Source organism: Acinetobacter sp. ANC 4862, from assembly GCF_004336635.1.
Taxonomy (GTDB): Bacteria; Pseudomonadota; Gammaproteobacteria; order Pseudomonadales; family Moraxellaceae; genus Acinetobacter.
Window position 1 is genome coordinate 57,672 of sequence record NZ_SJXH01000001.1, and the last position, 57,671, is coordinate 115,342.

A 57,671-nucleotide genomic window follows, 5' to 3' on the forward strand; every position below is an offset into this window, starting at 1 on the left:
GCGTATTTGCCTTCTGTCACCGAATCGGTCATTTTGACATTAATGCGCCAATCGGTGCTTAACTTGCGGGCAGGTTTACGGACCTGTTCTTCAAGCACATCCAGTCGTTTTGCATATACCAAGCCATCAACTTGATTCATGAATTTCCAGGCTTCATTGGCATACGTGGTCGCATCATTGCTGAGCTTTGGTGCAGCCTTAATTTCAACTTTCTGCTCGGGTTCTTCAGATGAGTTACCACAAGCCTGCAATGCAAACATACTGCACAGTACAGAAATCATCACTATTGCACGTGATTTGGACGCAAACATATCGGCTGCCTATACAAACATTTCGGCACTATGCTAGTGAATTCGGGTAGAATACTCAATCACCATTTTACCCTCATTGTCTAACTCTCCTTAGGTGTGTCGTGTCTGAGCACAAACTCCCTCCAGTACAAGCTGCTGGCTTTTGGCAAGGCGCTAAAGATAGTCAAGCCATTATTTTTACTTATCTTCCCGTTTCTTTTGCTTTCGGTGTTTCTGCGACACAATTTGGCTTTACCCCTTGGGAAGCCCTGTTTTTATCCTGCTCCATGTATGCCGGCGCTAGTCAATTTTTAGTGGTGGCTTTACTCGGTAGTGGGACATCCATCTGGATGACAGCGCTCACCGTGATTGCTTTAGACATTCGTCATCTACTCTATGGTCCCGCGCTGCAAAACCTGATTCAAGATAAATTAAACTTAAAAAAGACTGCAGTTTGGGCTTGGGGTCTGACCGATGAAGTATTTGCTTCCGGGATGATTAAACTGTCGCAACGTCGTCAGGAATGGTCAGAGTCCTGGATGTTGGGTGTCAGCCTATTTAGCTGGATATCCTGGGCTTTAGGTTCGTTCTTGGGTGGCTTATTTGCAGATCAGGTCAGCAATTTACCGCAATTCTTACAAGCCGCACTGGATTTCCTGCTTCCTGCACTGTTCTTAAGTTTCTTACTTGCCGCCTTTGAAAAGAAACACACTTTTATTGTCGCTGTTTGTTTAATAGTTTCAGCGATCGCCTGCTATTTCATTAATTTATCGGCTGCGATTTTCATTGGGATTTTATCCGGTATTTTGGCCGGCTTATTTAAGCACTATGTTTTAAAACAACACGATGATGAATTTGGAGAAGCACATGAATCTTGAAATTATTCTCGTTGGCATCATCGTGGGAATTGCTAATTTTGCATCACGTTTTGGTCCCTTTTATGTGATTCAAAAGCATCAGCAGAACTCGCAAAAGCGTGGCTCGGTCTGGATCAAAATCGCTTTAGGCAGTATCGGCATTGCCGCGATTAGTTCCATGCTGGTCGTTGCCACTCTTCCTCCACTGATGGAAACACCGAATAAAAGCTTTGCCATGCTGGTGGGTTTTTTAACCTTAGCCGGACTATATTTCAAATTTAAGCAAATCGTGCCTGCAACCTTAACAGCAGCCGTGACATATGGGTTGATTTATACCTATCTGCCCTTTCATTTTTAAAAATTATCTTAAGATGAACAAAGGCTTATGTTAGATTAAAAACATAAGCTTGTTTAATAAATACAAAAAATAAGGAAATTTCAGCGTGTTTGAACCCAAACAGGTTATAGAAGGGAAAATCTTTATTCATCAACGGCGAGATGAATTGCTGCATGTAGCAAGTAAGCGTTATCTGCCTGGCTGTTATTTTGAATGTTTTATAGGTGCTAAAAATTTTACAGGGCATTTTGTTGAAGTACACTGCCAACCTGCCGATGAAGTCCATGTCATTTATATGCAGAAAAATAGCAAAAATAAAATCATTGCCTTATTCAATCAAACTCAGCAGGTGATCCATTTACATCCAATGAATCTAATATTTAGTACATAGGAGTTTGCAACATCGCCTGTTGCCCAATATTTTAAAATTATTTAGTCTTTTATTCATTCTGATTTTTGGCCTATTTGCTCTTGCAGCCTTTTCAGTCGATCAGTTTCTTTTGAACAAGGTTATATCGGATACATTGATATTTACATTGATAGGATTCGTACTGTTTACCGTTGGTTTTGTACTCCCAATTGGCTTGCCTTATATGTATATACGGCTTTATCGAACATTGAAGCTTTTAAAGATGTTAGATTTAACTATGGATCAAATACTGCGAATGGAAAAAATGAATCCTCAGAACGGTATTTATCATTTGCTAACCCAATCTGAATAGTTTGTAAATGTTGCCCCATCGACAGATTAAACGCCTAAACACTTTATAAATAAAATTGTTAGACAATATCATTATTTTATGTGAATCAAGTCTTAACACCTCAATCAGTTCTGCTATGCTAAAAGCCCATAAAATCAAGCATGGATGATTTACATGAGCGTGACTATTGGTACTCCCCTTCAAGCGTCTGCCTTTAAAGTTTTGCTATTAGGTTCAGGAGAGCTGGGTAAAGAAGTGGTGATTTCGCTACAACGTCTCGGTGTGGAAGTCCATGCAGCAGACCGTTATGATCACGCACCTGCCATGCAAGTTGCCCATTATTCTTATACTTTAAATATGGCAGATGCCGAAGAACTCAAACAACTGATCCAACACGTTAAACCCAATTTAATTATTCCTGAAATTGAAGCCATTGCGACGCAAGTTTTAGTCGAAATTGAACAACAAAATATTGCGACCGTGATTCCTTCGGCAAAAGCGGTTAACCTGACCATGAACCGTGAAGGTATCCGCCGTTTGGCAGCTGAAGAGTTGGGTTTACCGACATCTGCTTATCGTTTTGCCGACTCGATTGAGTCTTTCCGTGCGGCTTGCGACGATATTGGCTATCCAAACTTTGTTAAACCGGTGATGTCTTCTTCAGGCAAAGGACAATCTCGCATTAAAAGTTTTGATGAAGTGGATGCCGCTTGGGAATATGCGCAAACTGGCGGTCGTGTGAATCAAGGTAAAGTGATTGTCGAATCACAAATTGATTTTGACTTTGAAATTACCTTACTTACGGTTCGCGCTAAAAATGCTGAAACAGGTGAAATCGAAACCCAATACTGCGACCCGATCGGCCACCGCCAAGATGCAGGCGATTATGTCGAAAGCTGGCAGCCTCAAACCATGACTCCTGCTGCTTTGGAAGAATCAAAACGGATTGCGCATAAAGTCACTGCTGCTTTAGGCGGCTGCGGTATTTTCGGGGTCGAACTGTTTGTCAAAGGCGATAAAGTATGGTTTAGTGAAGTATCACCACGTCCGCATGACACGGGGCTTGTGACACTTGCATCGCAATTCCAGAGCGAATTTGAACTACATGCACGTGCCATTTTAGGACTGCCGGTCAATACCACACGCCATAGTGTTGCAGCAAGTGCGGTTATTTATGCAGGCGTTGATGATAGCAATTTATCTTTTTCTGGCTTAAATCTTGCTTTGTCTAATCCAGACACCGATTTACGCCTTTTTGGTAAACCTGAAGGTTTTAAACGTCGTCGCATGGGGGTTGCAACGGCACGTGCTGAAACAACAGATCAAGCACGTGAACTTGCACTAGAGACGGCGTCTCAAGTCAGTGTTCAACAAAACTAAACTTGTCACCATATTAACGGACTACTGTTCATGATCAATACTTCTCCACTGCTGAATTACGTTAAAAGTAACCATGACATTCAAGCGATCAATCAATGGCGCACAGATGTCGAAAAACAGCTACAGGAAGGTTTTGAAAATGGACAGTCGATTCGTGAAGTCATTTCGGCCCGAGCCAATTTAATTGATGAAGCATTACAATTTCTCTGGAAACATGCTGAACTTGAGCAGACTGATTTAGGTTTATTTGCTGTTGGCGGTTATGGTCGTCGGGAAATGTTGCCCTATTCAGATGTCGACATCATGATTTTATCGGAAGATGAAATCAGCCCCGATCAGGAAAAATTGATTTCCACCTTTATCTCATCACTTTGGGATGTGGGTAATTTCAAACCCGGCATTAGTGTGCGTACCATTTCCGACTGTGTTGAACAGGCCACGAGCGATTTAACCGTGGCGACAGCACTGATTGAATCCCGTCTGATTATTGGCAATCAGCATTTAGCCAAATGGCCGCGTCGTATCGTTTCACAAACCTGGACAGATAAAACCTTTTTTGATGCCAAAATGGATGAGCAAGCCAGACGCCATGCTCAACACAACAATACCGAAAGCAATCTGGAACCGGATATTAAAAATGCACCGGGCGGTATTCGTGACATCAATCAAATTGGCTGGATTGCAAAACGTCATTTCCGGGTCAATCGTATTTATGACTTGGTGCATCTAGGCTTTATTTCCGATTTTGAACTGGGCGTTTTAGAAGAAGCGGAAAGTTTCTTGTGGGAAATTCGCCATCATTTACATCGCTTAACCAAGCGTGATGAAAATCGTTTATTGTTCGATTATCAACGTGATATTGCAGCCCTGTTTGGCTACACCCGTCAAGAACATCAATCGCCAAACTATCCAATCGAACAATTCATGAAGCGTTATTATCGTAGCGCGCAACAAGTCTCCACACTGAATGAAATGCTGCTGGCTTACTTTAATGAATCAGTCATTACGCCACGTTTGCCCGACTACGAACGCAAAATTGAAGAAATTAACGAAAACTTCAAACTGGTGGATGGCAAACTTGCGGTACAACACCACAAAATTTTCTCAGAACGCCCCAGCGCAATTTTAGAAATCTTCTATTTATTGGCCAATCGCCCGGAAATTGAAGGTATTCGCGCACGTACCTTGCGTCTTTTGATCCTTGCTGCAAAACGCATTGATCAAAACTATCGAGATAATCCCGAACATCAAGCCTTGTTTATGGCCATTATTCGTTCACCACATCGTCTGTATGACACTTTGGTGGCGATGAAGCGCTATAGCGTTCTAGGCAATTATATTCCTGCATTTGGTCAGATTATGGGACTGATGCAATATGACCTGTTCCATATTTATACTGTAGATGCACATACCCTATTATTGCTGCGTAATTTAAATCGCTTTAAAGAACCCGAGTTTGCCAAAGACTTCCCTGTGGTGAGTTCAGTCTTCCAGCGTCTGGCACGTCGCGATATTGTCTATTTGGCCGCTTTATTCCATGACATTGCCAAAGGTCGTGGCGGTGATCACAGTGAACTGGGTGCAGAAGATGCAATCAAGTTCTGCCGTAAACATGGCTTTACCGAGCGTGAATGTAATCTTGTCGCATGGCTGATTCAAAGTCATTTACTGATGTCCATGACGGCGCAGAAGAAAGATATTTCAGACCCGGATGTGGTGCAGGATTTCGCTGAAAAACTTGGTGATATGGAGCATCTGGATTATCTGTATACCTTGACCGTGGCGGACATTAACGCGACCAATCCGAAACTTTGGAATACCTGGCGTGCATCGCTGATGCGTCAGCTTTATACCCATGCACGTGATGTGATTCGTACTGGTCTGGGGCGTCCTGTTGATTATCAAATGCTGATTGAAGATACTAAATTTGCGGCCAGTGAACTGTTGGTGAATGATTTCTCCCTGTACGATGTAGAAACCATTTGGCAGGAACTGGGGGATGAATATTTCATTAAAGAATCGGCAGATGAAATTGCCTGGCATACCCGTGCCATCTTGCAACATGGCAACAATACTGAACCTTTAGTATTAATGCGTGCCCATCGTCAATACGCCCAAGATGCAGTGCAGATCTTTATTTATACGCAAGATCAGCCCAATTTATTTGCCACCACAGTGGCTGTATTTGACCGTATGAATCTTGACGTTCAGGATGCGCGAATTATTACTGCGTCCACTGCATTTAGTTTAGATACTTATGTGGTTCTCGACCGTTTCGGGACTTTACTGACCGACCCGGAACGTGAAAAAACTGTGATTGAGGCATTGGTGGAAGCACTGAGCCACTCAGATAAATATCCTGGTTTAATGCAACGTCGTATTCCACGCCAGTTACGCCATTTCGATATTGAAAATACCGTCGACATCACCCTGAATGCCGCGTTACAGCAAAACATGGTGGAAATAGCAACACTTGACCATCCAGGTTTACTGGCTAAAGTAGGCGGTTTATTTATGATGCAAGGTTTAGATATTCATTCTGCTAGAATTGCAACGCTTGGTGAGCGCGCAGAAGATATTTTCTTTGTCACTAAAAAAGATGGCATTCCGATGTCCGATTCAGAAGCTGAAACTTTTGCTGCGCAATTAAAATCAGCACTGGATGAAGCCTCGAATCAAGTCTCTGGCCAACATTAACTTAAATTAAGCGGTACCGATTTCATGAACTCAAGTTTGTCATTATTGCATCCCTATCCTTTTGAAAAGTTAAATAAACTTTTTCAGGATATTCAACCTGCAGATTTACCACTCATTCCATTATCGATTGGTGAACCGAAGCATCCTGCGCCAGAGTTTGTAAAACAAGCAATTATTGACAACTTTAAGCATTTATCGACTTACCCGAACAGCAAAGGTTTACCAGAACTCCGCCAAAGCATTGCCAACTGGCTGACACGTCGCTTCAAGCTGAATAGCATTAGTGCTGAAACTAATGTTCTTCCTGTATCAGGAACACGTGAAGCGATCTTCTCTTTTGTCCAAGCTTTAGTGAACCGTGAAGATGCACCGTATGTGGTGATGCCAAATCCTTTCTATCAAATTTACGAAGGTGCGACTTTACTCGCGGGTGCAAAACCGTACTTCATTAACTGTACTGAAGAAAACAATTACCTCGGTGATTTTGATGCGGTTCCTGCCGAAGTATGGGAAAAAACAGCATTGCTCTTTGTTTGCACACCTGGCAATCCAACTGGTGCAGTATTGTCTAAAGAACAGTTCAAGAAATTGATTGAACTTTCAGACAAATACGACTTTGTCATTGCATCGGATGAATGTTATTCAGAACTTTGGTTTGATGAAGCACCCGTGGGCTTACTTGAAGTTTGTGCTGAAATTGGACGTGACGACTACAAAAACTGTGTCGTATTCCACTCACTTTCTAAACGCTCAAACTTGCCGGGCATGCGTTCAGGTTTTGTCGCTGGTGATGCAGCATTACTTAAGCCTTATTTGCAATACCGCACTTACCACGGTGCAGCCATGCCGGTTCAACATCAGCTAGCGTCTATTGCCGCTTGGGACGATGAAGAACATGTTGAAGAAAACCGTAAACTTTATCGTGCCAAATTTGAACTGTTCCAAAAAGAGCTCGGTCACTTATTGCCACTGAAAAAACCGGATGCAGGTTTTTATTACTGGTTAAAAGTAGACAATGATGAAGCTTTTGCCAAAATGCTGATGGAAAAAGCACATATTAAAGTGCTTCCTGGACGTTACCTTTCTCGTGATACCGAACAAGGCAATCCGGGTGAAAACCATGTCCGTTTAGCATTGGTTGCAGATATTGCACAGTGTGAAGAAGCCATTCAGCGTTTAAAAGCGATTTTATAAATATCCTACCCATTTAAAAAATCTAAACCGCATTTTTTAGATAAATTTAGGGCGATCAATTGATCGCCCTACTTTACTTTAGTCAGTAATTACTTTTGACTACTTTGCCAAAGCAGCTTCAACTTCACTTTCCATATCTTCAGGTTTGGTGGTCGGTGCAAAACGATTTAACACTTTGCCATCTTTACCAATCAAGAACTTGGTGAAATTCCATTTGATCCCGTTTCCGAGTATTCCTTTACTGTTATTAGTCAAATAACGGAATAAAATGTGCGCTTCTGGGCCTTTAACATCTACCTTTGAAAACATGGGAAATGTTACGCCATAATTTTTTTGGCAGTAAGCCCCGATTTGTTCATTGGATCCCGGATCTTGTCCGCCAAACTGGTTACAGGGAAATCCCAAAACCTCCAAACCTTGATCTTTGTATTTCTCATACAACTTTTCAAGACCTGCAAACTGGGGGGTAAAACCGCATTTACTGGCAGTATTTACAATCAATAAAACTTTGCCTTCATAATCAGCAAATGATTTATTTTTTCCATCTAACAACTCAGCCTCAAACTGATAAATGTTGGTCATGGATAGGTTTCCTCGTCATTTTTTTCTTGTGTTTTTAATTCTAATGAAGCTGAATTTACGCAATAGCGTAACCCTGTTGGCTGTGGACCATCTTCAAAAACATGGCCTAAATGTGCGTCACAATGATGACAAACAATTTCTGTTCTAACCATACCGTGTGTCGTATCGGTATGTTCTTCAATTGCAGAATTATTTAAGGCTTTATAGAAACTTGGCCAACCACAGCCACTATCGTATTTTGTTTCTGAGCTAAATAACGGCTCACCACAACAACGGCAGACATAAGTACCATCTTGTTTTGTGTTCCAGTATTTACCTGTAAATGCAGGCTCTGTTCCCTTTTGACGTGTAATACGGAACTCTTCAGGTGATAACTCTCTTTGCCATTCTCGGTCTGATTTATTGAGTTTTCCCATGGCTACGTACCTTCTTCCTTGCTATTTAAAATAAAATAATCCTATATTTACGTCATTCATATTTAAATTTCTAGTCTTTCGTTAACATTTTACAAAAGACCTATAATTTCCCTAAAAAAGCAAAAAGTAAGCAATGTTTAAAAATAGAGTGAGCAATTTATTTAAGAAATGCTTTTTTGTGAGCAAATTTAGTGTTACTCTTTGTCATAAGCTTGCTCAGGATTAAAAAATGTCGCAAAAAAAGAGCGTTATTTTTAAAAATTTGCTTCCTGTGATTAAACAGTATCAACAGGCAGGATTTACGCACGAAAAAATTGTTGCTTTACTTCGGGATGAACACAATCTTGATTTAGTAACAACTGAGACATTTAAAAGTTATTTATATCGTTATGCAAAAGTGACCTCCACTCCTTCCGAGAACATCAAAATGCCGAACACTTTCCAAACCCCTCGCGAAATTAAAAAATCGTCTAAGCTCGAGCATGTATGCTACGACATTCGCGGACCTGTGTTACGAGCGGCCAATGAAATGGAAGAAGCCGGTCACAAAATTATTAAACTTAATATCGGTAATCCCGCCTCATTCGGCTTTGAAGCGCCACAAGAAATTATTAATGATGTGGCTTTAAACTTACCCAATGCCGTGGGTTATACAGACTCGAAAGGGATTTTCCCTGCGCGTAAAGCGATTTGTCAGTATTACCAGCAAAAAGGCATTTTGAATATGCAGGTCAATGATGTGTATATCGGTAATGGCGTGTCTGAACTGATTGTCATGGCAATGCAAGGCTTGCTGGATGATGGCGATGAAATGCTGGTTCCAATGCCAGATTATCCATTATGGACAGCTGCGGTAAACTTGTCTGGTGGTACAGCGATTCACTATAAATGTGATGAAGAAAACTACTGGTATCCAGACATTGCGGATATGGAAAGTAAAATCACGCCAAATACCCGTGGTATCGTGATTATCAATCCGAATAACCCAACGGGTGCGGTTTATCCACGTCATGTATTGCAACAAATTGTCGATCTGGCAAAAAAATATGACCTGATTTTATTTGCAGATGAAATTTACGACAAAATTATTTATGACGGCATTGAACATGTCGCTGTAGCTGCACTTGCGGGTGATCAACTTTGTATCTCGTTTAATGGTTTGTCTAAAGCCTATCGAATTGCGGGTTTCCGTTCAGGTTGGATGGCCATTACTGGTGATAAATCACGTGCACTGGACTACATTGAAGGTTTAGACATGTTGGCATCTATGCGTCTTTGTGCCAACCATCAAGCGCAATATGCGATTCAAACCGCTTTAGGCGGTTATCAGTCTATTAATGACTTGATTCGTCCGGGTGGTCGTTTATATGAACAACGCAATATCGCTTGGGAAATGTTGAATGAAATTCCGGGCGTATCTTGTGTCAAACCAGAAGGTGCGATGTATTGCTTCCCTAAACTGGATCCGGAAATTTATCCAATTCAGGATGACGAAAAATTCATGCTCGACTTGTTGCGTGCTGAAAAAGTGTTACTGGTTCAAGGGACTGGTTTCAACTGGCCGACTCCTGATCATTTCCGCGTAGTGTTCTTGCCTGCCGAAAATGAACTTCGTGAAGCGATTACCCGTTTAGGTCGTTTCCTGGCAAAAATGCGTTAATTTCTAAAATATAAAAAAACCGCGTGATCTCACGCGGTTTTTTTATGCCTGCCTTTAATCTTTAAGCGGATTGCCATAATGTTTTAAATATTCAATGCCCAATTGCCGAGAGCCTTGATTATTAATATGGTTGGTGTCCTTATTTCGGTATAAAGGTACATCATCAATACTGATTCTACATACCTGCTGATTACAGATAACCTTGGTCGGGTCAATAATTTTCAAGTCAGGATATTTCAGTTTGGCTTCAGCCACAATTCGATTAAATTTCAGAAGCTGTTGTTCATAATTCTGTCTGGAAACAGTACATTGCGCATGGGTATTTAATATTTCATTACGAAGATTACAATCTGCCGGCACCCCGTCCCGATCTAAGCGAGGTACATCATTGAGCAAAACCACTTGATCACTGGACTGATAGGCAATTTTCAAAGCTTTCATAAAGCCAGTTTTGAATATTTCTTCATTTGAATGATGAATGCCATCTTCAAGTTTCACCTCAGGACCAAAATACGGTACATATGAACCCGCTAAAATAATCACTGGATAATGTGTTTTTGCAAGATGAGCGGTAATCGCATCATTTCTTAATTTAAATTCGCTCAGCTCTTCCCAATCATTGAAATTGGCATCCAGACGCTGTACACCGGGTAAATAGAAGGTGGAACTTTGCGTGACGTCATAGCCGCGCAAATTCGCATCTTTAGCCCATACATCCAGCATTGCGGTATAAGCGTTGGCATGAGAATCACCGATCAATAAAAAATCTATTTCCGGTTTAGCATTACCCAAGACACAATCATTCGGATCAGGTAAAGCTTCCGGGTCCTCAATATCCATACATTTATTGCGAATGATATGGGCAAATGAATTAAGTGCCTTTTGCTTGTTATAGACAGACTCAGGAAACCTATCCGGAAAGCCTTTATTTATATTGATGGTCTTGGCAAGGGTAATAAAAATCATGGCTGGTACGAGAAAACCGATGATAATCACTTTATAATTCGCTGCCATCACAAAACGTTTGGTTGGTTTTTCTACGAATTTATAGGTTAAAAATGCCAGTATGATGGACAACAGTACAATCACCGCCTGATTTTCTGCATTTAATGGCTGCATATAAATGCCAAATAACACAATAATGGGCCAGTGCCATAAATATAAAGGATAAGAAATTCTCCCGATCCAGGTACTCAAGCGATTACTCAGTAACACATTACTGGACCGTGAAGATTGTCCCAGATAAATAATGAATGCTGTCGCCAAGCACGGGATAAGCGCCATTGCTCCTGGAAATGGAGTTTGCTTATCGAAGTAGATGGCTGCTGTAAACAATACGATTAAAGCCATCCAAACCAGACTTTGCAGTAATTTTTTCGGCAGTTTGAGCTGTGGCAAAAAACCAATCAATGCACCAATGAGCAGCTCAAAGGCACGTACAGGCATACTGTAGTAGGCCTGCTCTGCATTTTGAGTCAATTTATGCTGTGCATATACCAGTAAAGTCACGATTAATGTAGTGAGGATCGCCCACATATATTTTCGTGGTACCTTTCGAACAAACAACCATAACAATAAAGGCCAAAAAATATAGAATTGCTCTTCTACCCCAAGCGACCACAAATGCAATAAAGGAATACCTTCAACACTTTGGCTAAAGTAATCCCCCACCTCATTGCGCATATAAATATTTGCCATGAGCAAGGTTGCATACATGACACTATCAAAATATTGTGTCAATTCACCAGGGAGCATCACCTGCCAGGCAATTACACTGACGACACTGAGTACGGTAAAATAAGCCGGTGCTAAACGTACCACACGCTTCTTGTAAAACCGTGCGACAGAAAATCGTTTCGATTGAATCTCATGCGTTAAAATGATGGTAATTAAATAACCTGAAATCACAAAAAAGACATCAACACCAATATATCCTCCAGAAAAGAAAGATAATCCGATATGGTTAAAAATCACCAATAAAACCGCGATCGCCCTTAAGCCATCAATATCAGCGCGATATGAGAAATTCATAATGAAGATAAATACAATAACTTATTCAGATTGTAGGCCTTTATTCAGAAAACTCAATTTGCAAAATAAAGGGAGAATATCATTCAATGTTATAAAAGCAGTCTTAAATCTTACTTAATGACTCGAACATTGATGTTTTTGTAGCGTTTGTAAGTTCTGATCCTATTCATTGTTGGAGAGTCATGCTATTGATTGAGATGAATCAATAATAAATAGCTGCGAGTGCATGGATGTCCTCAAACAATATCAAGCTCAGTCTGTTTTTATGCCTCAGTATGTGCTTAGGAATTGGTATTTTACGTTTTTCTTATACCGCGCTGTTACCCAGCACACGTGAAGCATTTGACTGGAGCGTAGGTTTTGCCAGCCTGTTAGGGAGTGCAAATTTACTCGGCTATCTGATGGGCGCTTTTGCAGCCATGCGACTGCCCCAAAATAAAAGCATGACCCTATACATCCAAATTGCAGCAATCGCCGGCATGTTCAGTTTAATGTGCTGTGCTTTTGCAAATTTTCCTCAGGCCTGGTATATCTTCTGGCGTGTGATCTCAGGAATCAGCGGTGGTCTACTGATGATTCTATCGCCTAGTGTGGTTGCGCAGTGCTGTGATATTCAGGATCGCTTTAAAATCAATTTTATTGGTTTTAGTGGAATTGGTCTTGGGGTTTTATTGGCAACGCTTTTCTTGCCTTATCTGGATCAAATTTCGATACAAACAGCCTGGCTGATTTTATGTGGCTTCGCGCTGATGATTTGTGTGTGCTTAAGTATTTTACTGCAACAATTTAAGCATCATTTGTCGGTGCAAACCATTGTGACCACCAGCAAAGTTAAGCTGAATACGCTTTTTTATAGCTTGCTGGTTGTGTATGCCTGCAGTGCATTCGCCTATATTCCGCATTCATTGTTCTGGATTGACTATCTCAGTCATGAACTGGGGCTGAATTTATTCTGGATCAATTTTAACTGGATTCTTTATGGCTTAGGCAGCGCTTTGGGGGCTTTTACTGCCTACCTTTTAGCCAGAAAATTCGGTAACCTGACTGCTCTTAAAATACTTTATAGCCTGTATATCCTGGCGATTTTTATTGCCACATTAAATACCAGCCCACTTCTGACTTTTACCTCATCCTTTTTTACCGGCCTGCTGAATCCGGCAGTCGTGTTTTTGACCTCTTATACGATTCTACAACTCTATGCTTTGGCGTATAAAAAACTCTGGAGTATTGCGACACTGTGTTTTGCATCTGTTCAGCTGATTGGCGGTTTAAGTTTTAGTACATTGCAGCATTTCGGTGTGACCTATCATCAACAGTTTCTATTGGCTTCTTTTGTATTATTACTCGGAACGCTGCAACTCGCATGGCATACACGCTCAAAGCACTACAAGCAAACCGAACAAACACCTTAAGTTTTAAATATTTTTATGAGGATGGGGCTAAATATAGATAAGGGTTTACTACTCCTTGTCCATTTAAATAGATTCCATAATGCAAGTGTGGCGGGGTATTTTTACCATTACCACTATTGCCCACATAACCAATGACTTCCCCGGCTTCAACCCAGTCGCCTTCTTGAATCTGGTCAGCATAATCATCCAAATGGGCATAATAATGCCGGCTTAAATCTGGACCGATCATCCAAACCACTTTCCCACCCAAATTATTGGTTCCGACTTGCAACACAATGCCTTGAGTTGTGGTCCGTACAGGTGTTCCTCGTTTGGCAAAAATATCGACACCTTCATGTTTGCGCCCTTCACTCCGTGCTGCACCCCAGGTATCTTGAACTTGTCGAGCTTTAATATTTTCAACCGGCATTGAAAGTTGTGCAGGCAAATCCATGTATTGTAATTGCATATATAAAATGGGGTAACGTATATCTGCTGATTCACCTGATGGTGGTGGCTGAAAGCCTGAAAGCCTGAAAGCCTGAAAGCCTGAAAGCCTGAAAGCCTGAAAGCCTGAAAGCCTGAAAGCCTGAAAGCCTGAAAGCCTGAAAGCCTGAAAGCCTGAAAGCAATATGAATACCATCATTAAACTCAGGCAGAAAATCTTTGTGAACATTTTTCGATGCTGATGCATTAATTTCAAGAATTAAAGTGAGGTGATCTATTTCATCTTAAGTTTTTAATTCTATTGAATGAAATATGAGTTCTGTAAGTATAAAAAACCCGCAACAAGTACGGGTTTTTCTAATACAAAGTTCAAGTCTTCAACTTATTCCATATTTTTAATCACTGCTTGACCAAATTCCGAACAACGTAACAAAGTCGCGTCAGGCATTAAACGCTCAAAGTCATAAGTGACCGTTTTTGCAGTAATCGCACCAGAAACACCTTTGATGATCAAATCGGCAGCTTCAGTCCAGCCCATGTCACGCAGCATCATTTCAGCAGAAAGGATGATTGAACCCGGGTTTACTTTGTCTTGACCTGCATATTTAGGCGCAGTACCGTGAGTGGCTTCGTACATCTGAATTGCACCCCCAATGTTTGCACCCGGAGCGATACCAATCCCCCCCACTATAGCTGCAAGCGCATCAGAAATGTAGTCACCGTTCAAGTTAAGCGTCGCAATCACTGAATATTCAGAAGGACGCATCAGGATTTGTTGCAGGAACGCATCAGCAATCACATCTTTAATGATAATGTCTTTGCCGTTTTTAGGGTTCTTGATTTTAACCCATGGACCACCGTCAAGAAGCTCGCCACCAAAACGCTCAAGCGCGACTTCGTAACCCCATTCTTTGAATGCACCTTCGGTGTACTTCATGATGTTGCCTTTATGAACGAGAGTCACGCTAGGCTTGTCATTGTCGATTGCAAACTGAATGGCTTTACGAACCAGACGTTGAGTCCCTTCTTTAGAGACCGGTTTAATACCAATACCACAATTTTCTTCGAAACGGATTTTAGTCACACCCATTTCTTCTTTCAGGAATTTGATGACTTTTTTAGCTTCTGGCGAATCCGCTTTCCATTCAATCCCTGCATAGATATCTTCAGAGTTTTCACGGAAAATCACCATGTCAGTCAGTTCAGGATGTTGAACTGGAGAAGGAACACCTTCGAACCAACGCACTGGACGCACACAAACGTAAAGGTCTAATTCTTGACGTAAAGCGACATTGAGAGAACGAATACCACCACCAACAGGTGTCGTTAATGGACCTTTGATAGAAACGACAAACTCGCGAAGCGCTTCGAACGTTTCTTCCGGCATGTAAGTACCATAGATTTTATCTGCTTTTTCACCGCAGTAAACTTCCATCCATTCGATCGAACGTTTGCCAGCGTAAGCTTTTTGAACTGCAGCATCTACCACTGCTTTCATTGTTGGTGTAATATCCACACCAATACCGTCGCCTTCAATGAAAGGAATGATAGGATTGTTAGGAACATTCAGTGACAAGTCTGCATTTACGGTAATTTTGCTACCATCCACAGGCACAACAATCTTCTGATAACCCATTGTACTCGTTCTCCCTATTGTTATTCTATCTGGCGAATCTAAAAAATAATTGCCAATATGCAATACTTTCAACTTATCTTAACGCATAATATTGTAATCCTATTTAAGTGTTTTTGAGATTTACAGGGGAAATAACGCCATTTCCCCATAAAATAAAACTCAACGTTTCCAGTATTTATCATTATCAAAGTAGTTATTTTCTATGAAAATCGTCATTCTTAATAAACCTTATGACGTTCTCTCCCAGTTCCGTGCCGATGAGAAACATCAAACCATGGCTGATTTCACTCAAGACCCTGATCTTCGTATCGCTGGTCGTCTTGATTTAGACTCAGAAGGCTTAATGTTCTTAACCGATCATGGTGGTTTGAACCAGTTCATTACCAACCCTGCCAACAAAAAGTTTAAAACTTATGTGGTACAGGTTGATGGTGACATCACCGAAGAAGCTTTAGAGCAACTTCGTAAAGGTGTTGAGCTTAAAGATGGCATCACCCTGCCTGCTCAAGCCAAAAAAATTGATGAGCCGGACTGGTTATGGGAACGTACGCCACCTGTACGTTTTCGTGCTAGCGTTCCAACATCATGGGTAGAAATTCAAATTTGTGAAGGTCGTAACCGTCAGGTTCGTCGCATGACCTCTGCGGTAGGTTTTCCAACTTTACGTTTGATTCGTACTCAAATTGGTACTATCAGCATTGTAAAACTTGGCTTACAGCCCGGTGAGCAAGTGGAGATCGAACCTTTACTTTACCCAGACTTTAAAGATGTTCCTGCGGACAAACCGTATGAAGGTCGTTCTTTTACGAAAAAGACCACAACTAAGAAACAGCATTTCTCGGTTGCTAAAGACAAAGCACGCGAAGCAAAAGGCGAAGCGCCATTCAAAGGCAAGAAAAAAGCCAGTGGTGGTACAACGCGTATTTGGCAAATGGATGATGCAGATAAACCTCGTCGTAAAACCAATGGTACGACACGCCCGAATACTAAAGCACCGCGTGGTCGTGGACGTAATAACGGTCGCTAAAATTTAGTTTAAATAAGTTCCTTTTTTGGGGAATGTTCGTAGCGTAGAAATTGCGGACGAAAAAAAGCCGGTACATATGCACCGGCTTTTCTTTGCACCACCGGCTGAGTAGCCGGCTTTGCATTAAATTAAACTTAAACAGAAGCAAGTGCTGCGTTTAATGTTGCACTTGGACGCATCACAGCATTTACTTTCTCTTGATCAAGAGCGTAGTAACCGCCGATGTCAGCCGCTTTACCTTGAACAGCAGCTAGCTCAGCAACGATCTTGTCTTCGTTTTCAGCCAATGCTTTAGCAAGCGGAGCAAACTTCGCTTTCAATTCAGCATTTTCATCTTGAGCAGCTAACGCTTCAGCCCAGAATTTTGCTAGGTAGAAGTGGCTGCCACGGTTATCAAGTTCGCCAGTGCGACGTGATGGTGACTTGTCATTGTCGAGCAATTTGCCAGTCGCTTGGTCTAATGTCTTAGCCAATAACTTCGCAGCAGCATTGTCTTCTTTGATGCCCATTTCTTCTAGAGAAACAGCAAGCGCCATGAACTCACCCAGTGAATCCCAACGCAAGTGGTTTTCTTCAACCAACTGCTGTACGTGTTTAGGAGCAGAACCGCCTGCACCTGTTTCGTACATACCACCACCCGCCATTAACGGCACGATAGAAAGCATTTTCGCAGACGTACCCAATTCCATGATCGGGAACAAGTCTGTCAGATAGTCACGTAGGATGTTACCTGTTACAGAAATGGTATCTAGACCACGAGCAACACGTTCAAGCGTATAACGCATTGCACGAACTTGTGACATGATTTGGATATCTAAACCGTCAGTGTCATGATCTTTCAAGTATTTTTCAACTTTCTTGATCAATTCATTTTCGTGTGGACGGTACGGGTCAAGCCAGAAGATTGCCGGCATGCCAGAGTTACGCGCGCGAGTTACCGCAAGTTTCACCCAGTCACGGATCGGTGCATCTTTCACCTGACACATACGCCAGATATCACCTTCCTCAACGTTTTGCGACATCAACACTTCACCTGTTTCAAGATCAGTGATGTTGGCAATACCCGCTTCAGGAATTTCAAACGTTTTGTCATGTGAGCCGTATTCTTCAGCTTTTTGCGCCATCAAGCCAACGTTAGGTACAGTACCCATTGTTTTTGGATCGAAGTTGCCATTCCACTTACAGAAATTGATCATTTCTTGGTAGATACGTGCGAAAGTCGATTCAGGCATTACGGCTTTACAGTCGTAAGGTTTGCCGTCAGCGCCCCACATTTTACCGCCACCACGGATCATCGCAGGCATAGAAGCATCTACAATGACGTCGTTTGGTGAATGGAAGTTGGTGATGCCTTTTGCTGAATCAACCATCGCAAGTGCTGGACGGTGTTCTTGACACGCGTGCAAGTCACGGATGATTTCTTCACGTTGCGATGCAGGTAAAGTTTCAAGCTTCTCGTAAAGACTCGCCATACCGTTATTGATGTTAACACCTAACTCATCAAATAACTTGCCATGCTTCTCAAACGCATCTTTGTAGTAAATTTTCACACAGTGACCGAATACAATCGGGTGTGAAACTTTCATCATGGTTGCTTTAACGTGTAAAGAGAACAAAATGCCCGCTTCACGACAGTCTTCAAGTTCTTTCTCGTAGAAGTCGCAAAGTGCTTTTTTGCTCATGAACATTGAGTCGATGATTTCGCCATCTTTCAATGCAACTTTTGGTTTAAGCACGATGGTTTCGCCACTTTTCGTGATCAATTCCATTTTCACATCACGCGCGCGGTCAAGTGTCATTGACTTTTCGCCGTGGTAGAAGTCACCTTCATTCATGTGCGAAACGTGAGTTTGTGACCACTGTTTCCACTCGCTCATTGAATGCGGGTGTTTCTTAACGTAGTTTTTCACTGCGGCAGGCGCACGACGGTCAGAGTTACCTTCACGTAGTACAGGGTTTACAGCAGAGCCTAAGCATTTGCCATAACGAACCTTGATTGACTTTTCTTCTTCAGTCGTTGGGTTTTCCGGATAATCCGGGATTGCATAGCCTTTTGACTGAAGTTCTTTAATACACGCTGTTAGCTGGCCAACAGAGGCACTGATATTCGGTAATTTAATAATGTTGGTATCTGGATCTTGTGTAAGATGACCTAGCTCCGCGAGGATATCGGGAACTTTCTGCTCTTCATTTAGGCAGTCTGCAAATTCTGCGAGCACGCGAACGGCTACAGAGATGTCACTTTTGACAATCTCGATACCGGCCGGCTTAGTAAAGGTCTCAATGATCGGCAGCAGCGAATAAGTCGCCAACAATGGCGCCTCGTCAGTCAGAGTGTAAATGATAGTTGACTTTCCACCAGCCATATATAGCCCCTTGCGTTAGATTGAGTTTTGAGAACCGGGCTTTTGGCCCAGCCCTGCGAACCGATTTGCTTAAATAAAACATCGAAAGTATCGGTGCTCATTGCACCTCAGCTAAACAACAATATCTTTTCATATTGCTTCTTGGCTGAAAATTCATATATATATCGGTGTTGTTCACCAATCCTTATATTCTACTTGAAATTTCGTATTTTTTCGAGTACAGGCAGTCTCAGCCGGTCTCTGCGACTCAATTCACACCCCTCATTACATGAGCAGCGATTCAGGACTTTAAGAACATATATTCTATATCTATCAATACTTTATATTATTTAAACCCTAGATAACTGATCAAAATTTAAACCGACCAATTTACTGTTTTACAACCCAATTAATTAAAACATGTTGGGTATCATGGAAATAAATCATACATAAAGGAATACGATGCAAATTTTTTCCTGATCAGCCGAAAAAGTAATCATTGTGAAGTCTGCGCTCCTTACTTAAGTTTTACTAAACTTTAAAGGCTTTCGAGCGGTAATTTTCAACGAAATATTGTGGGAGAATCCAAGATATAAATGTTGTCCTTGAAGCTCAGCAAGGTGATAAATGGGGGATTTTAAAGGTGCGACCCATAAGTAAAATCTAATTTCAGAGCTTTAGCCTAAAGATACCAACCTGAAAAGAGTATAGATAAAATTACTTTTGAACAAATAACGGGTTTAAAGTATAAAATTAAACAAGTAAGAGATATCAAAAGTATCTGTTTGGTTGGTTGAGAAATAAAATCAAATCATTTTTTCATATTAAAAAATAAAAAACCGACGCCTAAGCATCGGTTTTACATAACTTTAAAAAACTAGCAAATTAAGCTTTCAACCACTTCTCTGCTTTGGCTTGATCTTCAACTTTCAGTTCAACCGTGGTCAAATCAATTGCACCACCTTGAACTTCAAACTGAATAAATTCATCACGGCGGAATGCATACACAGTGAAAGCACCTGCTTGTTTTGCATATTTCTCAAGAAGTTTTTCAGAGGCTTTTAAGCCATCAATGGCAACAATCACATCATTGGCTGAAAGACCGGCTTTCGCCCCTGCACTGTCACGACGAACCTGTTGAATCACCACACCTTCAGGTTTATCTGCAACTTTTAGTCCGAATGGCAAAGCTTTTTCATTTTTCAACTCAAAACTTAGACCAAATTCAGGGAACAACTGATCCAGTGGCAATTCGTCTGTGGTGTTAATCAAATGATTAATTTGCTCAAGCCAGCTTTGACCCGTCAACTCCTGACACAAATCAAAGATGGTACGTTCATTCACCTGAATGCCCTTTTGCGCATTTTCATACAGCTTACGCATGAGTGCATCCAGGCTTGAACCTTTAAGACGCAATCCTAAATCCAGGCACAACGCCACCAAACAACCTTTGTTGTAATAGCTTGTGCCTGCATTATTTGAATTCTCATCCTGACGGTAGAATTTCACCCATGCATCAAAACTTGATTCCGCCACAGTTTGAATCGCATGACCTGGGTTTTGCAGGTAACGATCAATCTGTACTTTTAATAAAGCAAGATACGATTCTTGATTGATGACACCACTACGCAGCAAAATCAGATCATCATAATAAGAGGTAAAGCCTTCAAAGATCCAAAGAAGTGAAGTATAGCCTTCTCTATTCAAATCATAATTGACAAAGTTTTCCGGACGAATAAATTTCACCAGCCAAGAGTGGAAATATTCGTGACTGCATAAACCCAGGAAACGTTGATAGTCTTTCGATGGCTCTTCTGGTTCATCTGCTTTTGGCAGGTCATCACGTGGCGTGATTAAGCTGGTGCTATTCGGGTGTTCCAAACCACCATAACTATTGCCTGTTGCCATCGTCATGAAAGTATAATTTTCAAATGGCGCTGAACCAAACATTGAAATTTCTGTGCTACAGATTTTTTCAATGTCTTGCTGCATACGCTGTGCATTCATGGCATGTTTGCCCGAAACCACGAACTCGTGCGAAATACCATTGGCTTCAAAACTAAAACGGGTTTGATCAGCCAGTTCAAATGGCGAATCAATTAGCTGCGCATAGTTTTTAGCTTTTAAGGTATAACGACCTTTGACCAGGCTTTTATTTTCCAAACCGGTAGCCAATTGGAAGTGTTTTAGTTCTGGCGGCAAGAACACTTCAACTTCAATGGATTTATCTTCCTGACCTTCCAGTCCCAAGCACGCACAGGCCGGATTCACGTATAAACGGGTTTGATCCACATATGCACCGCGAACAGACAAATCATAGGCATATACATCATATTCAACTGTAATCAGTTCATGATCGGTATTAAATAAACGCCATTTATTCTTTTCAAATTTTTGAATCTGTAAAATGCGACCATCTTCATCATATGCTTTGACTGACTCAAGATGCTTTGAAAACTCGCGAATCAAATAACTTCCCGGAATCCAGGTCGGTAAAGAAAGTACTTGGGTAGGATTTGCTAAAAAGCGAAGTGTCACGTGAACTAGATGCTGACGATAATCGTCAAATTCGATTTGATAATGCAACATAATGGGCAATACAAAATAAAAAAAGGTAACTTGGCAATTAGCTTAGCATTTTTTTACAAAGCAATGCGAACTGTCGCAATTGTCTACAATTCTGACTAGCCATTGCCAAAAAAAAAGCATAGCATGCCCGTGATTTTTTGCATTTTAAAGTCAATGGATTGGCAAATAAAGGAACATCATTGAAAGCTGTCATCTACCTCCTCGCGTCTCTTTGTTTATTGTGCTCCACGATAGTCAATGCTGCACTACTGAACCTTGTCCCTGAAAGCGTTGAAGCTGCTGCATGGACCATTCTTGATACCCAATCCGGCCAAGTGATTGCGGAGCACAATAGCCATGAGCAACGTGCACCGGCATCGATGACCAAAATGATGGTTGCGTATATAGCGCTGAAAGAAATTGAAGTGGGGCGTTTAAAAAAGGATGAAATCATCACTGCAACACCGGTGGTAAAAATGGTGCAGTGGGATGAATCACAAATGTACCTGAAAGAAGGTGATCAGATCTCCATTGATCAGCTGCTGGCGGGTTTGATCGTAATGTCAGCCAATGATGCTGCAGTGACTTTAGCGGAACGTATTTCAGGGACAGTACCTGCTTTCATCGAACGCATGAATAAAGAAGCCAAAGCTTTGGGAATGAACGATACGCATTTTGCCAATGCGCCCGGTGTGACCATGCCGGACCATTTTTCATCTGCACATGACATGGCACTGCTGGGTCAAGCACTCGCAATACAAACACCTGAATACTTACATTATTCAGTGATGCCAAGTTTCAGTTATAACCAGCGTTTTCACCGTGCAACCAATTTGGCGCTCAAATTTGACCCGACTGTTGATGGTTTAAAAACCGGTTTTACCAAAGCCGCAGGTTATAACCTGGCACTGACTGCACACCGTCCTACCGGTAATCCGGCACTGCCTGAACGTCGCCTGATTGTCGTGGTTATGGGCACAAAAAATGCTTTAAAACGTGCTGAAGTTGCTCACACCCTTCTGAACATGGCTTATACCTATACTCGCAATGAAGTGGCGATTAAAGACAAGCAGCTGATTGCTGAATTGCCGGTGATTAAATCCACTTTAAAAATGTTTAAACTGGAAACCAGTAAACCGCAAATTGTGACCACTTCTTTATATGATCAGCCTTATGCAATTGATCTGCAAACCTATGACACCGTGAATCAACGCATCATGTTGAATACAGGCAATGGAACGATTCAGGTGATCGATCCATTACAAGAAACAAAAACCCACTTAAATGTCGAAATCAAAGAAAAACTACTGACTGCCCCATTAGCAAAAGTGATGGAATTAGCAACTGTGCAGGTTTATCAAAACAACCAGTTGATTCGCACCATTGCCATTGAAAATGATGTGCAAATTGAAGAAGCCAATTTCTTCCAGAAAATTGTGATTTGGTTTAAACAGCTTTTTACTTTTTTCTCCAGTGATGAGGTGGAAGTCAAAACTTATCCACTAGGCTAATCGCCTGACATTTCTTTAAGTTATGTAAGCTGTATAACAATCTAAACAAAAGCAATGAATTTAAGATGGCATATGGATGCCATCTTCTTTTTTGTCTTTAAAATAACAAATAGCTCAAATATGAGTAATCTGCATAAAATTGTGATTGTGAGTGGTGGCGTAGGCAGTTTAGAACTTGCAACGTAGCTGGGGGATGCCATGAAAGCCCGCATTCAAGGCAAACCACAACCGATGTTCAAATTTTCCGACAAAGGTTCATTGGTGTCATTAAGCCATCATAAAGCAGTGGGAGAATTACTCGGGCAAGTGAGTGTGCAAGGTTTTCTGGCGAAATCGAGGTATGTTTCTTTATATCGACTGCATCAAGCCGCCATTCATGGCTACACCCCTGCCGGTCTTTTGACGGCTAAGGATTTTGTCACAAGAAAAACAGCTTCAAAGATAAAATTACATTGAAATTTTAAAAACCGTCCCTATTATTAAGAAAATGTCATTAAAAATGTAGAAAATGCAGATTTTTGATAAATATGATCTACAAAATCTGCTTTTCACTTTATGATGTCCCCTTTAAAAATTGAATGGATCAATAACATGACTGCTATTGCAAATGACCTCGTGGTTTCTTTCCACTACACGTTGACTAACGCAGAAGGCGAAACTCTCGACCAATCACAAGGTGAACCACTTGCATATTTGCACGGTGCAGGTAACATCATCCCAGGTTTAGAAAATGCTTTAGAAGGCAAAACTGTTGGTGATAAATTTACTGTAAATGTTCCTGCCGCTGAAGGTTATGGCGAATATAACCCAGAAATGGTTCAAGAAGTTCCTGCTCAAATGTTCCAAGGCGTGGACAACATCCAACCGGGTATGCAGTTCCAAGCTCAAACTGATGATGGCATGCAAATCGTAACTGTTAAAGCAGTTGAAGGCGACACAATCGTTGTGGATGCTAACTTCCCACTTGCTGGTCAAGACTTAACTTTCGAAGTTGAAATTATTGAAATTCGTGAAGCTTCTGCTGAAGAATTAGAACACGGTCACGTACACGGCGCGGGTGGTCACCACCACTAAGATCGGTACAGATCAAAAAAGGCAAAGTTTTACTTTGCCTTTTTTATTGCCTGAAATTTTTTATACAGAATTCAATTACCCAAAAAATTAGTTTGTTTAACCATTTTTTAGCAACCTCTCTACAGCTGGCTGATTTGTTTTAAGTGCTGAAGATCAATGATCCGAATCTGGCTATAACTCCATTCTACAATGCGTTGTTGTATAAAATATTGCAGTTGCTTATTTAAGGTTTGTCGGGACACATTCAGTAATTCGGCAAATTCCTGTTGGCTCATTTTGAATTGAAGCGTTGAATGCAGCTGACTTGCGGGTGTTGCCTGCTGCCCCAGGATCATTAAATGTCGCGCAATCTTTTGATTGATGCTCGCGGTTTGCAGATAACGGTTTTTCTCCATCAAGCCATACATTCGCTCACTCAGTAATTGAATGATTTGCCACATGGCTTGTGGCTGCTGCTGTAATTGCTCCAGAAAAACCTGACCTGAAATCACCGCCACTTCAACTTGCTCAACCGCATAAAAATCAAAATTCAGCGGCTTTTGCTGCAAAAATGGCACCAGATTAAATACCGAATATATTTTCACATAATCACTGACTTTAAACTCGCCCTCACTGAGCAACCAGCCAATCTGCATCCGCCCAGACAACAGCACATAAACATCATCCAGTTTTTGCTGATAACGCAAAATCTGTTGTTGCGGTAAAAAACGTAGATATTTTACCTGCTGCATTAACGTTTGATGCGACTGTGCTGTGAATGCTGAAAAGACCGCATCCTCCTTGAAAATTTGCTGTAACTTCTCTGCACGACTGAGCATATGAATTTATCAATCTCATTAAAAATAAAAAAACCTAGTAAATAAATACTAGGTTTTTCATCTCTATAGACCAACCAATTTTTAGCGCTATGTATATCTCGAATTCAGATCAATATCGATTGAACACAGCGCCATCTTACCACTGAGTTATTAGGATACTTTTTCTAAAATTTGACCATTTTCAAAGGTAAAATTGGAAATGTCCTGTTTCACGACTTTCTTCAAGCTCACACTTGGACGACCATCTACACCAAACGGGATCTCGCCTTCAATGGTGACACGGCGTACGACACGTAGGTCGTCACCATAGTCATTAATTGCACGGTGTTGTGTGGCACGATTATCCCAGATTGCGACATCCCCTACGCTCCAGCGCCAACGAACGATGTTCTCTAAATTTACGGCGTAGTCTTGAAATAGTTCAAACAGGCGACGTGAATCTTGGCTGTTATAACCGACAAAACGTTTGAAGAAGTGACCCAATAATAATGTTTTCTCACCGCTTTCAGGATGCACACGTACCAACGAATGCTCTGTTTCATATTCAGTCGAGTTAAATAACTCACGATATTTTTGATAATTTTCGGTATCTGTTGTAGCTGCTTTGGAAGCATAGTCAAAATCATTACTATGCACTGCGCGCAAACTATCTGCCAATTTTTTCAGTTCTTCTGGCAGATCATTATAGGCAGATGTCGTATTTGTCCAAACCGTATCCCCGCCTGCTGCCGGTGCAACAATGCTGCGTAAAATAGAAGCCTTTGGATAATCTTCAATAAAAGTAATATCGGTATGCCAGGTATCTGCTCGGCCGCCACGTGAATCCAGCTCAAGCACATGTGCTGTTCCACTTTTCACGGGAACGGTTGGATGATTCAATGGCTTTCCTAATAGTGCTGCAAAGCCTTCCTGTTCATCATCAGTTAAGTGCTGCTGATTTTTAAAGAAGATCGCTTTATATTTAACTAGAGCATGGTTAATTTCATAAACCGTTTCTTGGTCTAAAGTTGAAGAGAGTTTGATTCCTTCAATTTCCGCACCAATGCGACCGGTAATCGGTTTGACTTGAATATGTTGATATTGATAGTTCGGATCATAGGGTTTGATTTGAGTTTGGCTCATGACTATTCCTTATATTTCAATTTTTATTGCAATGTTGTGTTGTTGAAATACAGTCTGCCCTTAAACCGCTCTAAACACTGTCAAACGTTTGACAGTGATCAGCACAATACCTGCTTAAGTTTTGAAGATTTCTGATTTAGACAGTGACCTTTTAGTAACTTCGTCAGCAAAATAAGTAAAAATTTAAGATTAAAGTTACCCATTAAAAAAGCCCCTAAACATGGGGCTATTTATGCAAAACAATTATAGATAATCGCCTTCACGTTCTGGCTGATACAATACTTTTTCAATCTTCACTTTCATTAAATGACCATCGGGCTGTGGCCATTCAATTTCTTGTCCTTCTGCCAGTCCCAAAATTGCTGCGCCTACCGGTGCAAGTACATTGACTTGTCCTTTTTCACCGCGAAAATCATGCGGATACACCAAGGTAATATCCGTAGATTCGCTAGCAGGCGCAATAATAATACGCACACGTGCATTCATGGTCACTACATTTTCAGGAACATCTTGTGGAGCAACAACATCAGCACGCGCAAGCTCATCTTCAAGATGCTGCATCGTTGGACTCAGTTTAGATTGATGATCAAGCATGGTTTCTAAACGTTGAAGATCTTGTTGAGAAATAATAATTGTTGGTTTAGCCATTTACCTGATTCCTTTGAACGAAAGATGTCATTAGAGCAATAGCAAAATGAGTTGTATCTTTTATGGAGTATTGTTCTGTTATAGCAGAAATATGAGATTCGAAAAATATGACTTTTAATCATATATAAAAAAAGCCCCCTTGAGGGGGCTTTCTCAAGTCGTTAACTTATTTTGCGTAAACAGGAAATTTAGCACAAACAGCCGCAACTTTTTCTTTAACCGTAGCGATTACTGCTTCGTCGCCTTTCGCATCCAAAATGTCTGCGATCCAGCCAGCAAGTTCACGTACTTCAGCTTCACCGAAACCACGCGTTGTTACAGCTGGAGTACCAATACGGATACCAGAAGTCACGAACGGAGAACGTGGGTCATTTGGTACAGCATTTTTGTTCACAGTAATGTGAGCAGCACCTAACCAAGCATCCGCTTCCTTACCAGTCACGTCTTGTTTGATCAGTGACAATAAGAACAAGTGGTTTTCAGTACCACCAGAAACGATATCGTAACCACGTGCGATTAATACTTCAGCCATTGCTTTAGCATTTACCACAACTTGTTTTTGATATTCTTTGTATTCAGGTGTCATTGCTTCTTTAAAGCAGATTGCTTTAGCCGCAACAGCGTGAACCAATGGGCCGCCTTGGTTACCTGGGAATACTGCAGATTGAAGTTTTTTCTCAATCTCTTCGTTTGCTTTAGCCAGGATTAAACCTGAACGTGGGCCACGAAGTGTTTTATGCGTAGTCGTTGTTGTAACGTCAGCGATTTGTACTGGGCTTGGGTAAACACCCGCAGCAACCAAACCAGCAACGTGAGCCATATCTACAAATAGGTAAGCGCCAACTTTGTCCGCGATGTCACGGAAACGTTGCCAATCTACGATTTGGCTATATGCAGAGAAACCAGCAACGATCATGCGTGGCTTGTGTTCTACAGCTAAACGTTCAACTTCTTCGTAATCGATCTCGCCAGTTTCAACATTTAAGCCGTACTGAATCGCGTTATACGTTTTACCAGAGAAGCTAACTTTTGCACCGTGAGTCAAGTGACCACCGTGAGCCAAGCTCATACCCAAAACTGTATCGCCCGGGTTAAGAAGCGCCAGGTAAACAGCAGAGTTTGCTTGTGAACCAGCATGTGGCTGAACGTTAGCATAATCAGCACCAAAGAGTTCTTTAGCACGGTCAATCGCCAATTGTTCGATGATGTCTACATATTCGCAACCGCCATAATAGCGTTTACCAGGGTAGCCTTCCGCATATTTGTTAGTGAGTTTTGAGCCTTGAGCTTCCATAACTGCTGGAGAGCAATAGTTTTCAGAAGCGATTAGCTCGATGTGCGCTTCTTGGCGCTCACCTTCAGCATCAATTGCTTTAGCTAATTCCGGGTCAAATTCAGAAATCGAGATATTGGCAAACATTAGCGAGGTCCTATAAATTAGGGCTTTTAAGCCGTGCTAAGATTGGCGCGTATTGTAGCATGAAGTTTATAAATATCGAGAATGAACTTTGTTCAGTTTTAAATAAAAATAGCTCATGTTTGGTTAAAAACATGAGCTATTTAAGTCAAATCAAGTTATTGAATTGGCATTAGAGATTTTACATCTGCAATTATTTTAGGAATATTCGCAGTATATGCAGTTGTATGATCCCAAGCTAAGTTATATTCCAAAACTATATTAGAAGTCCCGAGTTTCGTCGCATCAGTAACAAGGTCAGCTGTCGCATTTGCTGGAACAGTCGTATCCGAACCACCTTGATATATCTTCACTGGCGTCGTAACTTTCAAAGATAAGGGCTGAGAAGTCGCATTCAAAAATGTTGAAATTGCAGGTATTTGCATAAAATCACTTTGTGTTAAATAACCTGACAATGAGTTAGTTGTCGTTGCGGCAGCTCCCATTTTATTACCAAAATCTAGCCCTAATGGTTCTGAGCAGATTGTTTCAGCTTGAGGGGCTATTGTTGCTGCATTTGTTTCAAAGACTTGAGCATATGTCGGTGGTGAAGTTTGACCCTGCAAACCCGCAGTAATCAGGGCAACATAGGTATTTAAAGAAGCCAAGGTGGAGACTTGATCTTTGGCTGGTAAGTTCGCTACAAGCTGTTGCCCTGTGATAAAAATGGTTTTTAAATTAGACGCGGGGGCAACTACAACAGTTCCTTTATAGTCAAGATTTGCACGCGAAGCATATTGAGCTGCCCCTAATGCTGCGTGTCCGCCTTGTGAGTGTCCTACTGCCATCCATTGATTAGATACTTTTACCCCCAAATAATTACGCGCAGCGACAACTGCATCAGTAATTGAATAAGCCTCGCTTTTTAAATTGAGGAAAGGATGAAACTCATTACCACTTGGCTCGCCCAAGCCTTCATAATCAGGTGCCACCACCACATAACCTGCACTTAAAAGTTGAGTAATCATTCCTTCAATCTCTACTTTCAGTTTACTTCGACTCGGTGCACATTGATCTGCCACGCCAGTGGTACCATGCGCCCAAACCACAATTGGCCAACCTTTTGCAGGTGGCGCTGTTTTTGGTGTAATGACCAATGAGGTCGCTTGAACTTCCTGACCATTAACCCCCAACATTTTATAAGTCATCACCACGCTTTGACCCGCCACGCTGGTCATATTTGTTTCGGTATAAGGCGTAGGAGTAGAAACTACAGGGTTCTGAATATTATTAACCGGAATTCCATTATTTAGACCATTAAAGACTGAATTACCATCTCCACTTCCACAAGCTGTTAAAAAAATGACCGAACTACCCATTAACACCGTTAATAATGTTTTTTTCATTTTTGTATTTCCTTATATATTTTTATTTTGATGATTTTTAAGTAATCATGAATACAAACTATTACCTTTATTTAATATTTGAACAATGTGATTTAACATCAAATTTAAAATACAAAAATTGGCCGGATTAAACTTAATACAAATTATTGATTTTTATAAATTTTAATTTTATACTTTTACAAATATCAAACACTATTAATTTAACAAAATATGTCTGCCTTTATTTGCCTTATTCTTGGTTTTCTATTGGGTTACGCTATACGAAGTTTAAAAAAAGAAAAAACCATTAACAAAGTTGTACGTCGCTATTCTGCACCGATGACCTATCAACAAAAGCTCCACCTAAAAACTCATCATCAAAATGATAGTGACCGCATTCGTGAATTGAATGAATTAAGCCGAAATCAAAGCGTATTTTTACGATTGCTTAAACAAACGTTTATAAATCATGAAATCGCCATTAAACAAAAACGTTTTATCATTTTAGATCGCGACTATATGCCATGTGCGATATTTGAATACCGTGATGGCACTCAAGCCATTAAATTGATGGATCATGAAGATGGGCTGCCTTTATATCTATATAAAGGTCTCATTTCGAGTGATGAATTAAAACAAGACTATTTAAACATCATCTCTGGGCAGAAATAATAAAGAATAGTTAAAAGTCACTGTTTTGAATTTGTGTCAGCGCATTTGAAAGTGTTAAATTTATTCAAACTTCCGCTATAGTTATGGATCAGGTCATGCAAGCAATTATTCTCGATACAGAAACCCATACCTTAAATGGACAGCCGATTGAGATTGCGTATGCACCTGTTCAAATTAATGATGGAAAACTTACCCTCGACAAGACACAAATTTTTGACCAACTATATAGTGTAGATGAACCCATTTCTTATGCGGCAATGGCGGTACACCATATTTTAGAGTCTGAATTAGTCGATCAGCCGCACTATACGACCTTCACCCTGCCAAGCGACACCACTTATATTATTGGTCACAATATTGATTACGATATTCGCGCACTTGAAAAATGTGGCGTAGATTCCAAAAATATTAAAGCCATTTGTACCCTTGCCCTTGCCCGTTTAGTCTGGCCCGATGCTGAAGCCCATAATATTTCTGCGCTCATTTATATGATTACCAAAGGCAGTGCAAAAGCCCGCGACATGATTAAAAAAGCACATCGTGCCGATATGGATATTATTTTAACGGCGAATATTTTGATGCATGAAATCCATCATCTAAAAATTAAAACTATTGAAGAACTTTATGAAGCGTCTGAAGATGCGCGTATTCCACGTAGCATTAATTTTGGTAAACACCGTGGTACTGCCATCACTGATTTACCTGCAGATTATATGCAGTGGCTGCTTCGTCAAGAAGACCTAGACCCTTACCTGCGTAAGGCGATCGAAAATGCAAAGATCGTTACCTTATAATCTTTTGATTTGTAATATTTTTACATATTATTGTCATTATTACTGAATACAATCTGCCTTAATTTATTTTGGAGAGTAAATTAAGGCATGTCTCAATATCACAAAACTGACTTAGGCATTGAAAGTTTAAAACAGCGTTCAATGGATTTGAATGCTCGCCAACGTAGACTGTTACTCCTCATTGGAACAGAAGATTTTAATCTCCTTAATGAACAATTCAAAAAACGTATTGCACCGGTAGAATTACTTGAACAATTACTCGATATGGGCTTAATTGCTTGTTCTAGCGATGAGCAAATTCAAACAACGGTTTCTTCACCTGTCGTTAATAGTGAAATTGAAACCAGTCTCTCAACTCAAACCACAACAGCACTTGCTGAGAAGTTGGCTGAACCTATTACCACAACTTCTTTATCTCCCTCTATTGCAGCAATAGCAGATTCTGAAGTAGAAAAAGAAGTCATAGAAGTATTTGTCGAAGCTTTAAATTTTGAGCAAGTAAAACAATTAATGGCACATCTTCTACAACAAAACTGCGGCTTAATGGCAAAACAACTGACTACTCGGATTCTAGAAACCCAAGATTTACGCAGTTTAAAATTGTGTCAGATGCAATGGATTACAGAATTACAAGAAAGTCGTATTCCCGCCCACGAGTTGAATCAATGTTTAAAACAAATCAATTTTTCTCTACAAAAGCTAAATGCCTCATAAAATTTAAGAGGATTTTTCTGTTTTATGATTCATTTCAGGTCTTAGCTAGACCATTGCATTGAATTTTTCTTTCGATAAAACAACGAGATTAACATCATCATAATCAAATTGTATAAAGTAAAATCTTAAAAATTCCATCTAAATACTACCTTTGCTCAATGGCGAATATTCTCTAAAAACTTCATATAGTAAGTATTTCAGGGGAATTCATTATGACGTCTCGACATTATTTAGAATTTCATCCAGCGGATAATCCGATGTACTTAAAAAAAGTAGGCAATTGGGTGCTGACATTTTTAAGTGCTACAGATGAATTGACCAACATCCAACTTGCCATTACCAGTGTATTGCCGCGTCAAGTGAGTGAAAACCTGCAACCTGTTCGAGTCATCATTCACAAAACAGACGTTGAGAATCGCTGGTTGATCCAGCAGATTGAATGTTATGACAGCGCGCAGGGTAAAGATGAACAATTTAACTGTAATGACGAAATTGGAAATAAAGTCATTCACAGCATTATTCAAGAATTTGATAAATATGATGTCGAAATAAATTTATTATAAATTGAGCCTTTAGCTCACTTCGGTGAACTTTTTTATTTAATTTTTTTGATGATCAATAACCCTTAAACCAATAGAAACCACTCATTTAAACTTAGGCGCCTTAAAAAACTCACCCTGTAGGTGAGTTTTTTTATCTATGATACTTTTATTTGAATAAGCTACATATTTAACCATATTTGCATTACTCGATAATGCGATAGATGCTGTCCGAATTACGGCTCTCAAAAAGCAGTTCAATACTGGGTCGTATCATTTCACCCTCTATAATAATATGTTCAATTCTTTGAAATATTGACAGTTTATTCAACTCAGCATTTTCAGGAAGATCCCGAAGTAATGCCTGCACTTCATGTATCTTACTAAACTGGTCTTTTACTTTCACCTCAATCATTTGAGCCATGGTGGGTTCTCTTCTTAGTTGATTTAATGAACCTTTTTATAGCATATGTTCTGTCATAGACATTGCTTGGAGATGTTAGATTTTTTGGCAATGTAATTTTTTATAATCAGATACATGACATCTATTTTAAATCGTGCAGACCAAAAGCTAGAAATAACTCACAACAGTATCATTTCCTCCCTACACGCCTAAGCTTGTTAAAATTTAAATCATAAAAAATCTTTTTGATTTAAAAATAAGAAAGCCCGCATTTCTGCGGGCTTTTATGTTGGAAGGCTAGTGCTGATTTCTTGTTCAACCCTAAGGTTGTAAACTCAACGAGCTGTCATTGATCCGTCCAACTACTTTGTAGCGTCATCTACGACCTACTGTAGTTTTACTATAAGCGTATACAATTTTTCTGGCAAGACCGGTTAACATTCTAAAATAATTGTATAAAAAAAATACAGTTGATAATTTTCAATTTTAGTAGATCATTGCATGCATCATGCCTATAGATCATTCTTCGGTTGAATCGAGTAAAATGGCACAGCATTTTTGACGAGTCTGACACAATGTTAGTTCAATTGATTTTAAGCGACTTATATCGATATTGTGGCAACACAAAATTCAGTTCATTTATTAAAAACTACTTTTTTAATCGTGGCTTTAATTTCAGTTTTTGGCTTCGTTTAGCTGGCTCAAAATCGATTATTGCAAAATTAGCTTATCCAATTTTTTATTATAAAAAGAAAAAATACAGTATCGATATTCATTGCACCACAAAAATTGGTTATGGACTCTATATCGGTCACGGTGGGCCATTAGTGGTCAATCCAACTACGATTATTGGCAATAACGTTAATCTTTCACAATACATGACTATTGGTGCAAATGGTGGAAGTCAAGCAGCCATCATTGGTGACAATGTTTATATTGGACCCAATGTCTGTGTAATCGACAATGTGCATATTGGAAACAATGCCACCATTGGCGCAGGCAGTGTAGTGACAAAAGATATTCCAGAAAATGCAACAGCAGTCGGCAACTATGCCAAAGTTATTAACTACAATAATGCCGGCAAGTCAGTAAACAGACGCTGGCCTGTAAATTGAGCACAATAAAAAAGAGGGCTTTCGCCCTCTTTTTTAAAATTTGGTGCGCTCAGCGGGACTCGAACCCACGCCACAGGCTTCGGAGACCTGTACTCTATCCAGTTGAGCTATGAGCGCGCGTGCACATCATAACAAAAAAAACCATAAGGTAAAGCAACTATATAGAACTCTTCATTTTTAGTGCTTAGACTTTATACAATGTTCCATAATTGCAACATAGAATTCCTGCTTATTTACTTGGTTTCTTAGCAAAGATCACTCACAATACTCATACTATTCACCATGTGAGAACTTCATGACTGATGCATTGACCTTGAGAGACGTATCTAAAACTTACCGAAATGGTTTTCAAGCACTGAAAGGTATTAACCTAACTGTACCTGAAGGTGAGTTTTATGCACTCCTCGGACCCAATGGCGCAGGTAAATCAACCACCATCAGTATCATTAGCTCACTCACCAAAAAAACTTCCGGTACGGTTGAGATTTTCGGGCACAATTTAGATACCCATCCATCTGAAGCCAAACAATGCTTAGGTGTCGTACCGCAAGAATTTAACTTTGGCCAATTTGAAAAAACCTTTGATATTTTAGTCACTCAAGCCGGTTATTACGGCATTCCCAAAAAAATTGCTGAAAAACGTGCTGAAGAATATTTAGAAAAACTTGGTCTTTGGGATAAACGTGCCGTTCAAGCCCGTATGCTCTCCGGTGGGATGAAGCGTCGCTTGATGATTGCTCGTGCCATGATGCATCAACCTAAACTGCTCATTCTGGATGAACCGACTGCTGGCGTAGACATTGAACTACGTCGTTCGATGTGGGACTTTCTTACTGAAATGAATGAAAAAGGCACGTCTATTATTTTGACCACACATTATTTAGAAGAAGCTGAAATACTGTGTCGTCGCATAGCAATTATTGACCGCGGTGTGATTAAAGAAGACACCAGCATGAAATCTTTCTTGAATCAGCTCAGTGAAGAATCGTTTATTTTTGATTTGGTCGAACCGATTCAACCGATTAATCTTGAAATTATTGGTGTACGTTTTAACTTAATTGATCCTGTCACTTTAGAAGTCACTATGGACAAAGCACATACCGTGAATGAATTGTTCCAGCTTATGGAAGCGCAAGGCATTCAAGTGCGCAGTATGCGTAATAAATCCAATCGCTTAGAAGAACTGTTTGTGAAAATGGTTGAAAAAAATCTTGATGGAGCTGCGCAATGAACTTTAATCAACTCAGTGTTGCGCTGTATACCCTAGTTCATAAAGAAGTGCGTCGCTTTATGCGCATTTGGCCACAAACCCTGTTACCACCTGCCATCACCATGAGTTTGTACTTCGTGATCTTTGGTAATCTGGTGGGTTCACGAATTGGCACAATGGGCGGCTTTAGCTATATGCAGTTTATTGTACCTGGCCTGATTATGATGGCGGTGATTACCAATAGCTATGCCAACGTATCTTCCAGTTTCTTTAGTGCTAAATTTCAAAAAAGCATTGAAGAACTGATCATGAGTCCTGTGCCACTGCATATGATTCTTTGGGGCTATGTGATTGGTGGCGTCTGTCGAGGTGTTTTGGTTGGTATTATTGTGACTGCCATGAGCCTGTTCTTTACTGACTTATATATTACCAACTGGTTTGTGACTATATATACCGTTTTAATTACCTCATTATTATTTTCACTCGGTGGTCTGATTAATGCGGTTTATGCAAAATCTTTTGACGATATTTCAATTATTCCAACCTTTGTACTGACTCCACTCACCTATTTAGGTGGTGTATTCTATGCCATTAGTGCTTTAAGTCCATTTTGGCAAAATCTCTCTTTAATTAACCCGATCGTATATATGGTCAATGCCTTCCGTTTCGGTATTTTAGGTCATAGTGATGTCAATGTTTCAGTTTCATTGAGCGTCATCACCTTATGTTGCGTAGCGCTTTACGGCATAGCTTACTATTTACTTTCTCGTGGTTCAGGAATGCGTGAATAATGAGTGTAGAACATTCTCTATTAGGTAAAGACACCAATTATCCAACAGAATATCAACCCGATATTCTGTTTCCAATTTCACGTGCGCAAGCGCGGGAAAAATATGCCCATGTTGCAGGCATTCAACACGGTAAAGACTGGTGGCATGTTTTTGAAATTTCCTGGTTAAATGCAACTGGCATTCCACAGGTGGCAATTGGTCGTATTACCTTGCTGGCATCTTCACCGAACCTGATCGAATCAAAATCTCTCAAGCTCTACTTTAATAGTATGAACTTTACCAAATTCGATTCAAAAGAAGCGTTTATTGCGACGGTTGAAAAAGACTTATCCGCAGCCGCAGGTGCACCGATTAGCCTGACTTTATTTCAGGCCGATGATCTGGATATTTCCAAACCTGAAGGGATCTGTATCGATGATTTAAGCCCTGAACGCTTAGAGAACCATCCAGATGCGACTTTATTAAAATTAGATCCAGAAAATACTGAACAAGTTGAAGTACAACTGTATTCACATTTACTGCGCAGTAACTGTCCAGTCACAGGACAGCCGGATTGGGGCACGGTTTTTATTCGATATCAGGGTAAAAAACCTTGTTATCGCAGTATTTTAGCTTATATTATTTCTTACCGTCAGCATAATGGGTTCCATGAACAATGCGTGGAACAGATGTTTGCCGACATCTGGCAAAACCTTGGTCCAGAAAAGCTGATGGTATATGCAACTTATACACGTCGTGGTGGATTAGACATCAACCCTTGCCGTGTATCGGATGCGACATGGATGCCTCGCCCCATTCGTTTGGCGCGACAATAAAATGAAGAACATTGAGGTTTTTTAACATGCCATTTTTTGGTTTTATTCCTTCTGCAGAATTATTAACCAGTATTCAAACCGCTCAGGAAAAGAAAAATTCCAGCGAACCGCTTTACCCTTTACGCGACAAAATAGCATTGCTGATTAATGAAGAAATCATTGATGCCATTTTGACCGAACTTGTACATCATTTTCCAGCCAGTGATAAACGTGATACGGCTGAAAAACTTGCGGGTTATATCAAATCAACCGTTGCGGTTTTATTGAAACAGTTGATGAGTAAATCTTCAAATGATGTGGTCAAACAATCGATTGAGTTTTCTGAAAAAAGCTTGTTTAAAGATGCGCAAGGCAACTTGCGTGTAGGCGAACTTTTGGATGCAAGTTTGGTGACCAATCTTAAGCATAGTTATGCGGAAATTAAAGCTGGTAATAACGTCAATAAAGCGGCGCTCACTGAATTGTATAAGCAATTTGCTGAAGCGACTGTGCGTCATTTTATGAGTGACTTTAATAAGACCCTGGATTTAGGCATGATCAAGCGTAAAGCTGCGGATCTGGGTTCTGCTGCAGTGACTAAAGCAGTCCATATGGCCGTGGATAAAATCATTCCGAATTTAAATAAAGCTGAGCTTCTGGCACTTGCGGAATATCACGATACCTTATTTCATGTTTAAATTTCATGCTTGAGCATTTTTAAAATATCAAAACCTAGTAATTGCTAGGTTTTTTTATGGCAAGATTTCGCTCTCAACTAATAAGTACAATGAATCAATACCGCCTTTATGCGAATTTATCTTGATCAGGTATTACAAGATTGGCTGTGTATGACCTTGATTTAGAAACAGAACCATCATGCTTTTCCCTACTCCTTCCATTTTTATGTAAATAATTTCTATATAAAGTGATGCGGAAAATTAAATCCTGCCAAACCTTATTATTGATACTCTTTTGTCCGGTCCTGAATTTTTATCCATTTCATCGTTATAGCAGTACTAATAAAGAAAAAGGTTCAATAGATGAACTTGTAGGATTTGCGTTTTGCAGGGCGATTTTCGATTTTTTAAATAATAGATAGAGTTTCATAGATCCTCTCTAGATTTTGCCTTTATATGGGCTTTTTTGCAGATCTGGCACAAAAGACCATAAGGAAATATTATTTTGCATCACTGCTAAATATCGGATGATTTTCTCGCAACAAGTCCCTGTTCAGCAGTGCAATCTATTGTGATGCATTTTCAACCAAACACCGCTTGAAAAAGCACAATTGCTGCTAAATTTCTTACCCTAAACCTAGATAGACCGTATCATTGCAAACGATGTAAAAGACCAGGCTTGATCAACTAAAACAGGCGGATGATCTTTTATTTTTGTCCTTCAACTGGCAATAGCGAAGCATAGCCAAGAAAACCGGTCTCAAATACGCGGATTTACGCGCAGGCCTACGATCTTTGTCTTTTTTTGTATACGTACTTGTTGATGCAGCGCTGGTCAATGTTATCTTAAGCCCCAATAGAAATTCTGTTACCTTTCATGCGATAGATTTTCAGTCATTCAGTCTGAAATGGCAGCTTTTAGAGTTGTGATGTCAATTGATACACACTGATTATGTTTTTGGAACTTTGAGTAATATGTTAAATATCAACTTTTATAACAAAATTAAACGTCTTCCTTTACTTCTCGGTGCACTTTCCATCACCACTTTCTGCCAAGCCAATGATTTTTACAATCACCCTGCATATAACAGCTTCAAGCAAAAAACCATGCAGACTTATGGCTTAAGTGCCGAGCAAGTCGACTGGGCCATGAATGGCTCAAAAAACCTGCCCAATATTATCAATATCATGAACCGCCCGGGTGAAAGTAAACCCTGGTACCAATATAAAACCAATTTTATGGCTGAAAGCACCATTCAGCGTGGGGTACGTTTTAAAATCCAATATGCCGATACCTTAAACCGCGCAGAACAGCAGTTTGGTGTACCACAAGCGGTCATTTTAGGTGTTTTAGGGGTAGAAACCGGTTTTGGTGCCAATAAAGGCAATTTTGTCACTCGTGATGCATTGGCAACTTTAGGTTTTGGTTATGAACGTCGTGCACAATATTTTCAGGATGAACTCTCTGCACTGATTGCATGGACCTATAAAGATGGTGTTCCAACTAGTTCAGTGACAGGTTCTTATGCAGGTGCAATCGGCTACCCTCAGTTTATGCCAAGCAACATTCCCAAACTAGGCGTTGACTATGATGCTGACGGGCATATTGACCTTAGAAACTCAGCAGTCGATGCGATTGGTTCTATTGCCAATTATTTGGCTCAACATGGCTGGCAACGCAATCGACCAATTGGCTTTTCTGCACGCTATATCGGAAATAATCCAGAATCGATTATCGCCAAAGATTTGGAACAACCAACACCTTATGGAGTCTTAAAGAATCAAGGTGTTACACCAACAAATCCGATTGTGAAAATAGATGATCTGGATATGGTGAATATTATTCAGCTTCAAGACAGCTATGCGCCAATTTATTATATAACTTACCCAAACTTTCAAGTAATTACGACCTATAACAAGAGCCGGATGTATGCCACTGCGGTATGGCAATTAGGCACTGAAATCGCCAGTCGTTAAGACTGGTTTTTACAAAAAATAACCAAAGTCAAGATTTTTTTATGCAAAATGGCGCACAAAACAGGCATTATAAATATATAGTTACAATATTGATTATTTTTTAATCGAAAAACGTTCTATTTCTGTCCTTTTTGTAATATTTTCAATTAAAACGTAGACAGATTATGCATGGCATGAATATTATCCATCTCGTCAAATGTAGTTGCAAAAGAGAATTAACAGACTGGATTGCTTATATTTCAAGCTTTTAAATGAAATTAAGTCAATGGTCTTTAGGAGTTTAATAATGCATTCATCGATAAAGTATATTTTAGCCTTAACCACCACTTTTGCCCTGAGTCAGTCTCAAGCGGAATTGGTACAGTCATCATTCAATACAGATCATGACAACTCTCGCTTAGCCACGCGTGTACTCAATAAAGACGCTCAAAATTTTAATTCACACTTCTCAAACTTAAATAGTCTTTCAATCACTGAGCGTTCTGGCGATAAAATCCGTCGTCAAACCATTGCAGCAAAAATTGAAATTCCTGAAGACGAGCCTTCAGTGATTGAAAAGCTAAACACTGTTGCATCAAACACAGTTCGTAAATTTAGCCAAACCGGCGCAGCATCTTGGTACGGTCGCCAGTTTCATGGTCGTAAAACAGCAAGCGGTGAAACATTCGATATGAATGGACTCACTGCAGCTCACCGTAGCCTGCCATTGAACTGTTATATTCGCGTAACAAATAAAACCAATGGTAAGAGTGTCGTAGTGAAAGTGAATGATCGTGGTCCATTCCATGGCAACCGCGTTCTAGACTTGTCTTATGGCGCTGCAAAACAGTTAGGTATTACTAACGCAGGTACTGCGAAAGTAAATATTGAACGTGTTGATGGTCCAAATTCATAAGATGATGCTAGCCTCCTAATACATTTGACTTAAAAGCCACTTCACAGTGGCTTTTTTAATGTCTATCGAAAAGCAGGCTTAATTTACCTATATGCCCTGTTCCCGTTACAGAAGCCACTCTCACAATAAAATACCAACAACGTATAACGTCTTTTAGATCATCTGAGAGCTTGGTTAAAAATCACGATGATTGAATTTTGACCCGCTCCTGGTTCTGGTTCTGGTTTATATTTTCTTTAAATAAAAATAAGCCAATGGATCCTAAATCCAACTGGAGTGGATGATGAAAACAATAACCGAATGGTTAGATGAATATAGTGAGAGTCATCAAGACAAAACCAACAAAGTCATACATTGGGTTTGTGTGCCAGCAATTCTTTTTTCAATCATTGGAATTCTTGCTCATTTCAGTGCGCTATTCACCGCCCTGATATTGGTCTTAACTTTTGTCTTTTATGCGCGCCTCGATCTGGTACTTGCTGCTGCAATGGCTGCTCTACTCGTTGTGATGGCGTGGCTTATTTTTATCTTACCTGTAGGTGTCGGATTCTATATCGCAATTTTTGTTTTGGCTTGGATTGGGCAATTTTACGGGCACAAAGTTGAAGGTAAAAAGCCTTCTTTCTTTAAAGACCTCCAATTCCTCCTCATTAACCCAGTATGGTGTATGGATGCCTATCTAGGTAAATTGATACCCAAATGGAAAAAATGCCAAAAATCGCAAATGATAGCGATTTAGACACCATCATCATTTTAGCCTTTCGAAGAACCTTTATTGATAGGTTCTTCCTTTATACTTCAACCAACCGTCGGTATGGTTTTTTTGTGGGTCATGATGAGTCCAGTGAATTACACCCCCTTGATCACTATATTCATATTCACCATAAAATTGGACAATTTCACCCTTTTCCAAGTCATCTAGGCGCGGACTTAAGTCAATATTGTGAGCGACCAATACTGTTTGCCCATTACCCAATTCCAGAATAAATTTTTGATGACGTGAACCGTTATTATCATCATGCAAAATAGCTTTCACTCGCCCGCTGAATTGGACTTGAATATCACTTTTTTGTTCTTGAAATGCCTGTTGAATTTTATCATCATCATTTTGAGTGGATAAATTTGCTGATTTCGATAAAATTTCAGTTTGTGGCTCTAAATCCGTGAGCGATTGATTTGAAGGATTCTGCTGTTCCTGTAAATCCATTCCAAAATATGCGGCAATTAATAACGTAATAATTGCCCCTATGCCAAGATTTGTTTTATTGATCATTCTTTTTTCTGCATTAAAATTCAACTTAAGATTATAGCCAAAAACTACCACACCACAAAAACAGCGAAGACAATGCATCATTGTTATCTCTTCGAAAAGCAAAACCCCATCTCTGATTTTCAATCCTTAATTTCATCCAAAATAAATCAAAAAATTCATGGATTTACTGATTAGTTTCTGCTAAAACAAAAAATAAATCTTGATAAAAATAATCAATATGTCAAAGGATAATAAAATGACATTCAGCACCAACAACCTCAGCAAAGTTTATTAGATCATTTTGCTGATTGGCTTAACCATGATTTTACTTTCCATCGATGCCACTGAAGGAAAAACTGTCTTTGGAATTATTTATGTAATTCTGATTGCACTGGCAATTCGATCCTTTAGCTATAAAATCAATGTAACAGGTCGGAAAATTACTACCCGCACCTTAATTACGGAAAACTCCATTTCCATCCTGCCTGAATCACGGATTTATATTCGTAAAAATATTACGTCATTATTCTTGCTGTATCGCCATTATGACTATGGAATCAAAATTATTAACCCAAAAGAAAAGTTAAACATCAATGCCAATGTGAATGATGCAGATGCGTTTTTTGAACTCATTGCTCAGCTTGAACAAAAAATCATTTTTCCTGTGAGTTGGGAACGTTTTTCAACGCAAAAAAAACTAAAATTAGATCAGAACTTAACTGTGCACCCTCAAGGTATTATTTATAAAAATAAGAATTATCTTTATGAATCACTATCAAGTATCGAGCTAGAACAAGGTTATTTTAGATTAAAGGCTGAAGGGAAAATGTGGGAGACTACAGTTTTAGCATTACCCGTTTCACAAATCCCCAACCTGACTACTTTTATGTCCTTAGTTCACCATAATATAGAACCTCAAGCGGAAGTTTCCTAAAATACTACCTGCTGTGTATAAAATTCATTTTTCAATCTAGGCAGAATAGTTAAAGTGATGAACGATTATAGATATATGCAACCGACCCTAAGGCCATGCCTAAACCAATCAACATTGCAAACCAAATCCCACTTGTTTCCGCATGCTCTACAGCACAAATTGAAGGGTCGTTCAGCAAATATTTAATTTTCATCACTGGATTATGCTGTAATTGATTAATGATCGACTCACTGACATTGCCATGACAGGTATAGGTTTGCCCTGTGGTGGTTTGAAATGTCGGTGATACCTCATACCCCGTGGTGACCCCTCGCTTAGTACGTTGGGTATATCCGGTGAGTGGCTGGCTCATTACCTCAATGCCTCGCTCAGCCAACTTTGCATGATCACTTCGCTCACTACACCCCTCTAAGACCAGAAAAATACCCAAAATACATATAATTCCTGCAAAGAACTTTTCTTTCATTATTTCTACCTTTTTATATTCAATTAATTTTTTATATAATGCTTATTCAATAAAAGCATTTTAACAGCTTATTTTTATTGGATAAATTTACTCAATTTATATGAAAAAATATAGAGAGCGCGCATAAAAAAAGCCCCAAATGGGGCTTTTTTTTCACAAAATAGTTCTACCTAGAGGCAAAAATTATTTTGCAGCAGCTTGAGCAGCAGCAACTTCTTCAGCGAAGCTCATTTCTGCTTTCTTCTCAATACCTTCACCTACTTCAAAGCGAACGAATTGAGCAACTGTAGTACCAGTTGATTTAAGAACATCAGCAACTTTCTTGTCGTTGTCGATTACGTACATTTGACGCTCAAGAACAACTTCGTTCAAGTATTTTTCAACTGAACCAGTCACCATTTTTTCAACGATGTTTGCAGGTTTACCAGATTCTAATGCTTTCGCTTCAGCAATTTCTTTTTCTTTAGCGATAAGATCAGCAGATACGCCTTCAGCATTTACAGCAACTGGGTTGAACGCAGCAACGTGCATTGCAATACCTTTACCAGTCGCAGCATCACCTGTGTAAGACACAACAACACCGATTTTTAAACCGTGTTTGTAAACTGCAAGGTTTTCGCCTTCAACAATTTTCGCACGACGAACTTGAATGTTTTCACCGATTTTTTGAACAAGAGCAATACGCGCTTCTTCAACAGTTTGGCCATCTTCAAGTTTTAATTCAGCGATTTGAGCAGCATCAGTTACGCCAGCAGCAAGTGCAGCAGCAGCAACTTTAGCAGAGAAACCAGCAAAGTTTTCGTCTTTAGCAACGAAGTCAGTTTGGCAGTTTACTTCTAAAAGAATCGCTTTGTTGCCTTCTTGAGCAATCGTGATCGCGCCATCAGCAGCAATGTTACCCGCTTTTTTAGCTGCTTTTGCTTGACCAGATTTACGAAGGTTATCAATCGCTAACTCAACATCACCATTCGATTCTGTTAATGCTTTTTTGCATTCCATCATTGCAAGACCAGTACGGTCACGTAATTCTTTTACCATGCTCGCAGTAACTGCAGTCATGTTGTTCTCCTAAATACGGTAGAAAAATGAATCTGTTCAACAAAAACGGCCCAAAGTGTTCTCTGGGCCGTTCTGCTTTCTTGACGCTTAATTTGCCACCATTACATGTCGCAAAAATGACAACCTTGCGTCAAAACGCATTAAGCCTCTGGAGCTTCTTTAACGTCTTCAGCTTTCGCTTGAGCGTTTGCTTGTGATTGAGCGTACTCTTTACCAGCAAGAATCGCATCAGCCATAGCAGAAGCATAAAGTGTAACAGCACGGATTGCATCGTCATTACCCGGGATAACGTAGTCTACGTTGTCTGGGTTAGAGTTTGTATCAACGATACCGATTACAGGAATACCAAGGTTTTTAGCTTCTTTAATCGCGATTGATTCGTGGTCAACGTCAATTACGAATAATGCGTCAGGTAAACCACCCATGTTTTTAACGCCGCCTAAAGCACGTTCAAGTTTTTCCATCTCGCGACTACGCTCTAAAGCTTCACGTTTAGTAAGCTTAAGGAAAGTACCGTCTTGAGATTGAGTTTGAAGGTCTTTTAAACGGTTGATTGATTGACGAAGAGTTTTCCAGTTCGTCAACATACCACCTAACCAACGGTGATCAACATATGGTTGACCAGCGCGTTGCGCTTGTTCACGGATGATGTTAGATGCAGCACGTTTAGTACCAACGAACAATACTTTGTTCTTTTTGCTAGCAAGATTGTTAACAAAGTTCAAAGCATCATTTAACGCAGGAACAGTGTGTTCAAGGTTGATGATGTGAATTTTGTTACGCGCACCAAAGATGTATTCACGCATCTTTGGATTCCAGAAACGAGTTTGGTGACCAAAGTGCGCGCCAGCTTGAAGAAGGTCGCGCATGCTTACGTTGTAATCTGCCATTTTCTATACCTTAAAGTTTGGGTTAGGCCTCCATATACCCGCATTCTCCACCTCGAAAGGCACCCAGAGAAATGTGTCGATATATGTGCGGATTTTGTTGCCCCATCCAACAAAGCCCGTGAAATATATTCACGAAAAAGCATTTGATAAAATGGGCGGCTATTTATACCATAGTCACATACAAATTTCCAAAAGTTTTTAGAGATCATGAACAGTACTTACCAAGCTCCACGTCGACTCATTAAAACCCCTGACGAAATTGAAAAAATGCGTGTAGCGGGGCGACTGGCGGCAGAAGTTTTGGATATGATCAAACCGCATGTTGTTCCGGGTGTGACGACCCTTGAGCTTGATACGATTTGTCATGACTATATTGTCAATAAACAAGATGCCATTCCAGCATGTTTAGGTTACGGTGCAGCGCCTGGTCGCCCTGCATTCCAGCATGTGATTTGTACATCTGTGAACCATGTGGTGTGCCACGGCATTCCATCTGACGCTAAAGTGTTAAAGAAAGGTGATATTTTAAATATCGATATCACTGTCATCAAAGACGGCTACCATGGCGATACCAATATGATGTACATCGTCGGTGGTGAAACCTCAATTTTGGCTGACCGCCTATGTAAAGTGGCTCAAGAAGCGATGTATCGTGGCATGGAAACGGTTAAACCCGGTTCAACCATTGGTGACATTGGTCATGCCATTCAAAAGTATGTTGAATCTGAACGCTTTAGCGTAGTACGTGAATATTGTGGTCATGGTATTGGTACAACTTTCCATGATGAACCGCAAGTCTTGCATTATGGTCAGCCAGATACAGGCATGGTGCTTGAAGAAGGCATGACATTCACCATTGAACCTATGGTGAACGCTGGTGTTTGGCAAACTAAATTATTAGGTGACAAATGGACTGTAGTGACTAAAGATCATAAGTTATCTGCACAATATGAACACACTCTTTTAGTCACCAAAACTGGTGTTGAAGTACTGACTGCACGTCCTGAAGAAGACTTGTCTCGTTTCATGTAATTATTTTTCATGTAATTCTTCTATTTAAATTGCAGCTTAAAAATGGCTACTTCAATGTAGCCATTTTTATGTTTAAACTTTTTTATTTCATCCAGTCGCGTTATTTAGGTTAAAGCTCTTTCCAAACATTCAATTTATTGAGTTATTTTCTATTCCTGTAAAAACATAAAATCGTATCCATTAAAGCCAAAACTATTGAAACAATTATTCATAAAAATATTTTTTTTACATATCGTATATTTCTTGCACCCCTTTCTCCTGTTTTTTAGGCTAAGATAGTGTGCTTTTTTATTTTTTAATCCCTATAAGAAGGAATACTGCCGTGGACGTACGTCTCTCTGATCGTGTCAATGCCATCAAACCGTCCCCTACACTTGCTGTTACCAATAAAGCTGCTGAACTTAAAGCTGCTGGTAAAAACGTAATTGGTTTGGGTGCAGGTGAACCAGATTTTGATACCCCACAACACATCAAAGATGCAGCAATTACTGCGATTAACAACGGTTTTACCAAATATACCGCTGTTGACGGTACTCCAGGTCTTAAAAAAGCGATTATCGCAAAATTCAAACGCGACAATAATCTTGACTATGCAGCAAACCAGATCCTGGTTTCTTGCGGTGGTAAACAATCATTCTTTAACTTGGCACTTGCTTTGTTAAACAAAGGTGATGAAGTGATCATCCCTGCGCCATACTGGGTCAGCTATCCAGACATGGTGATTATCGCTGAAGGTGTTCCAGTTGTTGTGAAATGTGGTGAAGAACAACGTTTCAAAATCACGCCTGCGCAATTAGAAGCAGCAATCACTGACAAAACGCGTTTAGTGGTGCTTAACAGCCCTTCTAACCCTACCGGCATGATCTACACTAAAGCTGAATTAGAAGCTTTGGCTGAAGTACTTCGTAAATACCCAGAAGTATTGGTTGCTTCAGATGACATGTACGAACCAATCCGTTGGGATGACGAGTTCTACAACATCGCAACTGTTGCTCCAGATCTTTATGACCGCGTAATCGTACTTAACGGTGTGTCTAAAGCATATGCAATGACTGGCTGGCGTATTGGCTATGCAGCAGGTCCTGCTAAATTGATTGGTGCAATGAAAAAAATCCAGTCTCAATCAACTTCAAACCCGACTTCGATTTCTCAAGTTGCTGCTGAAGCTGCATTGAATGGTCCTCAAGACGTGCTTGAGCCAATGATTGAAGCATTCAAACGTCGTCATGACCTGGTTGTTAAAGGCTTAAATGACATCAAAGGTATTACTTGCTTACCTGCTGATGGTGCATTCTATGCATATGCAAACATCCGCCCATTGATTCGTGCAAAAGGCTTAAAATCTTGCACAGAATTCTCTGCATGGTTATTGGAAGAAACAGGTGTTGCTGTTGTTCCTGGTGATGCATTCGGTCTAGGCGGTTATATGCGTATTTCTTATGCAACTGCTGATGAAGTGCTTGTAGATGCGTTAGCGCGTATCAAGAAAGCTGCTGATTCAATCGAAGGCGTTGACGCTGCGATTGCTTCAATTGCTGCTGAAAAATAATCTATAACTTAGCAATAAGTTATATGAGAAAAACCCGCGTTTATCGCGGGTTTTTTTAATAATAAAGTTTTATTCAATATAAAAAGTGACTTAGTGATTGCCTTTAACGCTATGTTTGCCTGCATAAATAACTAAAAAAATCCCCAGCAAGACAATCACGGTAGATAAAATAATCCGTAGTCCAATTGTTTCGCCAATAAAAAGTGAACCACCCAAAATAGCTAAACACGGTACACTCAATTGCACAGTACTTGCATCTATACGATCTATACGCTTAACAATGGAATACCACAATACATAGGCGCCCCCAGAGGTTACGCCACCTGACAACACAGCGAGAGCAACACCTTGAGGAGTGATTATTGCATCTTGATGCAATACAAAATACGCAATCATCACCAAAGGGATCGCCAGAAGAAAATTACCTACACTACCCGATAACGGATTTTGCATGTGCTTACCCAAAATACTGTAAGCAGCCCAAGCCAAACCTGAAATCATCATAATGATCGAATAACTCAAACTCGGCGCACTCGCACCCGGTAACAGCAGAATAATGATTCCGGTTAACGCCATCATCAAACCCAAACCACGTTTTAAATTCAGTTTCTCACCATGAAAAACCGCATAAAACACCATGGTCAATTGCACTGTTCCAAACAGTAAAAGTGCGCCCACACCCGCATCAATTTTAAGATAAGCATATGAAAATGCCACAATATAAATCGCCAAAGCCAATGCGCTATTTAAATGCCATTGTATGAACTGACGCCTCTGACTGAGCAACCACAGTATCAATAAAACCCCAGCACCACTACAAACACGAATCACACTAAAGCTTAACGGGTCAATTTCATGTCCCGCTAAAGCCAAACGACACAACACTGAATTTGCAGCAAAGGCAATCATTGCCAAAGTTATTTTTAAGAACATTGTTGAGCATCCATATTCAACGACGGGCTTTCATTCATTCTCATAGATATACAAATTTAGACATAAGCTCCAATCTTTATCTCTAATGCCTTATATCAAATAAACTTGTAACCTCTGTTCAAGCTCATCACAAACTCCAAATTAATACTTTTAGAGATCACTTTTACCTGATTGTTAATGTCATCCCAATAACTCAAGAAATATAAGCAATTGTTTTTAATTAAAAAATTTATAAAAATAAAATTGATAAAAATTTTTATATGCGCACCACCGTCTAATTTTAATATTATATTAACCTTATGTTTTAAAGCAGATACTTACCAAAAACCTATAATAAATAGCATGACTGAAGCATATAACATTATCTGAGTTGACTTGATGAATATGCAGCAGCCAACTAACGTATTCAGCAGTACCTTTTTAAAACTTAATCATCATTCAGGAATGATCGCAATGAACCCCAAAGAAATGACAGGGCTGCAACTGTTACAAGCCATGTGTACAGGGAAAATCCCACCTGCAAGTATTAGTGAAACCATACCAATGCAGCCTTATGAAGTTTCAGCAGGAACGATTCATTTCAAAGTAAAAGCAGATCATCGCCACTTAAATCCTTTAGGGAGCGTACACGGTGGTTTTGCCGCAACAGTACTGGATTCCGTCACCGGTTGTGCGGTACACAGTATGCTGGAAGCAGGCGTAGGCTATGGCACCATCGACTTGAATATAAAAATGTGCCGTCCCATTCCCAAAGACAAAGAACTACATGCCGTGGGCACCATTATTAATATCAGCAAGAACTTGGGGATTTCTGAAGGTAAAATTATTGATGAAGATGGCAAACTTTATGCCCATGCTACTGCGACGTGTATGATTATTCGTTAATACAAAAAATGCCGTATTTGGAGCACGTCCTGATTCAACTAAAGCTTAAGTTAAGTTACTTAAGCTTTAGCAATCACTCATCATTAAACAGCCGATTTAAGTGATTTCGTTAGCTCTGGAAAAGGCACTTCTGGACGTGACGTCGCTTTATAAATACATAAATATTTGAACACGCTATCGAGAGATACAGCAAGTTTCTTCTGTTCCGATATTGACCAAACTTTCGAGTTATTACGTCCGGATAAAGCGCTGCCATTCAATTGATATAAATACAGATCATGATCACGTTGCAAAGGTTGCTTACGACCATTTGAATAGCTTTCTAGTAATAATTGACAAGGTGAATCAATCAACCATTTATCACTAAACCAAAGCTGCAACAAATCACCCAAATATAAGGCTTGAGTTCCTACAGGCCAGACCTGGACATAAGCATCTTCAACGGCAGTTTGATAGCGTTGTGGATCTTGAATGATAGAAAGGTAATTGTCTTGATAAAAAGATAAATTTGAAAAGATTTCGGCAATCGTCAGCGTATGCATTCGCTTTCTCCTGTTTAGCCATTTTAGTGCTGGCAAGTTGGTTTAAATCCACACTGTTTGAACTTTCATTCAAACGCTCTGTTATGCATTTAATCTAACAAGCCGATTTTGGCTGTGCAAGTTTTTTTAACATTTTTGATTTATTTGTCTAAATAAAAAGCATACAGCACAAAAATTAAGGAATCATGACACTTTTAGCTTGACCCTCTACAAAATCTCCTTATAATCGCATGCAGATTCTCCAATAGCTCAGTCGGTAGAGCGACGGACTGTTAATCCGCAGGTCCCTGGTTCGAGCCCAGGTTGGAGAGCCAAATACGAAAAAGCCCGCAGCATTAAAGCGGGCTTTTTTTTGCCTAAATAATCCATAACTATTCAAATCATCATAAAAACAATGATCTTAATTGGCTCTTTATTAAAATCAAATCTGCAAATATCTATCCGCTATCAAGTTAGTCCACTCATAGTCATAAATTGATTGAGATATAAAAATTCGTAGTGAAATAATGGGTAAACAATAAAAAAAGCGCATCGAAATGCGCTTTTCTCCATTCATCCCATCTTAATATGGATGAATGTAAAGATTATTTTATTACTCCGGTAAAGGAATATATTGTGAATTATTATTCTGTGCTTTACGTTCAGTCACCACCACATTCAGGATTAATGGTTTCTCATCTCGAATCACTTCAATTTTGATTGTGCTATTCGGAGCTTGCAACGCAACATAATTAATCAAGTGCGATGCAGAAGTAATGGTTTCACCATTTACCTGAATAATTTTATCGCCTTTCTTGATTCCAGCCTTGGCTGCAGGACCTTGAGGAAGCACGTCTGCAACTACGACACCTGTTTGTTTAGGCTCAAGAATATTTTCCTGTTGCACTGGCATGAGGCTAATACCCAACCAGCCACGAACCACGCGACCATCTTTTAAAATTGAATTCAGGATTTGCTGACAGACCTTCGCCGGAATAGCGAAACCAATACCCAATGAACCACCGGATTGCGAGAAAATAGCCGTGTTCACCCCAATCAAATTACCCGCCACATCAATCAGCGCACCACCCGAGTTACCCGGATTAATGGCAGCATCGGTTTGAATGAAGTCTTCATAAGTGTTGATCCCCAAATCCGAACGATTGGTGGCAGAAATAATCCCTTGAGTGACGGTCTGCCCCACACCAAATGGATTACCAATGGCAAGAACAACATCCCCCACTTCATTAGCACTGAGTTTAAAAGGCAAAACCGGCAGCTTGTCGAGTTCAATCTTAATCACGGCAAGATCAGAATCGGGATCAGTACCAATAATTTTTGCTACCGCACGACGCCCATCATTTAATCCCACGACAATTTGATCAGCCTGTGCAATCACATGATTATTGGTCAAGATATAACCATCTGAACGAACAATAACACCAGAACCTAGGCTATTTTCATTTTGCTCCTGACCGAATTGATCTGGCACTTGATCACCAAAAAATTCACGAAATGCAGGATCATTTAACAAAGGATGTTCAGCTTGCTTCACTTTCTGGGTGGTAAAAATATTTACTACCGCAGGCGCAGCAACTTTAACCGCAGCATTATAGGATTCAATACCGCCTGTTCTCGTGGTACTGACTAAAGGCTCCACTTTCTCTACCGGCATTTTTACACCATCAGATGCAACAGGTGCTTTAGGCTGCTGATATTGTTGCCATGCAAGAAAACCCAGCGTGACCAAAATGAGTAAAACCCAAGGTAACCATGTAAAGGTGCGACGCACGTTAATTTCCTCTAACAATATTTTAATTCGTTGATGACTAAGTAATTTATGCGCCATTGTAAAATGAAATACAGCAGGAAACATAAAAATAGTGCAAGAGTTTTGTCATGCTTTAGTTACAATTCAAAATATGTTTTGATGATGTTAAATATTTAGGCTGTTGAAAAATTTATGGCAAAGCTCAATGAGATTATTCAGTGGTGTAACCAAACCCTGAAATCACACGAATTTAAAGACTATGCACCCAATGGTTTGCAAATTGAAGGCAAATCCGATGTAAATAAAATATTGTGTGCTGTCACCGCATCTCAAGATGCAATTGATGCAGCGATTGAACAAGGTGCGGATTTGCTGCTGGTCCATCACGGCTACTTCTGGAAAGGCGAACCCTACCCAATTACCGGCATGCGCGGTAAACGCATAAAAAGCCTGATTCAACATGATATTTCATTGGTGGGTTATCATTTACCTTTAGATAGTCACCCTACTTTAGGTAATAATGCGGCGATTGCAGATATTTTAGCATTAGAAAATATTGAAGCTTTAGACCCAAGCGAACGTAATCCGATTGGTAATATTGGTTATTTAAAACAGCCTGTGTCTGCTGCAGAATTTAAACTGTATGTATCGCAGCGTTTAGATTTTAATGCCATTCATCTTGCTGCTGATAAAACATCAATCCAAAAAATCGGTTTCTGTACCGGTGGTGCACAAGATTTTATTGGCAAAGCAGCTGAGCAAAATTGTGATGCCTACATTTCTGGTGAAGTCAGTGAGCGCACCTATTATGAAGCCAAAGAACTGAACGTGCATTATTACGCTTGCGGGCATCATGCAACCGAGCGTTATGGCGTACAACGCCTTGCAAAAGCTATTTCAGAACAGTTCGATATTGAGTATAGTTACTTCGAATTAAACAATCCGATTTAATTTAAATTTGACGGTTTGACATTTTCTTTATACGTATAAATTCAGGCTTTATTCTGTATTGTTATTTATAAGCAATGCGCAATTTAGGCAAAGAATCCATTACAATAAGGCCACTTAATGTCAAAACCCAGCAAAACGCAAGGAATTGAAAACATGACAACGATTACTTTACCGGCACTTCCATACGGTTACGAAGATCTTGCTCCACACATCAGCAAAGAAACTTTAGAATACCATCACGACAAACACCACAACACTTACGTTGTAAACTTGAATAACCTGATCAAAGGTACTGACCTTGAAGGTAAAACTTTAGAAGAAATCATCAAAGCATCTGCTGGTGATGCTGCTAAAGCTGGCGTATTCAACAACGCTGCTCAAGTTTGGAACCATACCTTCTACTGGAACTGTATGGCTAAAAACGGTGGTGGTAAAGCGACTGGTACTTTAGCTGCTAAAATTGATGAAGCTTTCGGTTCTTATGAAAAATTTGCTGAAGAATTCGCTGCTGCTGCAACCACTCAATTCGGTTCAGGTTGGGCTTGGTTGGTTGCTGACCAAGTAAATGGCAACTTGTCTATTCTTAAAACTTCAAATGCTGACACTCCACTTGCTCACGGTAAAGTTGCAGTGTTGACGATTGACGTTTGGGAACATGCTTATTACATCGACTACCGTAATGCACGTCCTGCTTACATCAAAACTTTCCTAGAAAGCTTGGTAAACTGGGATTATGCAAATGCTAAATATGCTGGCCAAGAAGCTGGCGTTGAAAAATAAGATTTAAAATAAATTTTATTTTCTGCATAAAAAAACCACCCTTTATGGGTGGTTTTTTTATTTTTAGGGCATATCTGCATAATTATAAGGCAAATGATTCATTTGTTTATATTTACGTGTTGACGACTTAGCTTTTCATCCCTAAAATGCGCATCAGATTCTCCAATAGCTCAGTCGGTAGAGCGACGGACTGTTAATCCGCAGGTCCCTGGTTCGAGCCCAGGTTGGAGAGCCATCTATTCTTCCATAGCTCAGTCGGTAGAGCGACGGACTGTTAATCCGCAGGTCCCTGGTTCGAGCCCAGGTGGAAGAGCCAGATTCTAAAAAGCCCACTCATGATGAAGTGGGCTTTTTTTATCCACCAAATTTCTTTTCACATCTCGTACAACCCGTACTTTTGATCTGTTTTCTGGGATAACCTCTCTTGATTAAAATTGTTGATCATTCCCCTATCTATTGTTCGCTTATTAAAATTTAGTTATGTTAATTCTAATAAAAATATTTTAATAAGCCGCCATGAATGCAACCTGGTTAAAATCTCTCATTTTCTGGATTATTTTGATTGTTGTCATGTTCGCAGTGTTTCAATGCAGTCAAAATTCTGAAAATAAAAAGCAGGCTTCTGCGCTCATGTATGAACGCTTATTTCATTGCACCCGTAATTTACCCCAAAAGAACCCAGAGGTTTTAAAACACATTCAACAACAACTCAAACCTGAGCTTACCCAAGCCGAGCTGATGCAATTGATCAATGAATGCCGTAAAGCACACCCCTTACAAAGCAAAGAAAATTATATAGACCTCATAAAATCACTTAAATAATCAGCAATAAGTTTATTTTTAAAACATTCAATTCATTTTCATGTTTTTTTTAAGCATAAGCCCTTGACCCCTTCAGCTTAGATACATAGAATGCGTACCAGATTCTCCAATAGCTCAGTCGGTAGAGCGACGGACTGTTAATCCGCAGGTCCCTGGTTCGAGCCCAGGTTGGAGAGCCAAATTCTAAAAACCCACTCTACTTAAGTGGGTTTTTTCTTATCTGTAGATTCGTATCGTGTTTAATTCCAGTTCATCTACCTTTCTTGTGATTGGTATTATTACCAGTCTTGCATTGATCATCCTGTGTGCTCAGCAATATTTCAAAACCAAAAAAAAGTTTTATCCCAAACGCGTCATTACGCCTTATGAATGCAGAATGTACGTGCGTTTAAAAGAAGCCTTCCCTCAATACCATGTCTTGGCACAAGTTGCTTTTAGTGCATTAATTACCAGTCATAATCTTAAAATTCGCAACAAGTTTAATCGCAAGGTCACCGACTTCGTTTTACTTAATGAATCGCTACAAGTTTTAGTGATTATTGAGTTAGATGACTCGACGCATTTATACAAAGTTGAAGAAGATAAATTTCGTGACCACATGCTGCATGAAGCCGGTTATCGTGTACTACGCTACACTGAAATTCCAAATGTTAAACAGCTGCATAAAGACATTCTTTAGAAATTCACCGATAAAAGTCTATTTCTAAATAGCCAAGCCGCTAAAGCTAGCGTAATCGGCGCTAAAACAATCAGTGGAATACAATCCAGTTTAATCTGAGACAAGCCAGCATCATTCAAATACAGCTCACGATGCTTGTGATCGATGGGATAATTTGCACAACGCCTATTATTCGAATTTTATGCGTACTTTTTATTCTAAGTGATTTCAATACCACGATATTTTAATTAAGCATAAAAAAGCATCTGGCTAAATACAATTTAGTAGATGCTTGTTATAAAATTCAACGTTCAGACCAGCACAGCATTAAAGCAATGTAATCAAGATTCCAGCAAAGATGATCAGCCCCACCCAACGGTTATGACGGAATGCCCAAAAGCAAAGTTGTGGATTTCTGTCCCTGGTTTTTGTCCATTGATAAATAAAGTCAGCTATAACGACTAATAATGCGATCAAACCAAAGGGAACAAGCAAGTCTTCGATGAACAGTGCAGCTCCAATCAGCAACACACTGATAGCTTGTAATAGCGAGATGATTTCAATATCGTATTTTCCAAATAAAATCGCTGTGGATTTCACCCCAATCTTTAAGTCATATTCACGATCTGTAATCGCATATTGCGTGTCATAAGCCACCGTCCATGCCAGATTGCCAAAATACAGCAGCCAGCAGGTTAAATCAGGCGTCTGCCCTACTGAGGTATAGGCCATTGGAATAGACCAGGAAAATGCAGCCCCTAAAAATACTTGCGGCAAGTTTGTATAGCGCTTCATGAAGGGATAAATAAAGGCTAAAAACAACGCACCGAATGACCAATAAAAGGTTTCAATCGGCAAGAACAACAACAGGCAGGCACTGGCAGCAACAAGAATTAAGAATACCCAAATGGCTTCTATCGGCTTAATCACCCCTGTCGCTAAAGGTCTATCTTTGGTTCTGGCAACAGCGCCATCCACTTTACGGTCTGCAAAGTCATTTATGGCACAACCCGCTGCACGCATAAAGACCACACCCAAGATCATCAACAACAGTATTTTTAAGTCGGGTACGCCTTTGGCTGCAATCCACAATGCCCACATAGTCGGCCAAAACACCAACTCTGTGCCAATCGGCTTATCAAAACGACATAAATAGTAATACGCTGCTAAACGCTCACGCCATGTAGTTTGTTGCGCAGTGTCCATGACTGTCCTTAACCAAGTTTCTGTTAAATATTTTTTTGTGAAGTATTTTGCTGAATAAACTGTTCAAAAGCAGGCAAAAAAGTCTCTTGAACAATAAATTTACAACCATGCCAAGTATAGCAACTTTGCCGCGTCCAACCATCTTCAAGCAGAATCACACGGCGCTCGCAATGGGGATTGGTACGTTGAAACAAGAACCAGCCAATTGGCTTTTTGCCAATATGCTGGAAGATACGTGCACGAGATTGCAAACTTAAAATTGGAAAGATACTTTTCGCTTTCACCCAAGGCTGATCTTCACAGCCATATAAATAACTTTCACGCACCCATGAGGTATGCTGATGCGGCATGTTCATCCACTGGCTGTCTGCAAAGCTTAAACGCAAAAAATGCTCTTGGATGGGCTGTACTTTAAACTCTCCATCCGCTAAATCTGTCAGTTGCTGCGTGAGTGAACCCGATGCATACAACCATTCACGTAATTCAGCAGGAATCTGTTTATCCTGTCGTTTACATGCTCGCTTGTTTTGCATAAGTCCCCTGCTCATTTAGGTTGATTGATTTTAATCTCATATATACATCATGTTAGCAATAGCCATATTAACTCAGCCATGACTCTTCCCCATCATACCCAATCAAATGCAATTAACAATTATCTGTTTTGGCAATCACTTCAAATTTGCCCTGCGGTGTCTTGATTAAAATCATCCCTTCGGCACTCAAATAAAAACTTTTAGGATAATCAAAGTCTAGAGCGAGTTCTGGATTTTTCACCCCCACAAATTCAGCTTGTTTATAGCCTTCCACCGTGCGTCCCACTTCTACATAGGTCACGGCAGAAAAGTTCATTTTAAAACCTTGCTCATGATCTTTAGGATCAATCCACGGATAAAAACTGGTGTGTTTTTTACGTTGTGCCATAGTATTTACAATAATGAGTTTCAAAAACAATGATACAAAAAAACCCGCTACATGAGCGGGTTTTTAAAGCTTAAATTCTTAAAAGAATTAAAGGCTGTAATACATATCAAATTCAACTGGGTGAGTAGTCGTGTTCAGACGACGTACTTCTTCAGTTTTAAGTTCGATATAGGCATCAAGCATTTCTTTAGTGAACACGCCACCTTTTAACAAGTAGTCATGATCAGCAGCAAGTGCTTCAAGAGCCATATCTAAGCTGTGAGCCACTGTAGGGATTTTCGCTTCTTCTTCAGGAGGAAGATCATACAAGTTCTTGTCAGCAGCTTCACCTGGGTGGATCTTGTTTTGAATACCATCAAGACCAGCCATCAACAATGCCGCAAAACCTAAGTACGGATTCATCATTGGATCTGGGAAACGTGCTTCAATACGCTTGCCTTTAGGGCTAGAAACGTAAGGAATACGGATAGAAGCAGAACGGTTACGTGCTGAGTAAGCAAGCATAATCGGCGCTTCATAATGCGGAACCAAACGCTTGTACGAGTTTGTAGAAGGGTTTGTGATTGCATTCAATGAACGAGCATGTTTAATCACACCACCAATGAAGTAAAGCGCCATTTCTGACAAGCCTGCATATTCATCACCAGCAAACAAGTTCTTGCCATCTTTAGAGATCGACATATGAACGTGCATACCAGAACCGTTATCGCCAACCATTGGTTTAGGCATAAAGGTTGCAGTTTTAGCATATTGATGCGCAACGTTCCAAACAGCATATTTGAACTGTTGAACTTCGTCCGCTTTACGAACCATCGTGTTGAAGCTCACACCAATTTCCAACTGGCAAGATGCAACTTCGTGGTGATGTACTTCTACACGACCAGGGCCCATGATGTCTTCGATTTTTGCACACATTTCTGCACGCATGTCATGTGAAGAATCCACAG

The 57,671-nt window shown here is 40.0% G+C and carries 56 protein-coding genes, 5 tRNA genes and 1 pseudogene (2 of these 62 cut by a window edge); 36 read left to right on the forward strand and 26 right to left on the reverse strand.

Annotated features, from left to right (window positions below; all coding sequences use genetic code 11):
• Window positions 1-311, reverse strand: partial view of a hypothetical protein gene (locus E0409_RS00235; RefSeq protein ID WP_131286437.1) — the 5' portion only. The gene continues 172 nt to the left of window position 1, outside the view; the window shows 311 of its 483 coding nt (coding positions 1-311); the start codon lies at window positions 309-311; its stop codon lies off the left edge, out of view.
• Between the two features lie 101 nt (window positions 312-412).
• On the opposite strand from E0409_RS00235, the gene E0409_RS00240 reads away from it, so the two are divergent.
• The 6 genes from E0409_RS00240 to dapC all read left to right on the forward strand — a co-directional run bounded on the left by E0409_RS00240 (window position 413) and on the right by dapC (window position 7,456).
• Window positions 413-1,168: an AzlC family ABC transporter permease gene (locus E0409_RS00240; protein WP_131286439.1), complete on the forward strand. Its 756-nt coding sequence runs from the start codon at window positions 413-415 to the stop codon at window positions 1,166-1,168.
• Complete coding sequence (gene ygaH, locus E0409_RS00245; protein ID WP_131286441.1) at window positions 1,158-1,505, forward strand: L-valine transporter subunit YgaH; 348 nt, start codon at window positions 1,158-1,160, stop codon at window positions 1,503-1,505. The genes E0409_RS00240 and ygaH overlap by 11 nt, the downstream gene beginning before the upstream one ends.
• Before the next feature lie 85 nt (window positions 1,506-1,590).
• Window positions 1,591-1,875: a hypothetical protein gene (locus E0409_RS16645; RefSeq protein WP_165541276.1), complete on the forward strand. Its 285-nt coding sequence runs from the start codon at window positions 1,591-1,593 to the stop codon at window positions 1,873-1,875.
• A 475-nt stretch (window positions 1,876-2,350) separates the two neighbouring features.
• Window positions 2,351-3,565 carry a formate-dependent phosphoribosylglycinamide formyltransferase gene (purT, locus tag E0409_RS00250; RefSeq protein WP_171458761.1) on the forward strand — a complete coding sequence of 405 codons (1,215 nt, stop codon included), beginning with the start codon at window positions 2,351-2,353 and terminating at the stop codon, window positions 3,563-3,565.
• A 30-nt stretch (window positions 3,566-3,595) separates the two neighbouring features.
• Window positions 3,596-6,262: a [protein-PII] uridylyltransferase gene (gene glnD / locus E0409_RS00255; RefSeq protein WP_131286445.1), complete on the forward strand. Its 2,667-nt coding sequence runs from the start codon at window positions 3,596-3,598 to the stop codon at window positions 6,260-6,262.
• 24 nt (window positions 6,263-6,286) lie between these two features.
• Window positions 6,287-7,456: a succinyldiaminopimelate transaminase gene (gene dapC / locus E0409_RS00260; protein ID WP_131286447.1), complete on the forward strand. Its 1,170-nt coding sequence runs from the start codon at window positions 6,287-6,289 to the stop codon at window positions 7,454-7,456.
• Window positions 7,457-7,555: 99 nt separating this feature from the next.
• Here dapC and E0409_RS00265 read toward each other — a convergent pair whose 3' ends face one another.
• Window positions 7,556-8,038 (reverse strand): glutathione peroxidase, encoded by a 483-nt coding sequence (locus E0409_RS00265; RefSeq protein WP_131286449.1) that lies wholly within the window; start codon window positions 8,036-8,038, stop codon window positions 7,556-7,558.
• On the reverse strand, window positions 8,035-8,454 hold the full coding sequence (gene msrB, locus E0409_RS00270) for a peptide-methionine (R)-S-oxide reductase MsrB (protein ID WP_131286451.1): 420 nt from the start codon (window positions 8,452-8,454) through the stop codon (window positions 8,035-8,037). Before msrB ends, E0409_RS00265 begins: the two co-directional genes overlap by 4 nt.
• Before the next feature lie 229 nt (window positions 8,455-8,683).
• On the opposite strand from msrB, the gene E0409_RS00275 reads away from it, so the two are divergent.
• Window positions 8,684-10,114: a pyridoxal phosphate-dependent aminotransferase gene (locus tag E0409_RS00275; protein ID WP_131286453.1), complete on the forward strand. Its 1,431-nt coding sequence runs from the start codon at window positions 8,684-8,686 to the stop codon at window positions 10,112-10,114.
• 54 nt (window positions 10,115-10,168) lie between these two features.
• Here E0409_RS00275 and E0409_RS00280 read toward each other — a convergent pair whose 3' ends face one another.
• Window positions 10,169-12,145, reverse strand: coding sequence for an acyltransferase family protein (locus E0409_RS00280; protein WP_131286455.1), 1,977 nt, complete (start codon window positions 12,143-12,145; stop codon window positions 10,169-10,171).
• Between the two features lie 230 nt (window positions 12,146-12,375).
• Between E0409_RS00280 and E0409_RS00285 the strand changes: the two genes are divergently transcribed.
• On the forward strand, window positions 12,376-13,557 hold the full coding sequence (locus E0409_RS00285) for a YbfB/YjiJ family MFS transporter (protein ID WP_131286457.1): 1,182 nt from the start codon (window positions 12,376-12,378) through the stop codon (window positions 13,555-13,557).
• A gap of 13 nt (window positions 13,558-13,570) precedes the next feature.
• Here E0409_RS00285 and E0409_RS00290 read toward each other — a convergent pair whose 3' ends face one another.
• Together E0409_RS00290 and icd are read right to left on the reverse strand one after the other, a co-directional pair.
• Complete coding sequence (locus E0409_RS00290; RefSeq protein WP_252151752.1) at window positions 13,571-14,212, reverse strand: M23 family metallopeptidase; 642 nt, start codon at window positions 14,210-14,212, stop codon at window positions 13,571-13,573.
• Between the two features lie 153 nt (window positions 14,213-14,365).
• Window positions 14,366-15,619: an NADP-dependent isocitrate dehydrogenase gene (gene icd / locus E0409_RS00295; protein WP_131286459.1), complete on the reverse strand. Its 1,254-nt coding sequence runs from the start codon at window positions 15,617-15,619 to the stop codon at window positions 14,366-14,368.
• A gap of 202 nt (window positions 15,620-15,821) precedes the next feature.
• Here icd and E0409_RS00300 point away from each other — a divergent pair, with 202 nt between their 5' ends.
• Complete coding sequence (locus E0409_RS00300) at window positions 15,822-16,646, forward strand: rRNA large subunit pseudouridine synthase E (RefSeq protein WP_131286461.1); 825 nt, start codon at window positions 15,822-15,824, stop codon at window positions 16,644-16,646.
• 134 nt (window positions 16,647-16,780) lie between these two features.
• On the opposite strand, the gene E0409_RS00305 is transcribed toward E0409_RS00300, so the two are convergent.
• Window positions 16,781-19,012: an NADP-dependent isocitrate dehydrogenase gene (locus E0409_RS00305; protein WP_131286463.1), complete on the reverse strand. Its 2,232-nt coding sequence runs from the start codon at window positions 19,010-19,012 to the stop codon at window positions 16,781-16,783.
• A gap of 864 nt (window positions 19,013-19,876) precedes the next feature.
• Window positions 19,877-21,580 (reverse strand): M61 family metallopeptidase, encoded by a 1,704-nt coding sequence (locus tag E0409_RS00310; RefSeq protein WP_131286465.1) that lies wholly within the window; start codon window positions 21,578-21,580, stop codon window positions 19,877-19,879.
• 179 nt (window positions 21,581-21,759) lie between these two features.
• Here E0409_RS00310 and E0409_RS00315 point away from each other — a divergent pair, with 179 nt between their 5' ends.
• The 3 genes and pseudogenes from E0409_RS00315 to slyD all read left to right on the forward strand — a co-directional run bounded on the left by E0409_RS00315 (window position 21,760) and on the right by slyD (window position 24,144).
• A complete protein-coding gene (locus tag E0409_RS00315) occupies window positions 21,760-23,070 on the forward strand; it encodes a D-alanyl-D-alanine carboxypeptidase PBP6B (protein ID WP_131286467.1) in 1,311 nt (436 codons plus the stop codon).
• A 186-nt stretch (window positions 23,071-23,256) separates the two neighbouring features.
• Window positions 23,257-23,526, forward strand: a pseudogene (locus tag E0409_RS00320) (NAD(P)/FAD-dependent oxidoreductase); the annotation flags it as partial.
• Window positions 23,527-23,661: 135 nt separating this feature from the next.
• Complete coding sequence (gene slyD / locus E0409_RS00325) at window positions 23,662-24,144, forward strand: peptidylprolyl isomerase (RefSeq protein ID WP_131286470.1); 483 nt, start codon at window positions 23,662-23,664, stop codon at window positions 24,142-24,144.
• Between the two features lie 119 nt (window positions 24,145-24,263).
• Here the strand turns inward: slyD and E0409_RS00330 are convergent, their stop codons facing one another.
• From E0409_RS00330 to E0409_RS00350, 5 genes are all read right to left on the reverse strand, one after another.
• Entirely contained in the window at window positions 24,264-24,962 is a 699-nt protein-coding gene (locus tag E0409_RS00330) for a Crp/Fnr family transcriptional regulator (protein ID WP_131286472.1), read from the reverse strand.
• A gap of 150 nt (window positions 24,963-25,112) precedes the next feature.
• On the reverse strand, window positions 25,113-26,084 hold the full coding sequence (locus E0409_RS00335) for a TauD/TfdA dioxygenase family protein (protein WP_131286474.1): 972 nt from the start codon (window positions 26,082-26,084) through the stop codon (window positions 25,113-25,115).
• Window positions 26,085-26,327: 243 nt separating this feature from the next.
• The gene (gene rnk / locus E0409_RS00340) at window positions 26,328-26,732 is read right to left on the reverse strand and encodes a nucleoside diphosphate kinase regulator (protein ID WP_131286476.1); all 405 of its coding nucleotides are present in this window, start codon (window positions 26,730-26,732) and stop codon (window positions 26,328-26,330) included.
• Between the two features lie 166 nt (window positions 26,733-26,898).
• Window positions 26,899-28,152, reverse strand: a complete 1,254-nt coding sequence (glyA, locus tag E0409_RS00345) for a serine hydroxymethyltransferase (RefSeq protein ID WP_131286478.1) — start codon at window positions 28,150-28,152, stop codon at window positions 26,899-26,901.
• 155 nt (window positions 28,153-28,307) lie between these two features.
• Window positions 28,308-29,534 carry an alpha/beta hydrolase gene (locus E0409_RS00350; protein ID WP_131286480.1) on the reverse strand — a complete coding sequence of 409 codons (1,227 nt, stop codon included), beginning with the start codon at window positions 29,532-29,534 and terminating at the stop codon, window positions 28,308-28,310.
• 246 nt (window positions 29,535-29,780) lie between these two features.
• On the opposite strand from E0409_RS00350, the gene E0409_RS00355 reads away from it, so the two are divergent.
• The 4 genes from E0409_RS00355 (at window position 29,781) to E0409_RS00370 (ending at window position 32,256) form a co-directional block, all read left to right on the forward strand.
• On the forward strand, window positions 29,781-30,185 hold the full coding sequence (locus E0409_RS00355) for a hypothetical protein (protein ID WP_252151753.1): 405 nt from the start codon (window positions 29,781-29,783) through the stop codon (window positions 30,183-30,185).
• Between the two features lie 95 nt (window positions 30,186-30,280).
• The gene (locus tag E0409_RS00360) at window positions 30,281-30,979 is read left to right on the forward strand and encodes an exonuclease domain-containing protein (protein ID WP_131286484.1); all 699 of its coding nucleotides are present in this window, start codon (window positions 30,281-30,283) and stop codon (window positions 30,977-30,979) included.
• 87 nt (window positions 30,980-31,066) lie between these two features.
• Window positions 31,067-31,693 carry a hypothetical protein gene (locus E0409_RS00365; protein ID WP_131286486.1) on the forward strand — a complete coding sequence of 209 codons (627 nt, stop codon included), beginning with the start codon at window positions 31,067-31,069 and terminating at the stop codon, window positions 31,691-31,693.
• A gap of 212 nt (window positions 31,694-31,905) precedes the next feature.
• Entirely contained in the window at window positions 31,906-32,256 is a 351-nt protein-coding gene (locus E0409_RS00370; RefSeq protein WP_131286488.1) for a hypothetical protein, read from the forward strand.
• A gap of 181 nt (window positions 32,257-32,437) precedes the next feature.
• Here E0409_RS00370 and E0409_RS00375 read toward each other — a convergent pair whose 3' ends face one another.
• A complete protein-coding gene (locus E0409_RS00375; RefSeq protein ID WP_131286490.1) occupies window positions 32,438-32,656 on the reverse strand; it encodes a hypothetical protein in 219 nt (72 codons plus the stop codon).
• A 554-nt stretch (window positions 32,657-33,210) separates the two neighbouring features.
• Between E0409_RS00375 and E0409_RS00380 the strand changes: the two genes are divergently transcribed.
• The gene (locus E0409_RS00380; RefSeq protein WP_131286492.1) at window positions 33,211-33,750 is read left to right on the forward strand and encodes a serine O-acetyltransferase; all 540 of its coding nucleotides are present in this window, start codon (window positions 33,211-33,213) and stop codon (window positions 33,748-33,750) included.
• Between the two features lie 41 nt (window positions 33,751-33,791).
• On the opposite strand, the gene E0409_RS00385 is transcribed toward E0409_RS00380, so the two are convergent.
• Window positions 33,792-33,867 (reverse strand) — tRNA-Arg (locus tag E0409_RS00385).
• Window positions 33,868-34,045: 178 nt separating this feature from the next.
• Here E0409_RS00385 and E0409_RS00390 point away from each other — a divergent pair.
• The 7 genes from E0409_RS00390 (at window position 34,046) to E0409_RS00420 (ending at window position 40,833) form a co-directional block, all read left to right on the forward strand.
• Window positions 34,046-34,981, forward strand: coding sequence for an ABC transporter ATP-binding protein (locus E0409_RS00390; protein WP_131286494.1), 936 nt, complete (start codon window positions 34,046-34,048; stop codon window positions 34,979-34,981).
• A complete protein-coding gene (locus E0409_RS00395) occupies window positions 34,978-35,751 on the forward strand; it encodes an ABC transporter permease (RefSeq protein ID WP_131286496.1) in 774 nt (257 codons plus the stop codon). Before E0409_RS00390 ends, E0409_RS00395 begins: the two co-directional genes overlap by 4 nt.
• Window positions 35,751-36,566, forward strand: coding sequence for an NADPH-dependent 7-cyano-7-deazaguanine reductase QueF (gene queF, locus E0409_RS00400; RefSeq protein ID WP_131286498.1), 816 nt, complete (start codon window positions 35,751-35,753; stop codon window positions 36,564-36,566). Before E0409_RS00395 ends, queF begins: the two co-directional genes overlap by 1 nt.
• 26 nt (window positions 36,567-36,592) lie before the next feature.
• Window positions 36,593-37,243 carry a hypothetical protein gene (locus tag E0409_RS00405; RefSeq protein ID WP_131286500.1) on the forward strand — a complete coding sequence of 217 codons (651 nt, stop codon included), beginning with the start codon at window positions 36,593-36,595 and terminating at the stop codon, window positions 37,241-37,243.
• Window positions 37,244-38,197: 954 nt separating this feature from the next.
• Window positions 38,198-39,199, forward strand: a complete 1,002-nt coding sequence (gene mltB / locus E0409_RS00410) for a lytic murein transglycosylase B (protein WP_131286502.1) — start codon at window positions 38,198-38,200, stop codon at window positions 39,197-39,199.
• A gap of 286 nt (window positions 39,200-39,485) precedes the next feature.
• Window positions 39,486-40,094 carry a septal ring lytic transglycosylase RlpA family protein gene (locus tag E0409_RS00415; RefSeq protein WP_131286504.1) on the forward strand — a complete coding sequence of 203 codons (609 nt, stop codon included), beginning with the start codon at window positions 39,486-39,488 and terminating at the stop codon, window positions 40,092-40,094.
• Between the two features lie 283 nt (window positions 40,095-40,377).
• Complete coding sequence (locus E0409_RS00420; RefSeq protein WP_131286506.1) at window positions 40,378-40,833, forward strand: Mpo1 family 2-hydroxy fatty acid dioxygenase; 456 nt, start codon at window positions 40,378-40,380, stop codon at window positions 40,831-40,833.
• A gap of 33 nt (window positions 40,834-40,866) precedes the next feature.
• Here E0409_RS00420 and E0409_RS00425 read toward each other — a convergent pair whose 3' ends face one another.
• Window positions 40,867-41,367, reverse strand: coding sequence for a DUF3465 domain-containing protein (locus E0409_RS00425; protein ID WP_131286673.1), 501 nt, complete (start codon window positions 41,365-41,367; stop codon window positions 40,867-40,869).
• A 280-nt stretch (window positions 41,368-41,647) separates the two neighbouring features.
• On the opposite strand from E0409_RS00425, the gene E0409_RS00430 reads away from it, so the two are divergent.
• Window positions 41,648-42,280 carry a DUF6585 family protein gene (locus E0409_RS00430; protein ID WP_353682170.1) on the forward strand — a complete coding sequence of 211 codons (633 nt, stop codon included), beginning with the start codon at window positions 41,648-41,650 and terminating at the stop codon, window positions 42,278-42,280.
• A 49-nt stretch (window positions 42,281-42,329) separates the two neighbouring features.
• On the opposite strand, the gene E0409_RS00435 is transcribed toward E0409_RS00430, so the two are convergent.
• From E0409_RS00435 to rpsB, 3 genes are all read right to left on the reverse strand, one after another.
• Entirely contained in the window at window positions 42,330-42,746 is a 417-nt protein-coding gene (locus E0409_RS00435) for a hypothetical protein (RefSeq protein ID WP_131286510.1), read from the reverse strand.
• Window positions 42,747-42,929: 183 nt separating this feature from the next.
• Window positions 42,930-43,805, reverse strand: coding sequence for a translation elongation factor Ts (gene tsf, locus E0409_RS00440; protein ID WP_131286512.1), 876 nt, complete (start codon window positions 43,803-43,805; stop codon window positions 42,930-42,932).
• A 140-nt stretch (window positions 43,806-43,945) separates the two neighbouring features.
• Window positions 43,946-44,695 carry a 30S ribosomal protein S2 gene (gene rpsB / locus E0409_RS00445; RefSeq protein WP_131286514.1) on the reverse strand — a complete coding sequence of 250 codons (750 nt, stop codon included), beginning with the start codon at window positions 44,693-44,695 and terminating at the stop codon, window positions 43,946-43,948.
• Between the two features lie 207 nt (window positions 44,696-44,902).
• On the opposite strand from rpsB, the gene map reads away from it, so the two are divergent.
• Together map and E0409_RS00455 are read left to right on the forward strand one after the other, a co-directional pair.
• Window positions 44,903-45,727: a type I methionyl aminopeptidase gene (gene map, locus E0409_RS00450; protein WP_131286516.1), complete on the forward strand. Its 825-nt coding sequence runs from the start codon at window positions 44,903-44,905 to the stop codon at window positions 45,725-45,727.
• Window positions 45,728-46,049: 322 nt separating this feature from the next.
• Window positions 46,050-47,276 (forward strand): pyridoxal phosphate-dependent aminotransferase, encoded by a 1,227-nt coding sequence (locus tag E0409_RS00455; protein ID WP_131270104.1) that lies wholly within the window; start codon window positions 46,050-46,052, stop codon window positions 47,274-47,276.
• Window positions 47,277-47,366: 90 nt separating this feature from the next.
• Here the strand turns inward: E0409_RS00455 and E0409_RS00460 are convergent, their stop codons facing one another.
• Window positions 47,367-48,209: a DMT family transporter gene (locus E0409_RS00460; RefSeq protein ID WP_131286518.1), complete on the reverse strand. Its 843-nt coding sequence runs from the start codon at window positions 48,207-48,209 to the stop codon at window positions 47,367-47,369.
• Between the two features lie 453 nt (window positions 48,210-48,662).
• On the opposite strand from E0409_RS00460, the gene E0409_RS00465 reads away from it, so the two are divergent.
• Window positions 48,663-49,094: a PaaI family thioesterase gene (locus E0409_RS00465; RefSeq protein ID WP_131286675.1), complete on the forward strand. Its 432-nt coding sequence runs from the start codon at window positions 48,663-48,665 to the stop codon at window positions 49,092-49,094.
• Window positions 49,095-49,177: 83 nt separating this feature from the next.
• On the opposite strand, the gene E0409_RS00470 is transcribed toward E0409_RS00465, so the two are convergent.
• Window positions 49,178-49,636, reverse strand: a complete 459-nt coding sequence (locus E0409_RS00470; RefSeq protein ID WP_131286520.1) for a hypothetical protein — start codon at window positions 49,634-49,636, stop codon at window positions 49,178-49,180.
• A 238-nt stretch (window positions 49,637-49,874) separates the two neighbouring features.
• On the opposite strand from E0409_RS00470, the gene E0409_RS00475 reads away from it, so the two are divergent.
• Window positions 49,875-49,950 (forward strand) — tRNA-Asn (locus tag E0409_RS00475).
• Between the two features lie 278 nt (window positions 49,951-50,228).
• Here E0409_RS00475 and E0409_RS00480 read toward each other — a convergent pair.
• Window positions 50,229-51,407, reverse strand: coding sequence for a trypsin-like peptidase domain-containing protein (locus E0409_RS00480; protein ID WP_131286522.1), 1,179 nt, complete (start codon window positions 51,405-51,407; stop codon window positions 50,229-50,231).
• Window positions 51,408-51,578: 171 nt separating this feature from the next.
• Here E0409_RS00480 and E0409_RS00485 point away from each other — a divergent pair, with 171 nt between their 5' ends.
• The 7 genes from E0409_RS00485 (at window position 51,579) to E0409_RS00515 (ending at window position 54,618) form a co-directional block, all read left to right on the forward strand.
• Window positions 51,579-52,337, forward strand: coding sequence for a Nif3-like dinuclear metal center hexameric protein (locus tag E0409_RS00485; protein ID WP_131286524.1), 759 nt, complete (start codon window positions 51,579-51,581; stop codon window positions 52,335-52,337).
• Window positions 52,338-52,490: 153 nt separating this feature from the next.
• Window positions 52,491-53,117, forward strand: coding sequence for a superoxide dismutase SodB (gene sodB / locus E0409_RS00490; RefSeq protein ID WP_131286526.1), 627 nt, complete (start codon window positions 52,491-52,493; stop codon window positions 53,115-53,117).
• A 159-nt stretch (window positions 53,118-53,276) separates the two neighbouring features.
• A tRNA-Asn gene (locus E0409_RS00495) sits at window positions 53,277-53,352 on the forward strand.
• 5 nt (window positions 53,353-53,357) lie between these two features.
• Window positions 53,358-53,433 (forward strand) — tRNA-Asn (locus E0409_RS00500).
• A gap of 254 nt (window positions 53,434-53,687) precedes the next feature.
• Window positions 53,688-53,939, forward strand: coding sequence for a hypothetical protein (locus tag E0409_RS00505; RefSeq protein WP_228139732.1), 252 nt, complete (start codon window positions 53,688-53,690; stop codon window positions 53,937-53,939).
• Window positions 53,940-54,042: 103 nt separating this feature from the next.
• Window positions 54,043-54,118: transfer RNA gene (locus tag E0409_RS00510), tRNA-Asn, on the forward strand.
• Window positions 54,119-54,174: 56 nt separating this feature from the next.
• Entirely contained in the window at window positions 54,175-54,618 is a 444-nt protein-coding gene (locus tag E0409_RS00515) for a DUF2726 domain-containing protein (RefSeq protein ID WP_131286528.1), read from the forward strand.
• 306 nt (window positions 54,619-54,924) lie between these two features.
• On the opposite strand, the gene ubiA is transcribed toward E0409_RS00515, so the two are convergent.
• The 4 genes from ubiA to glnA form a co-directional block, all read right to left on the reverse strand.
• Window positions 54,925-55,803 (reverse strand): 4-hydroxybenzoate octaprenyltransferase, encoded by an 879-nt coding sequence (gene ubiA / locus E0409_RS00520; protein ID WP_131286530.1) that lies wholly within the window; start codon window positions 55,801-55,803, stop codon window positions 54,925-54,927.
• Window positions 55,804-55,826: 23 nt separating this feature from the next.
• On the reverse strand, window positions 55,827-56,336 hold the full coding sequence (locus E0409_RS00525; RefSeq protein WP_131286532.1) for a chorismate--pyruvate lyase family protein: 510 nt from the start codon (window positions 56,334-56,336) through the stop codon (window positions 55,827-55,829).
• Window positions 56,337-56,448: 112 nt separating this feature from the next.
• Complete coding sequence (locus E0409_RS00530; protein ID WP_131286534.1) at window positions 56,449-56,724, reverse strand: hypothetical protein; 276 nt, start codon at window positions 56,722-56,724, stop codon at window positions 56,449-56,451.
• 87 nt (window positions 56,725-56,811) lie between these two features.
• Window positions 56,812-57,671 carry the 3' portion of a type I glutamate--ammonia ligase gene (gene glnA / locus E0409_RS00535; RefSeq protein WP_171458762.1) on the reverse strand. It continues 556 nt past the right edge of the window, so only the last 860 of its 1,416 coding nucleotides appear in the window; its start codon lies off the right edge, out of view; it ends in the stop codon at window positions 56,812-56,814.

Coding starts and splice junctions, on each gene's coding strand:
- ygaH (WP_131286441.1), top strand. CDS start 1,158: ATGAATCTTGAAATTATTCTCGTTGGCATCATCGTGGGAATTGCTAAT.
- purT (WP_171458761.1), top strand. CDS start 2,351: ATGATTTACATGAGCGTGACTATTGGTACTCCCCTTCAAGCGTCTGCC.
- glnD (WP_131286445.1), top strand. CDS start 3,596: ATGATCAATACTTCTCCACTGCTGAATTACGTTAAAAGTAACCATGAC.
- dapC (WP_131286447.1), top strand. CDS start 6,287: ATGAACTCAAGTTTGTCATTATTGCATCCCTATCCTTTTGAAAAGTTA.
- E0409_RS00265 (WP_131286449.1), bottom strand. CDS start 8,038: ATGACCAACATTTATCAGTTTGAGGCTGAGTTGTTAGATGGAAAAAAT.
- msrB (WP_131286451.1), bottom strand. CDS start 8,454: ATGGGAAAACTCAATAAATCAGACCGAGAATGGCAAAGAGAGTTATCA.
- E0409_RS00275 (WP_131286453.1), top strand. CDS start 8,684: ATGTCGCAAAAAAAGAGCGTTATTTTTAAAAATTTGCTTCCTGTGATT.
- E0409_RS00280 (WP_131286455.1), bottom strand. CDS start 12,145: ATGAATTTCTCATATCGCGCTGATATTGATGGCTTAAGGGCGATCGCG.
- E0409_RS00285 (WP_131286457.1), top strand. CDS start 12,376: ATGTCCTCAAACAATATCAAGCTCAGTCTGTTTTTATGCCTCAGTATG.
- E0409_RS00290 (WP_252151752.1), bottom strand. CDS start 14,212: ATGTTCACAAAGATTTTCTGCCTGAGTTTAATGATGGTATTCATATTG.
- icd (WP_131286459.1), bottom strand. CDS start 15,619: ATGGGTTATCAGAAGATTGTTGTGCCTGTGGATGGTAGCAAAATTACC.
- E0409_RS00300 (WP_131286461.1), top strand. CDS start 15,822: ATGAAAATCGTCATTCTTAATAAACCTTATGACGTTCTCTCCCAGTTC.
- E0409_RS00305 (WP_131286463.1), bottom strand. CDS start 19,012: ATGGCTGGTGGAAAGTCAACTATCATTTACACTCTGACTGACGAGGCG.
- E0409_RS00310 (WP_131286465.1), bottom strand. CDS start 21,580: ATGTTGCATTATCAAATCGAATTTGACGATTATCGTCAGCATCTAGTT.
- slyD (WP_131286470.1), top strand. CDS start 23,662: ATGACTGCTATTGCAAATGACCTCGTGGTTTCTTTCCACTACACGTTG.
- E0409_RS00330 (WP_131286472.1), bottom strand. CDS start 24,962: ATGCTCAGTCGTGCAGAGAAGTTACAGCAAATTTTCAAGGAGGATGCG.
- E0409_RS00335 (WP_131286474.1), bottom strand. CDS start 26,084: ATGAGCCAAACTCAAATCAAACCCTATGATCCGAACTATCAATATCAA.
- rnk (WP_131286476.1), bottom strand. CDS start 26,732: ATGGCTAAACCAACAATTATTATTTCTCAACAAGATCTTCAACGTTTA.
- glyA (WP_131286478.1), bottom strand. CDS start 28,152: ATGTTTGCCAATATCTCGATTTCTGAATTTGACCCGGAATTAGCTAAA.
- E0409_RS00350 (WP_131286480.1), bottom strand. CDS start 29,534: ATGAAAAAAACATTATTAACGGTGTTAATGGGTAGTTCGGTCATTTTT.
- E0409_RS00360 (WP_131286484.1), top strand. CDS start 30,281: ATGCAAGCAATTATTCTCGATACAGAAACCCATACCTTAAATGGACAG.
- E0409_RS00365 (WP_131286486.1), top strand. CDS start 31,067: ATGTCTCAATATCACAAAACTGACTTAGGCATTGAAAGTTTAAAACAG.
- E0409_RS00370 (WP_131286488.1), top strand. CDS start 31,906: ATGACGTCTCGACATTATTTAGAATTTCATCCAGCGGATAATCCGATG.
- E0409_RS00375 (WP_131286490.1), bottom strand. CDS start 32,656: ATGGCTCAAATGATTGAGGTGAAAGTAAAAGACCAGTTTAGTAAGATA.
- E0409_RS00380 (WP_131286492.1), top strand. CDS start 33,211: ATGTTAGTTCAATTGATTTTAAGCGACTTATATCGATATTGTGGCAAC.
- E0409_RS00390 (WP_131286494.1), top strand. CDS start 34,046: ATGACTGATGCATTGACCTTGAGAGACGTATCTAAAACTTACCGAAAT.
- E0409_RS00395 (WP_131286496.1), top strand. CDS start 34,978: ATGAACTTTAATCAACTCAGTGTTGCGCTGTATACCCTAGTTCATAAA.
- queF (WP_131286498.1), top strand. CDS start 35,751: ATGAGTGTAGAACATTCTCTATTAGGTAAAGACACCAATTATCCAACA.
- E0409_RS00405 (WP_131286500.1), top strand. CDS start 36,593: ATGCCATTTTTTGGTTTTATTCCTTCTGCAGAATTATTAACCAGTATT.
- mltB (WP_131286502.1), top strand. CDS start 38,198: ATGTTAAATATCAACTTTTATAACAAAATTAAACGTCTTCCTTTACTT.
- E0409_RS00415 (WP_131286504.1), top strand. CDS start 39,486: ATGCATTCATCGATAAAGTATATTTTAGCCTTAACCACCACTTTTGCC.
- E0409_RS00420 (WP_131286506.1), top strand. CDS start 40,378: ATGAAAACAATAACCGAATGGTTAGATGAATATAGTGAGAGTCATCAA.
- E0409_RS00425 (WP_131286673.1), bottom strand. CDS start 41,367: ATGATCAATAAAACAAATCTTGGCATAGGGGCAATTATTACGTTATTA.
- E0409_RS00435 (WP_131286510.1), bottom strand. CDS start 42,746: ATGAAAGAAAAGTTCTTTGCAGGAATTATATGTATTTTGGGTATTTTT.
- tsf (WP_131286512.1), bottom strand. CDS start 43,805: ATGACTGCAGTTACTGCGAGCATGGTAAAAGAATTACGTGACCGTACT.
- rpsB (WP_131286514.1), bottom strand. CDS start 44,695: ATGGCAGATTACAACGTAAGCATGCGCGACCTTCTTCAAGCTGGCGCG.
- map (WP_131286516.1), top strand. CDS start 44,903: ATGAACAGTACTTACCAAGCTCCACGTCGACTCATTAAAACCCCTGAC.
- E0409_RS00460 (WP_131286518.1), bottom strand. CDS start 48,209: ATGTTCTTAAAAATAACTTTGGCAATGATTGCCTTTGCTGCAAATTCA.
- E0409_RS00465 (WP_131286675.1), top strand. CDS start 48,663: ATGAACCCCAAAGAAATGACAGGGCTGCAACTGTTACAAGCCATGTGT.
- E0409_RS00470 (WP_131286520.1), bottom strand. CDS start 49,636: ATGCATACGCTGACGATTGCCGAAATCTTTTCAAATTTATCTTTTTAT.
- E0409_RS00485 (WP_131286524.1), top strand. CDS start 51,579: ATGGCAAAGCTCAATGAGATTATTCAGTGGTGTAACCAAACCCTGAAA.
- sodB (WP_131286526.1), top strand. CDS start 52,491: ATGACAACGATTACTTTACCGGCACTTCCATACGGTTACGAAGATCTT.
- E0409_RS00505 (WP_228139732.1), top strand. CDS start 53,688: ATGTTCGCAGTGTTTCAATGCAGTCAAAATTCTGAAAATAAAAAGCAG.
- ubiA (WP_131286530.1), bottom strand. CDS start 55,803: ATGGACACTGCGCAACAAACTACATGGCGTGAGCGTTTAGCAGCGTAT.
- E0409_RS00525 (WP_131286532.1), bottom strand. CDS start 56,336: ATGCAAAACAAGCGAGCATGTAAACGACAGGATAAACAGATTCCTGCT.
- E0409_RS00530 (WP_131286534.1), bottom strand. CDS start 56,724: ATGGCACAACGTAAAAAACACACCAGTTTTTATCCGTGGATTGATCCT.